General features: G+C 63.3%; 54 protein-coding genes and 3 pseudogenes (1 of these 57 only partly in view). 30 read left to right on the top strand and 27 right to left on the bottom strand.

Annotated features, from left to right (window positions below; genetic code table 11):
- The 6 genes from FVF58_RS07190 to FVF58_RS07165 form a co-directional block, all read left to right on the top strand.
- Window positions 1-68 carry the end of a mandelate racemase family protein gene (locus FVF58_RS07190; RefSeq protein WP_149669216.1) on the top strand. 1087 nt of this gene lie to the left of the window's left edge, so 68 of the gene's 1155 nt are visible here — the last part of the coding sequence; its start codon lies off the left edge, out of view; its stop codon occupies window positions 66-68.
- A 69-nt stretch (window positions 69-137) separates the two neighbouring features.
- Complete coding sequence (locus tag FVF58_RS07185) at window positions 138-1748, top strand: ABC transporter substrate-binding protein (RefSeq protein ID WP_246216970.1); 1611 nt, start codon at window positions 138-140, stop codon at window positions 1746-1748.
- Window positions 1749-1786: 38 nt separating this feature from the next.
- Complete coding sequence (locus FVF58_RS07180) at window positions 1787-2833, top strand: ABC transporter permease (protein WP_149669214.1); 1047 nt, start codon at window positions 1787-1789, stop codon at window positions 2831-2833.
- 64 nt (window positions 2834-2897) lie between these two features.
- Entirely contained in the window at window positions 2898-3761 is an 864-nt protein-coding gene (locus FVF58_RS07175; RefSeq protein WP_425468931.1) for an ABC transporter permease, read from the top strand.
- 9 nt (window positions 3762-3770) lie between these two features.
- A complete protein-coding gene (locus FVF58_RS07170; RefSeq protein WP_149669212.1) occupies window positions 3771-4637 on the top strand; it encodes an ABC transporter ATP-binding protein in 867 nt (288 codons plus the stop codon).
- A 14-nt stretch (window positions 4638-4651) separates the two neighbouring features.
- Entirely contained in the window at window positions 4652-5401 is a 750-nt protein-coding gene (locus tag FVF58_RS07165) for an ABC transporter ATP-binding protein (RefSeq protein ID WP_223191135.1), read from the top strand.
- 213 nt (window positions 5402-5614) lie between these two features.
- Here FVF58_RS07165 and FVF58_RS07160 read toward each other — a convergent pair whose 3' ends face one another.
- The 8 genes from FVF58_RS07160 to FVF58_RS07125 form a co-directional block, all read right to left on the bottom strand.
- Window positions 5615-5815, bottom strand: a complete 201-nt coding sequence (locus FVF58_RS07160) for a CsbD family protein (RefSeq protein WP_149669210.1) — start codon at window positions 5813-5815, stop codon at window positions 5615-5617.
- Between the two features lie 126 nt (window positions 5816-5941).
- Window positions 5942-6124, bottom strand: coding sequence for a CsbD family protein (locus FVF58_RS07155; protein WP_149669209.1), 183 nt, complete (start codon window positions 6122-6124; stop codon window positions 5942-5944).
- Window positions 6125-6600: 476 nt separating this feature from the next.
- Complete coding sequence (locus FVF58_RS07150) at window positions 6601-7749, bottom strand: enoyl-CoA hydratase/isomerase family protein (protein ID WP_149669208.1); 1149 nt, start codon at window positions 7747-7749, stop codon at window positions 6601-6603.
- A complete protein-coding gene (locus tag FVF58_RS07145) occupies window positions 7746-8591 on the bottom strand; it encodes an enoyl-CoA hydratase (protein WP_149669482.1) in 846 nt (281 codons plus the stop codon). Before FVF58_RS07145 ends, FVF58_RS07150 begins: the two co-directional genes overlap by 4 nt.
- Complete coding sequence (gene mmsB / locus FVF58_RS07140; protein ID WP_149669207.1) at window positions 8591-9493, bottom strand: 3-hydroxyisobutyrate dehydrogenase; 903 nt, start codon at window positions 9491-9493, stop codon at window positions 8591-8593. The genes FVF58_RS07145 and mmsB overlap by 1 nt, the downstream gene beginning before the upstream one ends.
- Before the next feature lie 35 nt (window positions 9494-9528).
- A complete protein-coding gene (locus tag FVF58_RS07135; RefSeq protein WP_149669206.1) occupies window positions 9529-11070 on the bottom strand; it encodes a CoA-acylating methylmalonate-semialdehyde dehydrogenase in 1542 nt (513 codons plus the stop codon).
- A gap of 77 nt (window positions 11071-11147) precedes the next feature.
- Window positions 11148-12839, bottom strand: coding sequence for an AMP-binding protein (locus FVF58_RS07130; RefSeq protein WP_149669205.1), 1692 nt, complete (start codon window positions 12837-12839; stop codon window positions 11148-11150).
- Window positions 12840-13037: 198 nt separating this feature from the next.
- The gene (locus FVF58_RS07125) at window positions 13038-14171 is read right to left on the bottom strand and encodes an acyl-CoA dehydrogenase family protein (RefSeq protein WP_149669204.1); all 1134 of its coding nucleotides are present in this window, start codon (window positions 14169-14171) and stop codon (window positions 13038-13040) included.
- A 216-nt stretch (window positions 14172-14387) separates the two neighbouring features.
- On the opposite strand from FVF58_RS07125, the gene FVF58_RS07120 reads away from it, so the two are divergent.
- The 7 genes and pseudogenes from FVF58_RS07120 (at window position 14388) to FVF58_RS07090 (ending at window position 21261) form a co-directional block, all read left to right on the top strand.
- Window positions 14388-15425 carry an AraC family transcriptional regulator gene (locus FVF58_RS07120; protein WP_149669203.1) on the top strand — a complete coding sequence of 346 codons (1038 nt, stop codon included), beginning with the start codon at window positions 14388-14390 and terminating at the stop codon, window positions 15423-15425.
- 83 nt (window positions 15426-15508) lie between these two features.
- Window positions 15509-17113 (top strand): NfeD family protein, encoded by a 1605-nt coding sequence (locus FVF58_RS07115; RefSeq protein ID WP_149669202.1) that lies wholly within the window; start codon window positions 15509-15511, stop codon window positions 17111-17113.
- Window positions 17110-17883, top strand: a complete 774-nt coding sequence (locus tag FVF58_RS07110) for a slipin family protein (RefSeq protein WP_149669201.1) — start codon at window positions 17110-17112, stop codon at window positions 17881-17883. Before FVF58_RS07115 ends, FVF58_RS07110 begins: the two co-directional genes overlap by 4 nt.
- A gap of 126 nt (window positions 17884-18009) precedes the next feature.
- A complete protein-coding gene (locus tag FVF58_RS07105) occupies window positions 18010-18270 on the top strand; it encodes a DUF4148 domain-containing protein (protein ID WP_149669200.1) in 261 nt (86 codons plus the stop codon).
- Window positions 18271-18597: 327 nt separating this feature from the next.
- On the top strand, window positions 18598-19095 hold the full coding sequence (locus tag FVF58_RS07100) for a YaiI/YqxD family protein (protein WP_149669199.1): 498 nt from the start codon (window positions 18598-18600) through the stop codon (window positions 19093-19095).
- Between the two features lie 185 nt (window positions 19096-19280).
- Window positions 19281-20582, top strand: coding sequence for an NCS2 family permease (locus FVF58_RS07095; protein ID WP_149669198.1), 1302 nt, complete (start codon window positions 19281-19283; stop codon window positions 20580-20582).
- A gap of 156 nt (window positions 20583-20738) precedes the next feature.
- Window positions 20739-21261, top strand: a pseudogene (locus FVF58_RS07090) (cytochrome b).
- Between the two features lie 256 nt (window positions 21262-21517).
- Here the strand turns inward: FVF58_RS07090 and FVF58_RS07085 are convergent.
- Window positions 21518-21808, bottom strand: a complete 291-nt coding sequence (locus FVF58_RS07085; RefSeq protein WP_149669197.1) for a DUF1488 family protein — start codon at window positions 21806-21808, stop codon at window positions 21518-21520.
- A gap of 400 nt (window positions 21809-22208) precedes the next feature.
- Between FVF58_RS07085 and FVF58_RS07080 the strand changes: the two genes are divergently transcribed.
- Together FVF58_RS07080 and FVF58_RS07075 are read left to right on the top strand one after the other, a co-directional pair.
- The gene (locus FVF58_RS07080; RefSeq protein ID WP_149669196.1) at window positions 22209-24203 is read left to right on the top strand and encodes a sigma-54-dependent Fis family transcriptional regulator; all 1995 of its coding nucleotides are present in this window, start codon (window positions 22209-22211) and stop codon (window positions 24201-24203) included.
- 242 nt (window positions 24204-24445) lie between these two features.
- Window positions 24446-24769, top strand: coding sequence for a 2Fe-2S iron-sulfur cluster-binding protein (locus FVF58_RS07075; RefSeq protein WP_149669195.1), 324 nt, complete (start codon window positions 24446-24448; stop codon window positions 24767-24769).
- 63 nt (window positions 24770-24832) lie between these two features.
- On the opposite strand, the gene FVF58_RS07070 is transcribed toward FVF58_RS07075, so the two are convergent.
- From FVF58_RS07070 to FVF58_RS07060, 3 genes are all read right to left on the bottom strand, one after another.
- On the bottom strand, window positions 24833-25027 hold the full coding sequence (locus FVF58_RS07070; RefSeq protein ID WP_149669194.1) for a YqaE/Pmp3 family membrane protein: 195 nt from the start codon (window positions 25025-25027) through the stop codon (window positions 24833-24835).
- A 63-nt stretch (window positions 25028-25090) separates the two neighbouring features.
- Entirely contained in the window at window positions 25091-25282 is a 192-nt protein-coding gene (locus FVF58_RS07065) for a DUF1653 domain-containing protein (protein WP_149669193.1), read from the bottom strand.
- 85 nt (window positions 25283-25367) lie between these two features.
- The gene (locus FVF58_RS07060; RefSeq protein WP_149669192.1) at window positions 25368-26012 is read right to left on the bottom strand and encodes a helix-turn-helix transcriptional regulator; all 645 of its coding nucleotides are present in this window, start codon (window positions 26010-26012) and stop codon (window positions 25368-25370) included.
- Window positions 26013-26252: 240 nt separating this feature from the next.
- Between FVF58_RS07060 and FVF58_RS07055 the strand changes: the two genes are divergently transcribed.
- The 3 genes from FVF58_RS07055 (at window position 26253) to infA (ending at window position 27719) form a co-directional block, all read left to right on the top strand.
- Window positions 26253-26471: a hypothetical protein gene (locus tag FVF58_RS07055; protein WP_149669191.1), complete on the top strand. Its 219-nt coding sequence runs from the start codon at window positions 26253-26255 to the stop codon at window positions 26469-26471.
- 556 nt (window positions 26472-27027) lie between these two features.
- On the top strand, window positions 27028-27309 hold the full coding sequence (locus tag FVF58_RS07050) for a DUF1349 domain-containing protein (RefSeq protein ID WP_149669190.1): 282 nt from the start codon (window positions 27028-27030) through the stop codon (window positions 27307-27309).
- A 134-nt stretch (window positions 27310-27443) separates the two neighbouring features.
- Complete coding sequence (gene infA / locus FVF58_RS07045; protein WP_149669189.1) at window positions 27444-27719, top strand: translation initiation factor IF-1; 276 nt, start codon at window positions 27444-27446, stop codon at window positions 27717-27719.
- A gap of 380 nt (window positions 27720-28099) precedes the next feature.
- On the opposite strand, the gene FVF58_RS07040 is transcribed toward infA, so the two are convergent.
- Window positions 28100-28861 carry a GntR family transcriptional regulator gene (locus tag FVF58_RS07040; RefSeq protein WP_246216969.1) on the bottom strand — a complete coding sequence of 254 codons (762 nt, stop codon included), beginning with the start codon at window positions 28859-28861 and terminating at the stop codon, window positions 28100-28102.
- A gap of 513 nt (window positions 28862-29374) precedes the next feature.
- On the opposite strand from FVF58_RS07040, the gene FVF58_RS07035 reads away from it, so the two are divergent.
- The 3 genes from FVF58_RS07035 to FVF58_RS07025 all read left to right on the top strand — a co-directional run bounded on the left by FVF58_RS07035 (window position 29375) and on the right by FVF58_RS07025 (window position 32538).
- Window positions 29375-30613, top strand: a complete 1239-nt coding sequence (locus tag FVF58_RS07035; RefSeq protein WP_149669188.1) for a cyanate transporter — start codon at window positions 29375-29377, stop codon at window positions 30611-30613.
- A gap of 181 nt (window positions 30614-30794) precedes the next feature.
- A complete protein-coding gene (locus FVF58_RS07030) occupies window positions 30795-31370 on the top strand; it encodes an ANTAR domain-containing response regulator (protein ID WP_149669187.1) in 576 nt (191 codons plus the stop codon).
- Between the two features lie 10 nt (window positions 31371-31380).
- A complete protein-coding gene (locus tag FVF58_RS07025) occupies window positions 31381-32538 on the top strand; it encodes a CmpA/NrtA family ABC transporter substrate-binding protein (protein ID WP_149669186.1) in 1158 nt (385 codons plus the stop codon).
- Between the two features lie 99 nt (window positions 32539-32637).
- On the opposite strand, the gene rhaS is transcribed toward FVF58_RS07025, so the two are convergent.
- The 6 genes from rhaS to rhaM all read right to left on the bottom strand — a co-directional run bounded on the left by rhaS (window position 32638) and on the right by rhaM (window position 38657).
- The gene (rhaS, locus tag FVF58_RS07020; protein ID WP_149669185.1) at window positions 32638-33648 is read right to left on the bottom strand and encodes a rhamnose ABC transporter substrate-binding protein; all 1011 of its coding nucleotides are present in this window, start codon (window positions 33646-33648) and stop codon (window positions 32638-32640) included.
- Window positions 33649-33736: 88 nt separating this feature from the next.
- Window positions 33737-34750, bottom strand: coding sequence for an ABC transporter permease (locus FVF58_RS07015; RefSeq protein WP_149669184.1), 1014 nt, complete (start codon window positions 34748-34750; stop codon window positions 33737-33739).
- Window positions 34743-35801, bottom strand: a complete 1059-nt coding sequence (locus FVF58_RS07010; RefSeq protein WP_149669183.1) for an ABC transporter permease — start codon at window positions 35799-35801, stop codon at window positions 34743-34745. Before FVF58_RS07010 ends, FVF58_RS07015 begins: the two co-directional genes overlap by 8 nt.
- Window positions 35798-37327 carry a sugar ABC transporter ATP-binding protein gene (locus FVF58_RS07005; protein WP_149669182.1) on the bottom strand — a complete coding sequence of 510 codons (1530 nt, stop codon included), beginning with the start codon at window positions 37325-37327 and terminating at the stop codon, window positions 35798-35800. Before FVF58_RS07005 ends, FVF58_RS07010 begins: the two co-directional genes overlap by 4 nt.
- Window positions 37328-37376: 49 nt before the next feature.
- On the bottom strand, window positions 37377-38270 hold the full coding sequence (locus FVF58_RS07000; protein ID WP_149669181.1) for an amidohydrolase family protein: 894 nt from the start codon (window positions 38268-38270) through the stop codon (window positions 37377-37379).
- 63 nt (window positions 38271-38333) lie between these two features.
- Window positions 38334-38657, bottom strand: coding sequence for an L-rhamnose mutarotase (rhaM, locus tag FVF58_RS06995; RefSeq protein WP_149669180.1), 324 nt, complete (start codon window positions 38655-38657; stop codon window positions 38334-38336).
- A gap of 139 nt (window positions 38658-38796) precedes the next feature.
- Here rhaM and FVF58_RS06990 point away from each other — a divergent pair, with 139 nt between their 5' ends.
- The gene (locus tag FVF58_RS06990) at window positions 38797-39804 is read left to right on the top strand and encodes a LysR family transcriptional regulator (RefSeq protein ID WP_149669179.1); all 1008 of its coding nucleotides are present in this window, start codon (window positions 38797-38799) and stop codon (window positions 39802-39804) included.
- 15 nt (window positions 39805-39819) lie between these two features.
- Here FVF58_RS06990 and lra1 read toward each other — a convergent pair whose 3' ends face one another.
- From lra1 to FVF58_RS06975, 3 genes are all read right to left on the bottom strand, one after another.
- The gene (gene lra1 / locus FVF58_RS06985) at window positions 39820-40602 is read right to left on the bottom strand and encodes an L-rhamnose 1-dehydrogenase Lra1 (protein ID WP_149669178.1); all 783 of its coding nucleotides are present in this window, start codon (window positions 40600-40602) and stop codon (window positions 39820-39822) included.
- A 117-nt stretch (window positions 40603-40719) separates the two neighbouring features.
- Window positions 40720-41898: an L-rhamnonate dehydratase gene (gene rhmD / locus FVF58_RS06980; protein ID WP_149669177.1), complete on the bottom strand. Its 1179-nt coding sequence runs from the start codon at window positions 41896-41898 to the stop codon at window positions 40720-40722.
- 317 nt (window positions 41899-42215) lie between these two features.
- Entirely contained in the window at window positions 42216-42968 is a 753-nt protein-coding gene (locus tag FVF58_RS06975) for an SDR family NAD(P)-dependent oxidoreductase (protein ID WP_149669176.1), read from the bottom strand.
- A 442-nt stretch (window positions 42969-43410) separates the two neighbouring features.
- Here FVF58_RS06975 and FVF58_RS06970 point away from each other — a divergent pair, with 442 nt between their 5' ends.
- Both FVF58_RS06970 and FVF58_RS06965 read left to right on the top strand, forming a co-directional pair.
- Window positions 43411-45237 carry a sensor domain-containing diguanylate cyclase gene (locus tag FVF58_RS06970; protein WP_246216968.1) on the top strand — a complete coding sequence of 609 codons (1827 nt, stop codon included), beginning with the start codon at window positions 43411-43413 and terminating at the stop codon, window positions 45235-45237.
- Window positions 45238-45506: 269 nt separating this feature from the next.
- Complete coding sequence (locus FVF58_RS06965) at window positions 45507-46127, top strand: rhomboid family intramembrane serine protease (protein WP_149669174.1); 621 nt, start codon at window positions 45507-45509, stop codon at window positions 46125-46127.
- Window positions 46128-46203: 76 nt separating this feature from the next.
- Here FVF58_RS06965 and lhpH read toward each other — a convergent pair whose 3' ends face one another.
- Together lhpH and FVF58_RS06955 are read right to left on the bottom strand one after the other, a co-directional pair.
- Window positions 46204-47211, bottom strand: a complete 1008-nt coding sequence (gene lhpH, locus FVF58_RS06960; RefSeq protein ID WP_149669173.1) for a trans-3-hydroxy-L-proline dehydratase — start codon at window positions 47209-47211, stop codon at window positions 46204-46206.
- Between the two features lie 33 nt (window positions 47212-47244).
- The gene (locus tag FVF58_RS06955) at window positions 47245-48366 is read right to left on the bottom strand and encodes a branched-chain amino acid ABC transporter substrate-binding protein (RefSeq protein ID WP_149669172.1); all 1122 of its coding nucleotides are present in this window, start codon (window positions 48364-48366) and stop codon (window positions 47245-47247) included.
- Between the two features lie 263 nt (window positions 48367-48629).
- On the opposite strand from FVF58_RS06955, the pseudogene FVF58_RS06945 reads away from it, so the two are divergent.
- Both FVF58_RS06945 and pstS read left to right on the top strand, forming a co-directional pair.
- Window positions 48630-48710: pseudogene (locus tag FVF58_RS06945) on the top strand (GntR family transcriptional regulator); the annotation flags it as partial.
- A 379-nt stretch (window positions 48711-49089) separates the two neighbouring features.
- The gene (pstS, locus tag FVF58_RS06940) at window positions 49090-50124 is read left to right on the top strand and encodes a phosphate ABC transporter substrate-binding protein PstS (protein WP_149669171.1); all 1035 of its coding nucleotides are present in this window, start codon (window positions 49090-49092) and stop codon (window positions 50122-50124) included.
- A gap of 69 nt (window positions 50125-50193) precedes the next feature.
- On the opposite strand, the gene FVF58_RS06935 is transcribed toward pstS, so the two are convergent.
- Complete coding sequence (locus FVF58_RS06935; protein ID WP_246216967.1) at window positions 50194-51813, bottom strand: Nal1-like putative serine protease; 1620 nt, start codon at window positions 51811-51813, stop codon at window positions 50194-50196.
- Between the two features lie 139 nt (window positions 51814-51952).
- Window positions 51953-52426 (bottom strand): hypothetical protein, encoded by a 474-nt coding sequence (locus FVF58_RS52540; RefSeq protein ID WP_246216966.1) that lies wholly within the window; start codon window positions 52424-52426, stop codon window positions 51953-51955.
- A 247-nt stretch (window positions 52427-52673) separates the two neighbouring features.
- Here FVF58_RS52540 and FVF58_RS06930 point away from each other — a divergent pair, with 247 nt between their 5' ends.
- The 3 genes from FVF58_RS06930 to FVF58_RS06920 all read left to right on the top strand — a co-directional run bounded on the left by FVF58_RS06930 (window position 52674) and on the right by FVF58_RS06920 (window position 54274).
- Window positions 52674-52865, top strand: coding sequence for a DUF3562 domain-containing protein (locus FVF58_RS06930; RefSeq protein ID WP_149669170.1), 192 nt, complete (start codon window positions 52674-52676; stop codon window positions 52863-52865).
- A gap of 123 nt (window positions 52866-52988) precedes the next feature.
- Window positions 52989-53177: a hypothetical protein gene (locus tag FVF58_RS06925; RefSeq protein ID WP_149669169.1), complete on the top strand. Its 189-nt coding sequence runs from the start codon at window positions 52989-52991 to the stop codon at window positions 53175-53177.
- Window positions 53178-53728: 551 nt separating this feature from the next.
- On the top strand, window positions 53729-54274 hold the full coding sequence (locus FVF58_RS06920) for an NUDIX hydrolase (protein ID WP_246216965.1): 546 nt from the start codon (window positions 53729-53731) through the stop codon (window positions 54272-54274).
- 429 nt (window positions 54275-54703) lie between these two features.
- On the opposite strand, the gene FVF58_RS06910 is transcribed toward FVF58_RS06920, so the two are convergent.
- Entirely contained in the window at window positions 54704-55144 is a 441-nt protein-coding gene (locus tag FVF58_RS06910) for a hypothetical protein (protein WP_149669168.1), read from the bottom strand.
- A gap of 637 nt (window positions 55145-55781) precedes the next feature.
- On the opposite strand from FVF58_RS06910, the pseudogene FVF58_RS06905 reads away from it, so the two are divergent.
- Window positions 55782-56414 (top strand): annotated as a pseudogene (locus FVF58_RS06905) (IS3 family transposase); the annotation flags it as partial.
- Window positions 56415-56532 lie beyond the last annotated feature (118 nt).

Raw genomic sequence — 56532 nt, 5'->3', positions numbered from 1 at the left:
AGGCGCCTGGCCTCGGCGAGGACATCGACTTCGACTATATCCGCGCGCATACCGTGCGGACATACTGAAACCGGCTGAAGAAAAGCCGGTCACAGGCTAGCCATTGTCCGGAAGCGGAAATCATGCAGGAGACAGCAGTGAATGTGTTGCACCCGTTGAAAACCGCCGCGCTCGCCGCGATGCTGGTTCTGGCAACCGGCTGGTCCGCCGTGGCGGCGACGCCGCCCGACCAGTTGCTGGTCGGGATGAACATGAACAATGTTTTGACGCTCGATCCGGCCTCGGCGACGGGCAACGACGTCGTGCCCGTCGCCGCGAATCTCTACGACTACGTCGTCGAACTCGATCTGCATGATCCGACGCAGGTCCGTCCCGGCATCGCCGAAAGCTGGTCGATCGCCGACGACCGGCGCAGCATCGTCTTCAGGATACGCAGCGGCGTGAAGTTTCACTTGGGCAATCCGCTGACCGCGGAGGACGTCGCGTGGTCGCTGGCGCGCACGCTGAAAATCAATCGCGCCCTCGCTTCGCCGTGGAAGGCCTATGGCTTTTCCGCCGCGAACGTGGAGCGCTCCATCGAGGCCACCGACGCATCGACCCTGACCATCCATCTTCCGCGCCCCACTGACCCGCGCCTGGTCCTCTACACGTTGGCGACATCGATCGGCGCCGTGGTGCTCGACCGCAAGACCGTACTCGCCCATGAACACAACGGCGATCACGGCGCGCAGTGGCTCACTACGCATTCGGCGGGCTCGGGCGCGTATGCGCTGGCGCGGTGGCGGCCAGAAGACGTCATGCTGCTGACGCGTTTCGACGGCTACTGGCGCGGCCCTGCCAAACTGCGCGCGGTGGTGCTCCGGCACATTCCCGAATCGCAGTCGTTGCGACTGATGATCGATCGAAACGATCTCGACGTGGCAATGGGTATGTCGGCGCCCGATCTCAATGCGCTCAGACATGACCCGAACGTCGCGGTCGAGACGGTTGCCAGCGGCTCGATGTACTACGTCGCGCTCAGCATGAGCGATCCGAAATTCGCCGACCGGCGTGTGCGCGAAGCGATCCGCAATCTGATCGACTACGACGGCATCAATCGCACCATCATGCCGAACTATGGCGTGTTCCATCAGCGTCCAGTGCAGTCCGCACTGCCGGCGTCGCTGCCCGATCCGGGCTACGCGCTCAACGTTGCCGCCGCCAGAAAATTGCTGGCGGAAGCCGGATTTCCGGACGGCTTCAAAACCACTATCCGTGTACTGGCCGACCCGCCGTTCATGAACATTGCGACCTCGCTTCAGTCGACACTCGCGCAAGCCGGCATCCAGGCCGAGGTTCTGTCGGGCACCGGCAATCAGGTCTATGGCGCCATGCGCAACCGCGACTTCCAGATCGTCGTCGGACGCGGCGGCGGCGGCATGGAACCCGATCCGTACTCGAACCTGCGCGCGCTCGTCTACAACCCGGACAATGCAGCGTCGGCGAAGCTCACCAACTTCCAGGGCTGGCGGACTTCCTTTAGCGATCCTCAGATCAACCGGCTCATCGAACGTGCCGAACGGGAGCGGGACGGCGCCGAACAGATCCGGCTTTATCAACAGGTGCAGCAGCGTTACGACGCGGATGTCGGCCCGATCTTTCCGATCTCTCAGATGACCAATACCGTGGTCCTCGCGAAGGATGTCCACGGCTACTTCGTGAGCCCGGCGTGGACCACGCGTCTGCGGGACGTCTACAAACAACGCTGAACGCAGTTGACTGCAGCCGAAAACAAGTGGAGCGAGACATGTCAGAAGTAACACTACGCCGGAGGACGAAACAGTCGTACCGGCACACGCGGGTGCTATCACGACTCGCCAACGTGGCCGTATCGTTGCTGGGCCTGCTGACGCTGACCTTCGTGATCGGTCGCGTCATGCCGATCGATCCGGTGTTGTCGGTGGTGGGCCCCGATGCGGACCAGGCGCTGTATCACCAGGTCTTTGTTCAACTCGGACTCGACAAACCGGTCTGGGTCCAATACCTGCGCTATCTGTCCGACTTGCTGCACGGCAATCTTGGACGCGCCCTGCTGACTGGCCGGCCGGTGATCGAGGACATCGTGCGCGTGTTCCCGGCGACGGTCGAACTCGCGACCGTCGCGATCGTGCTGGGTACGCTGGCCGGCGTTCCGCTCGGCGTCGCGGCCGCCACGCACCGGGGCCGCGCCACGGACAACGTGATTCGCCTCTTCAGTCTGCTCGGCTATTCGACACCCATCTTCTGGGTCGGCATGCTCGGACTGCTGTTCTTCTATCAGAAGCTGGGCTGGTCGGGCGGCGTCGGCCGTGTCGGCCTCGCGTTCGAAGCCGACCTCAAACCGCTCACCGGATTCCTGCTTCTGGACTCCGCGCTCGAGGACAAATGGGCCCTGTTTCGCAGCGCGTTCAGCCATATCGCCCTACCTGCCTGCATCCTCGGCCTGCATTCGATGGCGTACATCAGCCGGATGACCCGCAGTTTCATGCTCAACCAGCTTTCGCAGGAATACATCCTGACTGCTCGCGTCAAGGGGCTATCGGAGCGCAGCGTGATCTGGCGGCATGCGTTTCCCAACATCATGGTTCAGTTGCTCACGATCGTAGCCCTTGCCTATGGCTCGCTGCTCGAAGGCGCCGTGCTGATCGAAAGCGTGTTTGCGTGGCCCGGCTTCGGACAGTACCTCACCAGCAGCCTGTTGCTCGGCGACATGAATGCGGTGATGGGTTGCGTACTGATCGTCGGCCTCGTCTTCATCACGCTGAATCTGGTCACCGACGCCCTGTACCGCGTCTTTGATCCACGAACACACTGAACGCCATAGAGTTCGAGACATGAAAATTTCCGGCAAATCCGCGACGCTTAGTGGACAAACCACCATGACCAAGCCTGGCTCAGAAGGCCGCTTTGCCAATCTGTTGCGGCTGGGTCGACGTATGCGTCGCAACCCGCTCAGCACGGCCGGCGCGTTCGTGGTTCTCGCGCTGACGCTCATCGCGATTTGCGCCCCGCTGATCGTCCGGCATTCTCCTTTCCAGCAGGATCTATCCAGCGCCTTGCGCCCGCCGGGCGGCGATTCCTGGTTCGGCACCGACGAGTACGGTCGCGACGTCTTCAGCCGGCTCGTGTACGGTGCGCGCATCACACTGTATATCGTCGGCCTCGTGACGATCATCGTCGGGCCGGTGGGCCTCGCTGTCGGCACGGCGGCCGGCTATTTCCGCGGCTGGGTCGATACGGTCTTCATGCGCATTACCGACATCTTCATTTCGTTTCCCAGTCTCGTGCTGGCGCTCGCGTTCGTCGCCGCCCTCGGCCCGGGGCTCGAACACGCAGTCCTTGCGATCGCCCTGACGTCGTGGCCGCCGATTGCGCGGTTGGCCAGAGCCGAAACGCTGTCGCTGCGAAACGCGGACTTCATTTCCGCGGTCAAGCTGCAAGGCGCGTCGCCGATTCGCATACTCGTACGCCACATCTGGCCACTGTGCCTCTCGTCGGTGATCGTGCGGCTGACGATGAACATGGCGACCGTCATTCTCACCGCCGCGGGTCTCGGCTTCCTGGGGCTCGGCGCGCAGGCGCCGTCGCCCGAGTGGGGAACGATGATCTCCGCGGGACGCCGCTACATGATCGAGTGCTGGTGGCTCGTCACTGTGCCGGGCGCCGCAATCATGATCGTGAGCCTTGCGTTCAATCTGCTCGGCGATGGACTGCGCGATCTGCTCGATCCGCGAAGCGAATAAGGAAACCCGATGGACCAGCCAATTTCTAGTGCTCACACCGTGGACAACAAGATCGAAGTCGACGGCCTGCGCGTGAGTTTCACCAGCGAGAAAGGGACTTTCGACGCGGTGCGGGGCGTGTCGTTCACACTCGGGACGGAGAAACTCGCTATCGTCGGCGAATCGGGATCGGGGAAATCGACAATCGGGCGCACGCTACTGCGACTGCATCCGCGCTCCGCGAGAATCTCCGCGAACACACTGCGGTTCGAAGAAACCGACCTTCTCGCCGCGTCTGAAAAGACGATGCGTTCGATCCGCGGCCGACGCATGTCGATGATCCTGCAAGACCCGAAATTCGCGCTGAATCCAGTCAAGCGGATCGGACATCAGATCGCGGAAGCCTACTCCGCGCATCACCGTGCGACTGCGAAAGAGGCGCACGAGCGCGCGCTGGAGATGCTGGAGAAAGTTCGTATTCGCGACCCATTGAGAGCCTCGCGTCTCTACCCGCACGAAATCTCGGGGGGAATGGGCCAGCGCGTCATGATCGCGATGATGCTCATCCCGAAGCCCGAAGTGCTGATCGCGGACGAACCGACCTCGGCACTGGACATCTCCGTGAGGCTGCAGGTGCTGGACGTTCTGCATGAACTGGTGACTGAAAACAACCTCGGTCTGCTGTTCATCAGCCATGACCTGAATCTGGTGCGCGACTTCTGCGATCGGGTGCTGGTCATGTATGCGGGCCGAGTGGTCGAATCGATTGCAGCCGCAGAGCTCGATCATGCGACGCATCCTTATACGCGTGGTCTGCTGGATGCATTGCCGAGTATGGAACATCGGCGCGCGCGCCTTCCGCAGCTCGAACGTGATCCACGCTGGCTAACCGATTAGGAAAACCGATGGTTATGATCGATATCAGAAATCTCGAACTCACGTTCGGCTCAGGCACGTCGGCGAACGCTGTATTACGAGGTGTCAATCTTGGCGTGAATGAAGGTGAGGTGTTCGGACTGGTCGGCGAATCGGGATGCGGAAAAAGCACGATTCTGCGTTGTGTAGCGGGTTTGTACCAGGACTGGAACGGAGAGATCTCGCTGAATCGGGTCCGGATTGGCCGCAAGATCGATCGCGCGCGAAGCCGGCTGGTGCAGATGGTCTTTCAGGACCCGTTCGGATCACTGCACCCAAGACATACGATCGAAACAGCGCTCGGAGAACCGTTGAAAATTCACGGGCTCGATAGTATCGATACCCGCATCGACAAAGCACTGAGCAAGGTGGGCCTGAACGCATCCTTTCGCAAGCGTTATCCGCATCAGCTTTCCGGTGGCCAGCGACAGCGCGTCGCCATCGCCCGCGCCTTGGTGCTCGAGCCTCGTGTTCTGCTTCTGGACGAGCCGACCTCGGCGCTGGATGTCTCCGTTCAAGCGGAAATTCTGAATCTGCTTTCGGACTTGCGTCAGAAGGAAGGGCTGACCTACCTGCTCGTCACTCACGATCTCGGTGTGGTGGTGCATCTGTGCGATCGTGTGGCGGTCATGCTCAAAGGGGAAATTGTCGAGACGCGCGGCGCCAGTGATCTGCCTACAGCAGAACTTTCACATCCGTATTCGCGCATGCTTGTCGACGCTTCACGCAGGGTTTCACAAGTCTGATTTCGCAATCTTGAACCAGATATCTATTCCACACGGGCGTGTTTCCGCGAACTTTGAGACGTGCCTGGCCAGGCAGCGTTGCAATGGTTGAGCGTGAGAACATTCCCCACGCTGCTGGAGTCGATATATGGACTTTCCAACCCATCGCATTTTTCCAGGGGGGTCACCTCCAATCTGTGGACAGGAGCGGCTGTTCGCCTAATCGAAGGGTTCTCAACAGGCCGGGCACCCGCGGATCTGTATTAGTTGGCGAACGGCCATTGTGCACTTCGAAGCCGCCGCTGGGAGCAGGCGCGGGCCGACGGGCGGCTTAGGGGTCGGGATGGTGAGTTCGCCGGTCAGGTCGCCGACCGCGTCCTGCACCTTGCCAGCCGCTTCATTGAAGATACCGTCGAGCTGGTTTGAATTCGCCATGATTGTCCTTGAAGGGGTGAGCACGGTCGCGCCGGTGCTGGCTGGCGCTTCGTGCGCTTTCGCTTTGCATAATGCACATTGATGTTGATTGCCGCGACCATGCCGCGACTTTCGGCGCGCTGATCGCTACCTTTTCACGCGACCGCGCAGCGCATCGGCCGCCTCGCCGAGCTTCGCCTGCATTGTGCCGGCCAGCCTTTCAGCGGCCCCTTCGGCCTGCTTCACGCGATTGCCCGTGACCTTGCCCATCGCTTCCTTGACGGAGCCCTTCAACTGCTTCGCGGCACCTTCGATACGATTTTTGTCCATCACGCTTTCCTAAGACGGTTGAGTTTCAAACTGATGACGCCAGCGCCGCATGTACGCCATGCGTCGTTTCGTCGATCGCTTCGCTTCATGCGATCCGCTTTGGAACCACGCAAATGCTTAAGCACGCTTCGTTCCCGGCTGAAATTGCGCGGGCGTATCCATGTATCGGGCCGGATGATCTATTGGCAGGCAAGCCGGCACCGGCAAAGGACACGGATTCGCGCGGCGCTGTTGGCGAGACACTCGTTCCGCCCCGCAGCAATGACGCCAAATGCAAAAAAGGCGCGATTTCTCGCGCCTTTCTTGACGATGCCGCTAACGGGATTCTTCACATCATTTGCAGCAGGCAAGGGTTGAGCGGGAGCCGAGACCACCAGCGCGGGCCGTGCGGATGCGTGAACGCGACAGAAGTGCCGCATCTGAATACCGCGCCTGCCCGCCGTCAACGCGCGCGGCCGCGAACAACCCGCACCACCTCACCCCTGCTCCGCCGCCAACCCCGCCAGCGGATGCACCTCGCTCTTCCACGGCGAAGCCAGAAAATGCCTGACCCGTTCGGCCCGCACTTCCGCAAGCGTCGCGGGCGCCCAGCGCGCCTCGCGATCCTTATCGATCAACTGCGCCCGCACGCCTTCGCAGAAGTCGCCCTCCTCGATCACCCGTTTGACGATGCCCAGTTCCATCCTGAAGCATTCCGCCAACGTCATCTGCCGGCCGCGCAACAGCGCCTCGCGCGTGACGCACAGCATCGTCGGCGAGTGGCCGGTGATGGCGTCGTAAGTCGATTGCAGCCACTGCCTCACCTCGCGCGGCGGATCGCGCTCCAGGTCGTGCCGCAACGTCGCGGCGATCCTCTCGACGCTCGAACGCCGGTCGAAATGCCTGAGCATCAACTGCGTGAACGCCGCCAACGCCGCATGCGGGATGATGTTGCACGGCGGCTCGAACACGCCGCGCAAGGCGGCCATCAGATCGCCGTCGTGCGACATGCGCTGCAACCGTTCCTCGAAGCTCGCGAGCCATTCGGCCGGCACGCACAGATCGGCCAGTTGCAGACGCAACGCGTCGGCGCCGGACAATGTCGCGCCGGTCAGCCCGACATACAGCTCGACCTCGGCCGGCATCACACTGAGAAAACGCGTTGCGCCGACATCCGGCAGGAAGCCGATGCGCGTCTCCGGCATCGCGATCCTGCTGCGCTCCGTGACGATGCGCAGCCGCGCCGCCTGACCGAGCCCCATGCCGCCGCCCATCGCGATCCCGTCGAGCAGCGCGACCACCGGTTTCGGAAACGTATGCAGCGCGTAGTCGAGCCGGTACTCATCGACGAAGAATGCGAGCCAGCGGTGATCACCATTCTTCGCCAGCCGGTGCACTTCGCGCACGTCGCCGCCAGCGCAAAAACCCTTCGCTCCGGCGCCTTTCAGCACGAGCGCGACGATGCCGCTGTCGTGGCGGCAATGCTCGACCAGCACGGCGAGTTCGCGCACCATCGCGTGCGAGAGCGCGTTGAGCGCGGCCGGACGGTTCAGCGTGATGATCGCGACGCGGTTGACGACGCGAAACAGAATCTCGCGCTCCGCTTGCGTGTCCGTTTCGAGTGCGACGCTTTGCAAGGCGCTCATGAGCGGGCCTGCGTCGGGAAGTGGGCGGCGTGACCCATGGGAGCGGCCGCTTCCGTCGATTGAAGCTGCGCCGCCTGCCAGCGCGGCTTGCGCTTTTCGAGGAACGCATTGACCCCTTCGCGCTGATCCGCGCCGTCGAACAGATCGACGAAGCGTTCGCGTTCCACCGCCAGGGCCGCCGCGCGAGGCACGCCGTTGCGCGCCTGATGAATCAGTGTCTTGCTGAAGCCAACCGCCTGCGGGCTCAGACCCGCGACGCGCGCGGCCATGGTCAGCGCGGCATCGCGCGCCGCGCCCCGTTCCACCACCTCTTCGACCAGGCCGATGCGCAACGCGGTCGCCGCATCGACCCGCTCGCCGGTGAGAATGATGCGCTTGGCCCAGCCTTCGCCGACCAGCCATGGCAGCGTCTGCGTGCCGCACCCGCACGGCAGCAGGCCGACCGCGGTCTCGGGCAGCGCCAGCAACGCATGCGGTTCGGCGATGCGGATGTCGCACGCGAGCGCGCACTCCAGTCCGCCGCCCATCGCATAACCGTTGATCGCCGCGATCACCACCGGCCGCGCGTTCTGCAATGTCTCGAACGCCGCGCCAAAGCGCGCCGCCGCGGTGCGCGCGACTTCGCGATCGCCATCGGCGAACGTGTTCAGATCGGCGCCCGCGCTGAAGAACTTCGGCCCATCGCCGGTGATCACGATCGCCCGCACGCGCGGGTCGCCGTTCAGCAGTTCGACGCTGCGCTGCAATTGCAGCAAGCCCTCAGGTGTGAACGCATTCGCGGGCGGCCGCTTGAGCGTGAGCAGCGCGACCGCGCCGTCGTGTGCGTAGTCGAGTTCGATCATCACGCGTCGGCCTCCTTGGCCTCGTTACGATAAAGCTTGATGACCGCCGAAAAGTCCAGACGTCCCGCGCCTTTCGTGCTCATCGTCTGATAAAGCTGCTGCGCGAGCGCGCCGAGATAGACCGGTTGGCGTGCGGCGCGCGCGGCGTCGGTGGCGAGGCCGAGGTCCTTGAGCATCAGGTCGGTGCCGAAGCCGCCGGTGTAGCCGCGCGTCGACGGTGCGGTGTCGATCACGCCGGGCATCGGGTTATACGTGTCCGAACTCCAGCAGCGCCCGGTCGACGTATTGATGATGCCGCCCAGCACTTTCGCGTCGATACCGAGCGCCTCGCCGAGCGACATCGCCTCGGCCACGCCCGCCATCGTGATGCCGAGCACGAGGTTGTTGCAGATCTTCGCGACCTGGCCAGTGCCGGTGTCGCCGCAATGCACGATGTTCTTGCCCATCGCCGACAAGACCGGTTTGACCTGTTCAAACGCGCTCGCACTGCCGCCCACCATGAAGGTCAGCGTGCCCGCCGCCGCGCCGCCGGTGCCGCCCGATACCGGCGCATCGACGAAGCTGTTGCCGTGCTGCGCCGCGAGTTCGGCGAAGGCCTTCACGCTGGCGGGATCGATCGTGCTCGAATCGATGATCGTCACGCCCTTCGCGATACCCGCGAACACGCCGTCTTGCGCACTCAGCACGCTGCGCACGTGCGCGGCCGCAGGCAGCATCGTGATCACGCACTCCACGTCGGTCACGGCCGCTTTCGGCGAACCGGCCGCCTTCGCGCCCGCGTCGACGAGCCCCTGCACGGCTTGCGCGTTCAGATCGAATACATTGACCGCGTGGCCCGCTTTCAGCAGGTTGAGCGCCATCGGCGCGCCCATGTTGCCGAGTCCGATAAAGCCTATTTTCATGATGTCGTCTCCGTTTCTGCGCGCTCGGGTAGCGTTCAGCGCAGGCTGATAGTCGTGTTGACGCCGTCGTTGACCGTGTCGTCGTCGAACCAGCGAGCCGTGACCGTCTTGGTCTGCGTATAGAACTGCACGACCTGTTTGCCGTAGGGGCCGAGATCGCCGAGCTTCGAGCCGCGCGAGCCGGTGAAGCTGAAGAACGGCACCGGCACCGGAATCGGAATGTTGATGCCGACCTGGCCGATGTCGATCTCGCTCTGGAATTTGCGCGCCGCCGCGCCGCTCTGCGTGAAGAGGCCGACCCCGTTGCCGAACGGATTGCGATTGACGAGCGCGATCGCGTCGTCGAGCGTGGCCACGGTCAGTACTTGCAGCACGGGGCCAAAAATTTCGGTACGGTAGATTTCCATGTCGGTGGTGACGTCGGTGAAAATCGTCGGGCCGATGAAATTGCCCTGCTCGTAGCCGGGCACCTTCACGTCGCGGCCGTCAAGCGCGAGCGTGGCGCCTTCCTTAACGCCCGCTTCGATCAGGCCGAGAATGCGTTGCTTCGCCGCGCGTGAGACCACCGGGCCGACGTCGGTACCCGGCTCGTTGCCCGCGTTGACCTTGAGCGTCTTCGCCTTCGCGACGAGCTCGGGCAGCCATTGCTGCGCGGCGCCCACCAGCACCACCACCGAAGTCGCCATGCAGCGCTGCCCGGCCGCGCCGAAGCCCGCCCCGGCCAGCGCGTTCAGGGTCTGCTCGCGGTTCGCGTCGGGCAGGACCACCGCGTGATTCTTCGCGCCCATCATCGACTGCACGCGCTTGCCGTGCTCGCTGCCGAGGCGGTACACGTGCGTGCCGACCGCCGTCGAGCCGACGAACGAAACCGCCTTGACCAGCTCGTGCGTGCAGAGCGCGTCGACCACGTCCTTGCCGCCGTGCACCACGTTCAGCACGCCTTTCGGCACGCCGGCTTCGAGCGCGAGTTCGACCAGCTGCATCGTCGACAGCGGGTCCTGCTCCGACGGCTTGAGCACGAAGGTATTGCCGCAGACGATCGCCATCGGGAACATCCACAGCGGGATCATCGCGGGGAAGTTGAACGGCGTGATGCCGGCGCAGACGCCGAGCGGCTGGCGCAGCGTGTAGGTGTCCACGCCGCCCGCCACGTTCTCCGCGAATTCGCCCTGCTGCAACGTGCCGATCGAGCACGCGTGTTCGACCACTTCGAGTCCGCGGAAGATGTCGCCTTCGGCATCGGGAATCGTCTTGCCTTGCTCCGCGCTCAAGGTCTTCGCGATGCGCGGCATGTGCTCGCGGATCAACGCCTGGTACTTCAGCATGATGCGCATGCGCGCGCCGATCGGCGTGTCCTTCCAGGTCTTGAACGCGGCGTGCGCGCTGCGGATCGCTTCGTTGACTTCGTCGGCGGTGGCGAACGGCACGCGCGCCAGCACTTCCTGCGTGGCGGGATTGACGATGTCGCGCCATTCGCCGGTCTTCGATTCGACGAACTCGCCGTTGATCAGCAGCTTGACGGTGGCGATGGCATCGGCGGCATTGCGCCCGGCGTGGTTCGAAGCAATTGCGCTCATGCTGAAACTCCTGTGCGTGGGCCGCGCGGCGGCCTGAGAATCATGGTGACAACGGGGATGGGGGCGAACAAAAATAATCAACGCAGCTCCGGAAAATCCTCTTCCCAATACTCGTCCGGCAGACGCGCGGGCTCGGCTGCACGCTCCATTTCGCGGCGCCGCAATTCGACGCGGCGAATCTTGCCGGAGATGGTTTTTGGCAACTCGCTAAATTGCAGACGGCGAATCCGCTTGTACGGCGCGAGCTTTTCGCGCGAGAACGCGAACACGGCGCGCGCGAGCTCGGGTCCGGCCTGGAAGCCATGGCGCACGGTGACGAACGCCTTGGGCACCGACAGACGGAGCGCGTCGGCGCTCGGCACCACGGCGGCTTCGCCGATCGCCTCGTGTTCGATCAGCACGCTTTCGAGTTCGAACGGACTCAACCGGTAATCGGACGATTTGAAGACGTCGTCGGCGCGCCCGACATACACGTAGTAGCCGTCATCGCGCCGCATGGCGACATCGGAGGTGCGGTAGAAACCGTTGCGCATCGCTTGCGCCGTCGCGTTGGCGTTGTTCGCGTAGCCGGTCATCAAACCGAGCGGACGCTCGGCGAGCGGCAGCGCGATTTCACCTTCGGTCATGAGTTGATCGTCGGCGTCGAGCAGTTCGATCCGGTAGCCCGGCATCGGGCGCCCCATCGAACCGGCGACGACCGGCTGTCCCGGCGAGTTGCCGATCTGGCAGGTGGTCTCGGTCTGGCCGAAGCCGTCGCGAATCGTGATGCCCCACGCGTGCCTGACGCGTTCGATGATCTCCGGATTCAACGGCTCGCCCGCGCCGACGATCTCACGCAGTTTGACCGGATAGTCCGCGAGCGGCTCCTGCACGAGCATGCGCCACACGGTCGGCGGCGCGCACAGCGTGGTGACGTTGAAACGCACCAGCGCGTTCAGCGTGTCTTTCGGCACGAACCGCGCGAAGTTGAACACGAACACACAGGCCTGCGCGTTCCACGGCGCGAAGAAGCAGCTCCACGCGTGCTTGGCCCAGCCCGGTGAGCTAATGTTCCAATGGATGTCGTTCGGTTGCAGCCCGATCCAGTACATCGTGGACAGATGGCCGACCGGATAGCTCTGATGCGTGTGCTCGACGAGCTTCGGCTTCGATGTGGTGCCCGACGTGAAGTACAGCAGCAGCGTGTCGGTGGCGCGCGTGATGCCGTCAGGCGTGAATTGCGGCGACGCGTCGTAGGCGGCGGCCAGATCGATCCAGCCGTCGCGCGGCGCGCCTACCGAGAAGCGCGTGAGCGGCACGTCGAGCGCATCGAACTTGGCCAGCTCCGCACTGTCGACCACGGCGAACTTCGCGCCGCCGATCTGCACACGGTCGCGCACGTCGTCGGCGGAAAGCTGGGTGGTGGCGGGCAGCACGATCGCGCCGAGCTTCATCGCCGCCAGCATCACGTCCCACAGTTCGACGCGGTTCGGCAGCATCAGGAGCACATGGTCGCCGCGGCCCACGCCCGATGCGCGCAGAAAGTTCGCCATGCGCGCCGAGCGTTCGGACATCTGCGCGTACGACAAACGCAGGCCGTCGCTGGCGGGATCGTCGACGATCCACAGTGCGGGGTTGTGGTTCTCGCGTGCGATCACGTCGAAATAGTCGAGCGCCCAGTTGAACTCGCCCAGCTGCGGCCACGTGAATTCGCGGTATGCGCGGTCGTAGTCGGTGCGATGGCGCAATAACAGATCGCGCGCGTCGAAAAAGCCTTTCGCTGCAGTCATCGTCGTCTCCTGTCGGGGGGCGCTTTAGCGCCTTACTCTGGTCCCATGCACAGCTGACGGCCAGAGTTGGCGAGGTAAGCGCTTTGCTTTTTTGTTCCGCTGATGCTTCGCCTTGTCCTGCTGCCCGCGTTCCGCCTATGTTTCTCACGGGCCCGCCGGGCAAACTATTTTGCGCTCAAACGCCGGTCCATTTCGCGCTCAAACATGACGGGCAATCACCATCCGTTGCACCTCGCTGGTTCCTTCGTAGATCTGCGTGATGCGCGCGTCACGGTAGTGGCGCTCCACCGCGTAGTCCTCCAGATACCCATAGCCGCCGTGAATCTGGATCGCGTTCGAGCAGACTTCCTCGGCCAGTTCCGACGCGAACAGCTTCGCCTGCGAGGCCTCCGACAAGCACGGCCGCCCCGCCGAACGCAGCCGCGCCGCGTGATGCACGAGCAGGCGCGCGGCGTTCAGGCGCGTGGCCATGTCGGCGAGCATGTTGGCGATGGTCTGATGGTCCTTGAGCGCCTTGCCGAACTGCACGCGCTCGTTCGCATAGCGGCGCGCGGCATCGAACGCGGCCCGCGCGATGCCGACCGCCTGCGCGGCGATGCCGATGCGCCCGCCTTCGAGATTCGACAGCGCGATGCGCAAACCCTCGCCCGGTTCGCCGAGCAGATTGGCTTCGGGCACCGCGCAGTCGTCGAGTGAAATCGGGCAGGTGTCGGACGCGCGAATGCCCAGCTTGTGCTCCGGCTTGCCGACGTTGAAGCCCGGCGTGCTGGTCGGCACGATGAACGCGGACAGGCCCCGCTTGCCGCGCTCCGGATCGGTGACCGCGAAGACGATCGCGAGATCGGCGCGCGCGCCGTTGGTGACGAACTGCTTGCTGCCGTTGAGAATCCAGTGGCCGTCGCGCAGCACCGCGCGCGAGCGCAGATTGTTCGCCTCGGAGCCGGCCTGCGGCTCGGTCAGGCAGAACGCGCCGATGCGCCGACCGGTGGCAAGGTCGTGCAAATAGCGGTCTTTTTGCGCGGCGCTGCCGAAGTTGAGGATCGGCCCGCAGCCGACCGAGTTGTGCACGCTCATCAGCGTCGCGCACGCGGCGCAGCCGGCGGCGATCTCTTCGAGCGCGAGCGCATAGGCGACGTAGTCGGTGTACGAGCCGCCCCACTCCGCCGGCACGATCATGCCGAGAAAGCCGAGTTCGCCCATCTGCGTGACGACGTCGGCGGGCAGTTGCGCGTCGCGGTCCCATTGCGCCGCGTGCGGCGCGAGCCGTTCGGTGGCGAAGTCGCGCGCGGCGTCGCGGATCATCCGTTGCTCGTCGGTGTAGAAGCTGTCCATGGGCTGGGTCCTGTGCTGTGCGTCGGATCGCGGCGATCGGTTGATGCCAAGTGTAGGCAAGCCACTGGACAGGTTCGATGCTCGGCCCGATCATTCTGCCTGAGCGCATTTGCCATACGCCTGCCATGGAACACCAAATAGAACCGCCATTTCAAAGGCTTGGCGAATTACCCCAGGGAATATGCTGAGCGCTTTTGCCAGATCAACCGGACCTATATGAAAACCGACAAGGGCACGATTTCCGTCAGCATGGTCGAGGAGACCCTGGCGCTCGCCCGCGCGCGCGGCCTGGATGCGCTGCCGCTCGCCGAAGCCGCGGGCATCGCGGCGCCGATGCTGGGCTCGCCGAAGGGCCGGGTGTCCTCGGCGCAATACGGCGCGCTGTGGGCCGGCATTGCGCGCGCGCTGGACGACGAGTTCTTCGGCCAGGACTCGCATCGCATGAAAAGCGGCAGCTTCATCGCGATGACGCAAACGGCGCTGACCGCGCGCAACGGCGCGCAGGCGCTCGCGCGCGCGGTCGGCTTCATGCGCCTCGTGCTCGACGACCTCGGCGCGCAGATCGACACCAGCGCGCAGCGCGTGCGGCTCAGATTCGTCGAACGCGAAGGCGCGCCTGCGCCGGCCATGTTCGCCTACGCGACCTGGTTCATCCTCGTGTACGGTCTGCTGTGCTGGCTGGTCGGGCGACGCATACCGTTGCTCGAAGCGCGCTTTCGCTGCGCCGAGCCGCCCGCCGCGCATGAGTACCGGCTGATGTTCTGCGACCACATGACGTTCGATCAGCCCGAGTCGTATGTCGATCTTGCGCCGGCCTTTCTCGATCTGCCGGTGATCCAGACGACCAAGTCGGTCAAGCCGTTCCTGCGCGATGCGCCCGGCAGCTTCATCGTCAAGTATCGCAATGCGGGCTCGCTCGCGGCGCGCGTGCGCAAGACGCTGCGCGCGCTGCCGATGTCCGGTTGGCCCGCCGCCGATCAGATGGCCGCCCGCCTGCACGTCGCCGAAGCGACGATGCGGCGGCGTTTGAAACAGGAAGGCTATACGTACCAGTCGATCAAGGACGACCTGCGGCGCGACATCGCGATCGGCGAATTGCAGGGCACCGATCGCACGATCGCCGACATCGCGACGGCCGTGGGCTTTGCGGAGCCGAGCGCGTTTCATCGCGCGTTTCGCAAGTGGACCGGCATGCGGCCAACCGACTACCGGCCGGCGCGTGCGGATTTCACGCATCGCGCGGAATCGGACTAAGCTGTAAGCGGCAGGCCAGCCTTCTCCAGGATATCGGCCCGCGCTGGCCGATACCTGTCGGCTGGGCGCGGCAGCCGTCAGCGATGAGCACGTATCCACGTCTCCCGTTCCGGCAGTCTGGTTCGCGCACGCCGCTTATCCGCGGCGGCGTCGTGGGCCGGTTGATGCGCGGCATCGCCGCGCTGGGCGTGCTTTTGGCGTTCGGGTTCGCGTCGTGCGAATGGACGCCGCCGCTGTATGCCGCGGTGGTGCGCAATAGCGTCGTGGTGATTCCGGTGAACGGCGCGATCGGTCCGGGCAGCGCGGACTTCATTGTGCGCAGCCTGCAACGCGCGGCCGATGGCCACGCGCAACTCGCGGTGCTGCAACTCGACACCCCCGGCGGCCTGGATACGTCGATGCGGCAGATCATCAAGGCGATACTCGGCTCGCCGGTACCGGTCGCCACCTTCATCGCGCCGAGCGGCGCACGCGCGGCGAGCGCCGGTACGTACATCATCTACGCCAGCCATATCGCGGCGATGGCGCCGGGCACCAATCTCGGCGCGGCGACACCGGTGCAGATGGGGATCGGCGGGGGCGAGCCGCCCGCAGGTGGCGGGGCACCGGGGTTGCCGGGCGCCCCCGCGGGTACCCATGGGTTGCCGGGTGCCGGTACTGGTGCACCGAACCCGTCGGCATCCGCATCCAACGCATCCGGCGCATCCGCAAGCGAGCCCGCCAACGCCCTGCCGCTCGACACCCAATCGACCGAACTGCGCAAGCAGGTCCAGGACGCGGCCGCCTACATCCACGGCCTCGCGCAGATGCGCGGGCGCAATGCCGGCTGGGCCGATCGCGCGGTGCGCGAAGCCGTCAGTCTGTCGGCGGAAGACGCGCTCGCGCAGCACGTGGTCGACCTGGTCGCGCGCGACGTACCCGACCTGCTGCGCCAGGTCGACGGCCGCACGTTCGCGACGAGCAGCGGCAACGTCACGCTGCACACCGCGCACGCGCCGCTCGTCACGCTCGAAGCCGACTGGCGCAGCCGTTTCCTCACCGTCATCACCGATCCCAGCGTCGCGCTGGTGCTGCTGATGCTGGGCATGTACGGCCTGTTCTTCGAATTCGCCAATCCGGGCTTCGTGCTGCCCGGCGTGGTCGGCGCGATCAGCCTGTTGTTGGGCCTGTTCGCGATGCAGATGCTGCCAGTCAGCTACGTCGGCCTCGGGCTGATCTTTCTCGGCATCGCCTTCCTGATCGGCGAGGCGTTCCTGCCGACCTTCGGCTCGCTCGGCTTCGGCGGCGTGGTCGCGTTCGTCATCGGCGCATTGATGCTGATGGACACCGACGTGCCCGGCTACGGTATCCCGCTGTCGCTGATCGCCGCCGTCGTCGTGTTCAGCGTGGTGTTCGTGCTCGGGGTGTCGAGGCTCGCGTTGCGCGCGCGGCGCCGGCCCGTGGTGACCGGCTCGGAAGGGTTGATCGGCAGCATCGGCGTAGTGCTCGACGGCGGTCTCGCGCCTGAGCACGCGACGCCAGGAGGCGCCCCGGAAGGCTGGGCGCGCGTGCAGGGCGAGCGCTGGCGGGTGTCCAGCGCGGCGCCGGTCGCGGCCGGCCAGCCGGTGCGCGTGACGGCGCGGCTCGGACTGACGCTGACCGTGGTGCCCGTTGCGGCCGGCGAGGCCATACAAGGAGAACGCTCATGATCGGTTTCACATTCGGCTTCAGCAGCATTCTGATTCTGCTGGCGGCCGCGCTGATTGCTTCGTCGGTGCGGATTTTTCGGGAGTACGAACGTGGCGTCGTGTTCATGCTCGGGCGCTTCTGGAAGGTCAAGGGCCCCGGCCTCGTGCTCATCATCCCGGTCGTGCAGCAGGCGGTACGGATGGATCTGCGCACTGTCGTGTTCGACGTGCCGCCGCAGGACGTGATCACGCGCGACAACGTGTCGGTGAAGGTCAACGCGGTGGTGTACTTCCGCGTGGTCGATCCGGAGAAAGCGGTGATCCAGGTGGCGCGCTACTTCGAAGCGACCAGCCAGCTTTCGCAGACGACGCTGCGCGCGGTGCTAGGCAAGCACGAGCTCGACGAACTGCTGGCCGAGCGCGAGCAGCTGAACGCCGACATCCAGAAAGTGCTCGATGCGCAGACCGACGCGTGGGGCATCAAGGTATCGATCGTCGAGATCAAGCACGTGGACATCAATGAAACGATGATCCGCGCGATTGCGCGCCAGGCCGAGGCCGAGCGCGAGCGGCGCGCCAAGGTGATTCACGCGGAGGGCGAACTGCAGGCCTCGCAGCATCTGCTGGAAGCGGCGCAAACGCTCTCCAGGCAGCCGCAGGCGATGCAGTTGCGCTACCTGCAAACCCTCACGACGATCGCCGCCGACAAGAATTCGACGATCGTGTTTCCGCTGCCGATCGACCTGCTGAACACAGTGCTGGATCGCCTCGGCAAACCGGCGTCCCCGTGAACCCGCCGGGCTTGCGCGCTTTGAGCCGCAAAATGAAATGGTGCATTGCCTGCCATCGCCTTACTCGAAATGGAACTGAAAACTAGAATTCCGGCGTTGCGTTTAACCGCTCCATAGGAGCTCATCATGAAAATGTTTTCTCAAGTTGGACTCGGCGTGCTGCTGGCAGCCGTGACGGTCAGTACCGCGTTCGCGCAGCCCCAGGCGCGGCCTTACGACCCGTCGGCGCCGAAAACGCGTGCGCAGGTCAGAGCCGATCTGATCGAGTGGCGCGCCGCCGGCTACGATCCGCTCGACTGGATCAACTACCCGGAAAATGCGCAGCAGGCGGGCCGCATCGTCGCGGCGCGGCGTGCGCAGCAGGCGGGCGGAACGATGACCCAGTAACGCGCGCCGCTATTCGCGGCGTGCTGCCGGGCTGCACGTGACCGCAATGGTCGCGGGTGAAAGCGGTCCGGCATGCCGTTCGGGCTGTTCGCGGTCTGCGTTTGGTCGGCAGGCCCGGGGTTGGTGTGTACTTGTGAGGGTTCAACTCCGCCGCTGGTTGCTGCTGCTTCATCGCTTGCCCGTGCTTTTCGCCGCATTCGCCGCCTGCCGGCGCCCCTTCGCGGCTGCCCCTGCATCCTCCCTCCGAATCCCCTTGCGCCATCCCCCCACGCGCAGGCAAGGTATCATCTCGCCCCTTCGACACTCCCCGCTGCCGGAATCCGAACGATGCCAATCTGGGTTGATGCCGACGCCTGTCCCGTCGTGATCAAGGACATGCTGTACCGCGCCGCACGCCGCACCGGCATGCCGCTGACGCTGGTCGCCAACGCGTTTCTGCGCGTGCCGCCGTCGCCGCTGATTCGCGCGATCCAGGTGCCGGCCGGCTTCGACGCCGCCGACGACCTGATCGCCGAACGCGTCGTCGCCGGCGACCTCGTGATCACCGCCGACATCCCCCTTGCCGCCGCCGTGCTCGCGAAAAACGCGCAGGCGCTCGACCCGCGCGGCAACTGGTACACGCCGGGCACGATCGAGGAACGGCTGCGCATGCGCTCGATGCTCGACCAGTTGCGCAGCAGCGGCGTCGACACGGGCGGCCCGGCCGCCTTCAGTCAGCGCGACAGCAAGAGCTTCGCGGGCGAGCTGGATCGCTGGCTGGCGCGCCAGCCGCCGCGTTCTGATGCGCCGGCGCCACACTCTCCGGACGAACCTGCCGCGCCATAAGCCTTTACACGCCGGTTCCGGCACGCGACACCGCGCGCGGCCGCCATTCATGATTACAATCCGCCCGTAGCCCCGCGCCCGTAGCCTCCGGCGCCGCGTCTGACGGCGCGCCATCGCGCCGGGCCGCTGCGCATCACCCGCCTCAACCACAAGAAACGCTTTCTGAACGACGAGAGACCCGCCTCATGGACTCGATAAAACGCTACTTCGGCTTCGACGCCGCCGGCACCGACCTGCGCACCGAAGTGCTCGCCGGCCTGACCACCTTCCTGACGATGGCCTACATCATCTTCGTCAATCCGGCGATTCTCGGCGACGCCGGCATGCCGAAGGACGCCGTCTTCGTCGCGACCTGCATCGTGGCCGCGCTGGCCTCGCTGATCATGGGTCTGTACGCGAACTACCCGATCGCGCTCGCCCCGGGCATGGGCCTGAACGCGTACTTCGCCTACACCGTCGTCAAGGGGCTCGGCTTCACCTGGCAGGCGGCGCTCGGCGCGGTGTTCATTTCCGGGTGCCTGTTCCTGATCGTCACGCTGTTTCGCGTGCGCGAAGTGATCGTCAAAGGCATCCCGCATTCGATACGCATTGCCATCACCGGCGGCATCGGCCTGTTCCTCGCGATCATCTCGCTGAAGTCGGCCGGCGTCGTGGTCGGTAACCCGGCCACGCTCGTCACGCTCGGCGATCTGCACAACCCGCACGCGATCCTCGCGATCATCGGCTTCTTCGCGATCGTCACGCTCGACTACCTGCGGGTGCGCGGCGCGATCCTGATCGGCATTGTCGGCGTGACGGCGCTGAGCTTTTTCTTCGGCGGCAATCAGTTCCACGGCATCGTCTCCGCGCCGCCGTCCATTTCGCCGACGCTGTTCCAGCTCGACATTCGCGCGGCGCTCTCCACCGGCATCCTGAACGTGGTGCTGGTGTTCTTCCTCGTCGAACTGTTCGATGCGACCGGCACGCTGATGGGTGTCGCCAATCGCGCGGGGCTGCTGGTCGAAGGCAAGATGCACCGGCTGAACCGCGCGCTGCTCGCGGACAGCACCGCGATCCTGGCCGGCTCGATGCTCGGCACGTCGTCGACCACCGCGTACATCGAAAGCGCGTCGGGCGTGCAAGCGGGCGGGCGCACCGGCGTCACCGCGATCACGGTGGCCGTGCTGTTCCTCGCGGCGCTCTTTTTCGCGCCGCTCGCAGCCGTGGTGCCCGGCTACGCGACCGCGCCGGCACTGCTGTACGTGTCGTGCCTGATGCTGCGCGAAATGGTCGACCTGCCTTGGAACGACGCCACCGAAGTCGTGCCGGCCACACTCACCGCGCTGCTGATGCCGTTCACCTATTCGATCGCCAATGGCGTCGCGTTCGGCTTTATCTCGTATGCGGGGCTGAAGCTGCTGACCGGCCAGGCGCGCAAGGTGAAGCTGGTCGTGTGGATCATCGCGGCGATTTTCCTGTTCCGCTACTTTTACCTCGGCAGCGAATAAACGCGACGGTCGATTTAGCGGCCTCGACATGCGCGCGCAGGACGCGCGAAACCGGGCCTGGATCAGCGGTGGTTTGTCGTCGGTGCCCATTCGCATGAGCACCGTCTATCATCCAATGATTCCAAAAACGATCGACCTGGCCGCAGGAGTCTTCGCATGTCCTCCCCCCGCCCCACCGACCGTTACACCTCGCCCGCGATTTTCTTCCACTGGGCCATTTTTCTGCTGGTCGCGCTGGCTTATCTGGCGATCGAAATACGCGGGCCGCGCGGCTCGGACAGCCGGGCGTTCTGGACCAGCGTGCATTTCTGGGCCGGCACGCTCGTACTGGTTCTGGCCGTGCCGCGCCTGCTCTGGCGACTGTGGGCGGGCGCCCCGCCGGAAATTACCGGCAACCGGCTGCTCACGTTCGTCTCGCGCGCGGCGCATCTTGCGCTTTACGTCTTTATCTTCGCGCAACCGCTGTTGGGCATGCTGATGGTCAACGCCGGCGGACGGCCGGTGAATCTCGCGTGGGTCAATCTCAGCTTCACGCTGATCGGCGCCCGCGCGGCCCTTGCTCAAGGACGCCCATGAGTGGCTCGGCGATGTGTTTTATTGGGTGATCGGGCTGCACGCGCTGGCGGCGATCGCGCATCACGTGGTGTTCAAGGACCGGGCGTTGCGGCGGATAATCTGAGGCGCGCTGTATTTGTTGGCATCACAGGCGCGCGCACTCGCGCAGCGCCTGAAGCGTCTGCACCGAACACGTTTCCTTGATGTACTGCGCGCAAGACACCGCACGGCCATGAACGACGGCTACGCGAAGTTGGCGCAGCCTGTTTGACCGGCTCACGCCGCGCTCAGGTTTCGACGACCCGTGGTTTCGCGCGGCTTTGCTTCTCCGTTCGAGCTATGAGCGTTCCAGCGCCGTGAGACGCACGAAACGCCGTCAGTCAGTTACGCCAGTTCGCCTCGTAGAAGCGCACATAGCCGCTCCTTAGCACGAGACACTGCGCCCGCGTTTCCGACAACAAACGGCGCGTGGCGGCCTCGATGCGGGCCCGGTGCGTGTCGAATGCGACGACCATGTCCTCCAGACGCGGAGACGCAGCGCCGAAGTGATCTTCGAGCGCTTCCGCCGTGATCATGCATTCCACCCTCTGCCCATCGACCATTGCCGGGAACGCCAAGGTGAGTTCGCGACCTGAATATTCAGGAGTTTCATTGGGGAATAGGATCTGCATGGGTTCACCTGGAAGGTTGGGTGCCGCGCATGTGTAACGTGTTGATGCGCGCGCCGGTTGCATCCGATCGCGCCAGCAGCTCCCTCCTCCTTGTCCAGTGCTGACGGCGCGGGCTCATCACCCCGTTGCGGCGCCAGCGAAATTCGCGCCTCGCGGAGGTGAATTGATTCACTGTAGACGACTTCGGGCGCGGCGCAAGTTTTCCTTGCTGTTTGTTTGATTCTGGTGCGCCACGCGTCTTTTTGCGGCGTGCGGCAAGCACGGCCTCGGTGTTTTTGCTGCCGCGCAGCGCGCGCCTCGTCCTGTAAGATCGGTATTCGGCCGCGTGCGCGCATGGTGCGCTGCGGCATCGAACGGCGGGCAATGCACCCGTCGCGCGTCCGATCACCGGAGACATGCCTTGACCCGTCGTCCTGTTACGCCGGCCAGCATCGGCCGGCCCGATGTCATTGCGCAAGCTCACGCGCGCTCGCTCGAAATCGGCCTGCGCGCGTCGGAAGCGCCCGACTTTCAGCCACTGCGCCAAGCCGTGCTGCGTGAGCTGGTCGAGCGCAATCAATCGCTGTACACGCATGCGCTGCCCGTCATGGAGACGCTGCACGCGCAGATCGTCGACACGCAAAGCATGGTGCTGCTCACCGACCACCGCGGCGTGATCCTGCACAGTCTCGGCGACAGCGACTTCGTCGAAAAAGCCAATCGCGTCGCGTTGTGTCCGGGGGTGTCGTGGGCCGAAGCGGATCGCGGCACCAATGCGATCGGCACCGCGCTCGTCGACAGACAACCCACCGTCGTCCACGCGGACGAGCACTTCCTGCACGCGAACCGGATTCTCACCTGCTCGTGCGCGCCGATCGCGGACCCGTTCGGGCGCACCATCGGCGCGCTCGACGTGAGCGGCGACACGCGCGGCTTTCACAAGCACACGCTGGCGCTCGTCAGGATGTCAGCGCAAATGATCGAAAATCATCTGTTCTCCAATCAATTCGCCGACGCGATCCGCGTGCACTTTCACGCGCGCGCGGAATTCATCGGCACGCTGTTCGAAGGGCTGGCGGCGTTTGCGCCGGACGGCACGTTTCTGTCGGCCAACCGCAGTGCGCTGTTCCAGTTCGGTCAGCCGCTCGCCGAGCTGCAACGGCAACCGTTCGACGCGCTGTTCGGCTGCGCCTTCGCGAGCCTGTTGCAGCAGATCGCCCGCGCGCCTGGCGAAAGCATTCTGCTGACGCTGCGCAGCGGCGTGCGGGTGGTCGCGCGCGGTGAATATGCGGCGCCGCGCTATGTCGCGCCGCTGGAGGACGTTGGCGGCGTGACGCGTGCGCCGCTCACCGGCGGTGCGCGTCATGTGGCACGCGCGGCCGACCCGGCGCCGCCGGCCACGCTCGAAACGCTCGACACCGGCGACGCGCAAGTCGCCGCGATCTTGCGGCGCGTCGCCAAACTGCGGGGCCGCGATATTCCGATTCTCGTGCTCGGCAAAACCGGCACCGGCAAGGAATGGCTCGCACGCGCGATCCATCACGATTCGCCGCGGCGGGCCGCGCCGTTCATTGCACTCAATTGCGCGTCGTTGCCCGAGACGCTGATCGAAGCGGAGCTGTTCGGTTACGAGGACGGCGCGTTCACCGGGGCGAAAAAACGCGGCAGCGTCGGCAAGATCGTGCAGGCCGACGGTGGCACGCTGTTCCTCGATGAAATCGGTGATATGCCGCTCGCGCAGCAGGTGCGTCTGATGCGCGTGTTGCAGGAGCGCACCGTCGTGCCGCTCGGCGGCACACGGGCGATTCCGGTCGATCTGCGGATCGTGTGTGCGACCCACCGCAACCTGCGCGAGATGATCGACGCCGGCACCTTCCGCGAAGACCTGTATTACCGGATCAACGGACTCGTCGTGACCTTGCCGGCGTTGCGCGAGCGCACCGATCTCGCCGCGCTGGTCGCGCGCATGCTGGCCTTGCAGCCGGAGGGCGAGCGCTTGCCGCGGCGCGTTTCCGACGCCGTGCTGGAGCGGTTCACCCAGTGCCGCTGGCCGGGCAATCTGCGGCAACTGGCGAACGTGCTGCGCACCGCGAGCATCATGGCCGAAGGCGCGGAGCAGATCGAAGTGGAAGATCTGCCGGACGACTTTTTGCAGGATTGTGTGGATGTGGCGGCTGAGGGGGGCGTGCGAGCGGCTCCTGCCGTCTCAGGCGCCTCAGGTGGCGATGACGGCGGACGCGGCGCGGCGCGCGCGTCTGCGCAGCAGGCGTCGGCACGCATGGAAGATTGGCAGACCGCACTGATCGCGCAGACACTCGCGCGGCTCGATGGCAATGTGTCGGCGGCAGCGCGGGAGTTGGGGCTGGCGCGCAATACGGTGTATCGGTATTTGCGGCGCGGCGGGACGACGCATTGAGCGGGATGTGGATCGTGGTGGGAGGGGGCACGGGGTTTGAGGTTTGATACCCGGCGTTCGGCGCTAGCGCACCGGACACCATGCGGCCACTCCACGCACCGATCCTCCCGCTGCAGGCGACGCAACCGGCAAGCCCCCAACCTCGAACCGGCCCCGCACCATCAGTTGCGACCTCCGGCCGATGAATGCCGCCCCCGCCCATCGCGTGTAAAGTGTCGCGCACCCAGCCACGCATTCACACGATGTCCGATCCAACCCGCCCGCCTCTCGTTCGCATCGAGCCGCTCGGCCAAAGCTTCGAAGCGCCCGATTCGCTGACCATCCTCGAAGCCGCCGGCTTCGCGAATCTGCGTCTGCCGCGCTCGTGCCGCAATGGCACGTGCCGCACATGCCTGTGCAAAATGATAGCCGGCCAGGTGCGCTACACGATCGAGTGGCCGGGCCTCAGCCGGGAAGAAAAATTGGAAGGCTATATCCTGCCGTGCGTGGCGATAGCGGAAACCGACGTGGTGATCGAAGCGCCGGATGCAATCGAATTGCCGCCGTCGCCGACGCGGTCGCGCTGAAATGACAGGAGATGAGGCGCGGCGCGCCGCGTTGCACCGCGCGCCACTTGACTCACGCGGGGCTTAACGCCCGTTGCCCATCGCGCGGGCGATTTTCTTGTCGGTGTTGTACTGGCTAAGCGCATACACCGACCAGATCGCGGCCGGAATCCAGCCGATCAGCGTAATCTGCAAAATCAGGCAGATGATGCCCGCAAACGGACGGCCGATCGTGAAGAACTGAAGCCACGGCAGAATGATGGCAAGCAATAAACGCATTCAGATTTCCTGTTTGTGTTGCATGGCGGTGCGCTCGCCCAGGGATGAGCCAGGCGCGCCTGGTTATATCGGCGCGAAGCGCGGCACCTTGATGCCTTCCTGTTCGACGAGCTCGAAAAACACCGAAGCGGGACGCGTCCAGATCGTACCATTGCTGGCCTTGTAGACGATCATCGTGATCGTCGGATCGGACTCCAGCGTCGCTTCGCAAATCAGTTCGTAAATGCCGCCTTTGTAGTGCCGGTAGCGCACCATGTCCGTCCTCGTCGAATGATTGAAAACCGCAGCGCTGCGGCGCGGCGATGTTTGAATGGGCCCCGAGGGGACTTCCTCCGGGGCGTCACCCGCCCTCTTTCATCTGCTTCAGAATCTTGTAGACGGTGGCGCGCCCCATCGTCAGCACGGCGGCCACGTAATTCGCGGAACTGCGGCCGCGAAACGCGCCCTGCGCATGCAATGCCTCGACGATTTCCCGCTTGTGTTCACGCGTGAGCGCATTGATGCCGATCTGCCGCTCGCGCAGCCACGTGTGCAGATACGTGTTGATGCGGTCCTGCCAGTCGTCGCGGAACAGGTCTTCCGCGGGCGCATCCGTGAGCGTGCCGCCCTTGATGAACAAATCGAGCGTCGAGCGCACGTCCTCGAACACCGCGATATTGAAGTTGACGCACAGCATGCCGGCCGGCTTGCCGTCATCGTCGAACAGGATGTTGCTCACGCAGCGCATGCGCCGGCCGTCCCAGTTCCGCTTCTCGTAGGGGCCGATGGTCCGGCCGCGCGCCGCGTAGTGCACTTCGTCGAGGACCGACGGCCCGCCGACTTCGAGCTTCGACAGATTGTTCACGAGATACGCGATGGTCTGGCTGCGCAGGTCGTGAATCACCACTTCGGCGCACGGATAGAGCAGCGCCGCGATGCCGTCGGCGATCGGAGCGTAACGCTCCAGCAGCAGATCTTTCACAGGAGACACGTTTGTGTTGCGCATTGGGAATCGCAGGGTTCGAAGGATGCAGCGCCGGCCTCGCACACGCGAAGTGCGGCAGAAGCGCCGATGCCGGCAAGGTCAGACGCGGCAACTCGCCATTGTAGCCACCCCGCCCGGCCATCGCGACCATCGCGCCGCACCGTTCAATAAGCCGTCACCGCCGCCACAACGATTTTTGTCCGCCTGGCGACGCGATTTTTTTCGTGCGATAAACGAACCAACCCGTTCACGGAGCAGCAGATGGCCACACTCGAAGCGTTTCGCGCCGTGCTAGACGACAAAGGCACCCCGGAGATCATTCGCAACCACATCATCGATTCGCTGCAATACGCGCTGCGCAATCACGGGCAGATCTTCACGGCGAAGGAAGTCGAGTGGCTCGCCGGCTGGGATGACGCGCGCATTCCGCTCGCCGCGACGCGCGAGTTGCACAAGCGCGTCGCCGAAACCTCGCGCTGAAGCTCGGCTACGCCGGCCGATCGACGCCGACACCGTCGCCGCGCGACGCGTGGCACCCGCTGCGCCGCTCATGCGCAGCGCACCGCAAGCGACTGTTCAACACGCGTAAAGCCCCGCCGGCTGGGTGATTTGCCCGCACGTGGAAGTTTTTGCTATCCAATCAGTCTCATTTAGTGCATCATATTGGAATAGCTGCATCCCGCATTCGTAGCACCGGCAACACCGGGCAGTCCCAAACCGGCATCTCCGCACCACCCCCGACTGTTCGACCGCCGCCCGTCGGCGATCCCGTCACTCCGGCAATGCGCCGCATGCATTCGCCGTCGCGAGTTGTACTGCTGAGTGGTTCAGCTTTACGCGCCCGATGTCTGCGCGACTTCAGCGTGTTTCTTCTCCATCGAATCCGCGATTTTGCGCGGCCGCGCTCAAGCCCTTGCCATCGGGCCTGTGCCAACTTTTTCCGTGGCGGCGCGCCCTTTGGGTGCAGCGCCGCCGGCCGTCTTGCCGCGCGTAACACGCGTGACATGTCGGCCACGTAATACAGGACACGTGCCTCATGAAATCAGCTGTCAAGACGTACAAGGGTTTTGAGATTCACCCGCTCGTTTATCCGCGCCGCCCGGCGGACGGTCAGACGAGCCGCAATCCGGACGCAGGCTACGACGCGTCGGTGCGCATCTGCCGTGTCGGCGCCGACGCGGCGGCCGACGGCCGGGTGTTCCGTTTGCAGTACCTGTTTCCGTTCGACGGCACGGGCAAGGCGCGCATTGCGTGCATGGCCCACGCCGAGCAACTGATCGACGGCCACGTGGATGGCCAGTCCGTCGCCGATCTTTGAGCGGTACTATCAGCGCATGGCGCTGATGCCGCAACCACAGCGGGTGCGAACCCGCTGTCAACCGTATTCGATGCTGCGCCGCCCGGCCTCGCCGGCGACCAGCATCCCGTTATCCCATCGACCAGGAGTTATGCATGGCGAAAGAAGAACTGCTTGAACTTGACGGTATCGTCGACGAAGTACTTCCGGACAGCCGTTACCGCGTGACGCTCGACAACGGCGTCGTGGTTGGCGCTTACGCGTCCGGACGCATGCGCAAGAATCACATCCGTATTCTCGCGGGCGACCGCGTGACGCTGGAACTGTCGGTCTACGACCTGACCAAAGGCCGGATCAACTTCCGTCACAAAGACGAGCGCGCCAGCGGTGGCGGTGCTGCTCGCAGCAATTCGCAATTCCGTCGCCGCTAAGGCCTGACGGCACGCTGAGTCCGCGGCGCAGCACAGTTGCCGCTGTTACCGCCCTTGCTCCGGGCGGTGTGGCCCGGCGTGTGCCATCGCGATCGAGTTGTACGCGAAGCCTTTCGCGCCCCTTCTCCGGCCTGATTCGCTGATTCATTGATTCAGGCCTGGACGACGGCGCGCCACGGCGCCGCTGGAGCGTCACGCGTACCGTGGACGTGTTTTCGTTGTCCGCGGCCGCATCGCGGGCGTTGGCAAGCGCAACGCGCTCGCAAGCCACATCTCGCACGCTGCCAGCCGTCTGGCCGGCTTGAGCGTTTTCCCGCACGCGGCGATGTCCGCCGCTTCAGCAGTGCGCGCCATTCGCGGCCCACAAGCGCCGCTTCTTCCTACAGTCCGAACACCGCTCCGAGATCCTCTCCGGCGGCGCTTCTGCGCACCTGTTCGACCACTCGCTCTTCCAGCTCCGACAGATGCTCGCGCATCGCCGTCAATGCCGCGGCCAGGTCGCCGGCATCGAGCGCGTCGATGATGTGCGCGTGCTCGTCGGCGGAACAGGCCGAGCCCTTCGACGGATCGAACAGTGCCTTGTACAGCTCGGTCTTCGCGACCAGTTGCCCGACCAGTCCGAGCAGTTCGGTGCCGCCCGCCAGCTCCGTCAGCAGCACGTGGAACTGGCCCGCGAGACGCACGGATTCGTCGATGGCTCCCGCGCACAGCGCCTTCTCTTCGCTGCGCACATGCGCGCGCAAGCGGCGCTTGTGCGCAGCGCTCAACGCCCCGCACAACGCTGCGACGATCCCCGCCTCGACGATCTGCCGCGCCCGGTACACCTGGCGAATGTCCTCTTCCGATGGCGATGGCACGAACGCACCGCGATTCGCTTCGAGCACCAGCTTGCCCTCGAAGCCGAGCCGCGCCAGCACCTTGCGCAATGCGCCGCGCGTGCAGCCGAACGCGGCCGCGAGATCCCGCTCGACCAGCTGCGCGCCCGGCCGCAGACGCCCTTGCAGCAATGCCGTGGTAATCGATGCGTAAATGCGCTCTTCGACGCTGAGCGAATCGGCGTCGGCGGCACTGCGGACGGGCGCGTCCGTGGCGGCTGCGGGTTGGGTGTCGGCGGATGAGGACCGCCGGGAGCGTGGAGCCATGGATTCAGTCACTGTGAACAGATCGATCTCGACCGGCATTCTAGCCGCGGCGAGCGGCCGACGCTGGCGGAAAACAATTCGGTTGCGAGTTTGCCCGGCGCTGCGCAGCGCCACGCAGCTCGAGACCATGGTTCACCGCGTGACACCGACACCGCCCCAGACCGCAGACTTCGCAATCTTCCAGCGCGGCGGTGGCAACAGCGCTCGCAGCGCTGACCGCTAACTGCGCGCGAAATGGCGTGGCGGGCTCCAGCTGGACCTCTCACATCGGCCGGCACCCTGGGCCTATGCCGCGAGCTATACCCGACATCAGAAGAATGGTTAACCATTTGATGGTAATATAGTTGACCAAAACGGGCTCGCAATGTCACTTTGTCGTTCAGTGACCCGCACACAGCGCGCCCGCAGGCCCGTTTATTGACAAGCCCGCCGCCACTCGCGCGCGCGGTTTTCGCCGCCGCGTCCTGCGTGTGTCGTTCGGCGCGGCGCTCATCTTCCGTATCCAGGTTGATCGTGAATTCACAGTCCAGCGCCAGCGCCGCCCATACTTCCGCCGACCACGCCACCACCACGCTGACGTGGCACGACATCGTGTGGCTCGGCGCGATCGTCGTGATCGGTATCAACCTGCGCCCGCTGCTGACATCGATCAGCCCGCTGATGACGACGATTCGCGACGCCACCGGCCTCAGCTTCTACGGCGCTTCGTTGCTGACCAGCCTGCCGGTCGTCGCGATGGGCATCGGCGCATTCGGTGCGGGCGTGCTGACCCGCTGCATCGGCGAAACGCGTGGCGTCGCGCTGGGCCTGCTGGCGATCGCGCTGGCCTGCGCGGCGAGATGGACGGCAGCGAGCGGCGCCGCGCTGCTCGCGACAGCGATCCTGGCCGGCGCGGGCGTCGCGGCGATCCAGGCGCTGTTGCCCGCCGTCATCAAGCAGCGCTTTCACGCGCGCGTGCCACTGGCGATGGGCGTGTTCTCCGCCTCCATCATGGGCGGCGGCGGACTCGGCGCGAGCTTGAGCCCGTGGGTGAGCCGCGCGACCCAGTCATGGCATGCGGGCCTCGCGGTATGGGCGGTGCCGGCGTGCATCGCGCTGCTCGGCTGGCGGGCGTTGAATCGCCAGCGTTCGACGCACACCGCAGCGCATCTCGCACCGCCGCACGCAGCGGCGTTTTCGCCGTGGAGCACGCGGCGCGCATGGACGCTCGGGCTCTACTTCGGCATCGTCAACGGGGGTTATACGAGCCTGGTCGCGTGGCTGCCGGCGTTCTATCAGCAGCGCGGCGCGAGCGTCGCGGCGAGCGGCTCGCTGCTGGCGGCAATGACGGTCTTTCAGGCCGCGTCCGCCTTGCTACTGCCGCTGGCCGCGGCGTCGTTCCGGGACCGCCGGCCCTGGCTGATGCTGGGTCTGTCGGCGCAATTGTTCGGACTACTGGGCTTGATCATCCGGCCCGACACGCTGCCGCTCGTATGGATCGGCGTGGCGGGCGCGGGGCTCGGCGGCACGTTTTCGCTCACGCTCGTGACCGCGATGGACCACTCGGCCGATCACCGCGTGGCCGGCAAGCTGGTCGCGTTCACGCAGGGCGTCGGCTTTGTCGTGGCGGCGATCGCGCCGGTCGTCGCCGGTCTCGTGCGCGCCTGGAGCGGCGGCTTCGGGGCCGCGTGGATCATGCTGGCCTGCTGCGTCGCCGCGATGATGGCGCTGACCCTGCTGTTTTCGCCGCGCAGCTACGGCGAGTGGCGCTGACGGGTCGAGCGGCGCGGGCATGCGCCGCTTCGGTGCATCGGGTTTGCGTGCCCCGAGCGGGTGCAGCGGCACGCGCAGAACCCGCCGGTAAGTCCGTGATTGCTTACGGTCACGGGCGTAGGGGGTCGCTTGGCATATGTATTGCTTTAATCATAGTCAGCCGTCGATAAAACCCCACCCCATGCTGCGTGTTCTCCTCGTAACCGATACCGACAAGCCCATCGGCGATCTGCGCGACGCCCTCGCCCTGCTTGGCTGCGAGATGCTGGCCGGCACGGCGACGCCGCAGGCGCTGCATCGTGCGGTGCAGAACGAGCGGCCCGACGTGATCATCATCGACACGGAGTCGCCGTCGCGCGACACGCTCGAACAGCTCGCGGTGATGAACGCGACCGCGCCCCGGCCGGTGCTGATGTTCAGTCACGACGCCAACCAGCAGCTGATCCGCGACGCGGTCAATGCCGGCGTCACGGCCTATCTCGTCGAAGGCCTCGCGACGGAGCGGCTCGCGCCGATCCTCGAAGTCGCGCTGGCGCGCTTTGCGCAGGAATCGCAGTTGCGCGAACGCCTCGCGCAAGTCGAGAACGAGCTTGCCGAACGCAAGCTGATCGATCGCGCCAAACGCCTGCTGATGGATCAGCAGAAAATCACCGAACACGCCGCCTACGCCCTGCTGCGCAAACGCGCGATGAACCAGGGCGTCAAACTCGCTGAAGTCGCGCGCGCGGTCGTCGCGTCGGCCGACTCGCACAAATGAAGCGCCGCTCATGAATACTTCCGCATCCATCGCCGCATCTTCCCCGGGCGGCCGGCTCGAAAAGACCCATTTGCGGCTGGGCTTCGTGGCGCTGTCGGACGCCGCGCCGCTCGTCGCCGCGAAGCTGCTCGAATTCGGCCACGCGCATGGTCTGACGCTCGAACTCCAGCGCCAGCCGTCATGGGCCGCCGTGCGCGACAAGCTGCTGGCGGGCGATCTCGACGCGGCGCACGCGCTGTATGGACTCGTCTACGGCGTGCAGCTCGGCCTCGGCGGCCCGCGAACGGACATGGCCGTGCTGATGGTGCTCAACCGCAACGGCCAGGCGGTCACGCTGTCGAACCGTCTCGCCGACGCGCTCGCCGAACACGGCAGCTTGCCCAAGGCGCTGGCGACATTCGGCCGCAAGCCCGTGTTCGCGCAGACCTTCCCCACCGGCACGCATGCGATGTGGCTGTACTACTGGCTCGCGTCGCAGGGTGTCGATCCGTTGCGCGATATCGAGAGCGTCGTGATTCCGCCGCCGCAAATGGTCGCCGCGCTTGCCGAGGACAAGCTCGACGGGCTGTGTGTCGGCGAGCCGTGGAATGCGCTGGCCGAAGCGCAAGGCGTCGGCACAACGGTGGCTTATACGAGCGAAGTATGGCCCGACCATCCCGAGAAGGTGCTCGCGTGCCGGCGCGATTTTGTCGACGCGAATCCGAATGCGACGCGCGCGCTCGTGCAGACGATGCTCGAAGCGTGCCGCTGGCTGGACGGCGCGGGACATCGCGAGGAGATCGCGCGCTGGCTCGCGCGGCCCGACTACATTGGCATCGATGAAGCGGCGATTGCCGCGCGGCTCGGTGTCGGCGCCCGCTTTGCGGCTGTCGCGCCAGGCATCCCGCCCGTGCGGTTTTTCGACGACGGCGCGGCCACCTATCCGCATCCGTTCGAAGGCGCATGGTTTCTCACGCAGTTCGAGCGCTGGGGGATGATCGACGCGCGCACCGACTACGCGCAGATCGCGACGCGGATCAACCAGACGCAGTTGTATCGGGAAGCGGCCGCGCGCGTGAACGTCGCGGTGCCCGGCGAGGACGTGACGCGGGTTCTGATCGACGGCGAGGTGTGGGGTAGTGGCACGGCATCGGCCGCTTATGCGCGGCGTTTTCCGATTCGCCGCTAGCCGATGAAACAAGGCGCGCGGGCGGTCGTTGCGGCCCGCGCGTCTCATTCACTGACTCGCTACCCCCATGATGTCCGTGCGGACATCATGCCCGCCCGGCTAGAAGTTGAAGTTGTCGATATTGCTCGCGTCGAAGGTGGTCGGCGGTCCGAGAATGATTTCGCCTTGCGGCCCGATCGTGCGCTTGCCGAGCTTGCCGGCATCGAACGATTCGCCTTCCTTGCCGCTGATCTTGCCCGAGGACAGTGCCGCCGCCGCATAAGCTGCCAGGTAGCCGAGCTGGTTCGGGTCCCACAACTGGAACGCGGTCACGGTGCCGTTCTTCACGAACGCGCGCATCTGGTTCGGCGTGCCGAGGCCGGTCACGGCGACCTTGCCCTTGCTCGACGACGATGAGATATAGCGCGCGGCCGCGGCAATGCCGACCGTGGTCGGCGCGACGATCGCCTTCAGATTCGGATACGCCTGCAACAAGCCCTGCGTTTCGACGAACGATTTCTGATCGTCATCGTTGCCGTAGGCGATCTTCACGAGCTTGATCTTCGAATACTCCGGCTTCTTCAACTCCTCCTGCATCCACTTGATCCACGTGTTCTGATTGGTCGCGTTCGGCGTGGCCGACAGCACCGCGAACTCGCCCTCGCCGCCCATCAGTTTCGACACCAGTTGCACCTGACCACGGCCAATGCCTTCCGCGTTCGCCTGGTTCACGAACAACTGGCGGCCCTCGGGCGCCGTGTCGGAGTCGAAGGTCACGACCTTGATGCCTTGCCCCATCGCTTTCTTCAGATACGGCACCACCGCATTCGCGTCGTTGGCCGCGATCACGATCGCGTCCTGGTGCTGCGTGATCAGCGTGTTGATGTACTGCACCTGCGACGACGCACCCGCGTCCGACGGCCCCACCACCTTGCCCACGCCGCCGAATTCCTTGATCGCGGCCATGCCGCCGTCGTCGGCGATCACTTCATACGGGTTGTTGATCTGCTTCGGTACGAACGCGATCTTCAGGCCGCTTTTCAGGTCCGCGGCGGACACCGCGCAACTGACCGCGAGCAAGGCGGCGCAAAGCGCGGCGGTGCCGGTGTGACGTAGAAGAGGTTTGAACATGAAGTGTCTCCTGCCTTGTTGTTGGACGTGGTGATGTCCGGGTTATCGGTTGTTGGACTTTCTCTTCGTTGACAGCTTTAAGACGACGTTATAAAGAAGCGGACTTCGCGATGAAGCGCCGGTCACGCGCCGCGCGCCACCGGGCGACCAGATTCGGAATCAGCACCGAGGCCAGCAGCAGCACGCCGGTGACGATGGTCAGCGTTTCGCTGGACACGTCGTCGAGCGTCAACGCGTTTTTCAGCACGCCGATGATCAGCAGCGACAGCAGCACGCCGATCATCGAACCGCGTCCGCCGAAGATGCTCACGCCGCCGAACAGCACCGCCGCGATCACCGACAGCTCGAAGCCTTCGCCGTTATCACCGCGCGCACTGGTGAAGCGCAGCGTGTAGACAATGCCCGCCAGCGCGCTCATCACGCCGGACAGCACGAACAGGCGCAGCCTGATCTTCGTCACTTCGATACCGGAGAACGCCGCGGCGGTCGGATTCGCGCCGATCGCGTACAGGCTGCGGCCGAACGCGGTGGACTGCAGCAGCACGGTGAACAGCACCGCGCCGACGATCACGATCACGAACGGCAACGGAATGAAACTCGCGCCGAGCGTGTCCATGCCGAACGCCGTATAGGCGGCCGGGAAATCCGCCACCGCCTGGTCACCGAGCAGCACATACGCGAGGCCGCGAAACAGCGCCAGCGTGCCGATCGTCACCGCGAGCGAAGGCAGGTTGAGCTTGACGATCACGAGCCCGTTCAGCAGCCCGGCCAGCGCGCCGGCAATCAGCACGAGGACGATCACGACCGGCATCGGCAAGCCCATATGCCATAGCACGCCCATCAACGCGCTCGACGCGCCCAGCACCGACGCCACCGACAGATCGATTTCGGCGGCGACGATGATTAAGGTCATCGGCAGCGCCATCAACGCGATCTCGGTCAGATCGGCCAGCACATTGCTCAGATTCGCACCGGTGAGGAACACCGGCGACAGCCAGCGTCCCAGCCCGAGCGACAGAATCAGCACGATCACCAGCAGCACTTCCCATTGCAACGGGGTTTCGCGTTTGCGCGTGAGCAGCGCGGAATCGGGTTTAGCCATGATCGCGTTTCCTCATCATGCGTTTGGCGACGGAGCGGGCCAGCAAGGTATCGGCCGTAATCGCGGCGACGATCAGCGCGCCTTCGATCGCCTGCTCCCAGAACGGCGACACGTGCAGCACCACCAGAGCGATGCTGATCACACCGAGCACCAGCGCGCCGAGCGTGGCGCCGAGAATCGTGCCGACGCCCCCCGTGATCGCGACACTGCCGACTACCGCCGCCGCGACCACCTGCAATTCGATGCCCTTCGCGGTGCTGGCGTCGACGGTGCCGAAACGGGCCAGCCACAACGCGCCCGCGAAACCGGCAATCGCCCCCGACAACAGAAAGCCCGACATCACGCGCCGCTCGACGTTCACGCCGGCGAGGCGCGCCGCTTCCGGATTCGAGCCGATCGCGTAGTGCTCGCGGCCGCCGCGAAACTGCTTCAGATACACCGCGAGGCCGACCAGCACGACGAGCGCGATCAGCGCGAGGTTGGGGATGCCGAGCAGCGTGCCGGTCGCGAGCCGCGAATACGCGTCGGGCAGACTGGTCGCGTTGATCTGGCCGCCGTGCACCCACGCGTAATCCGCGCCGCGAAAGATGTACAGCGTGGACAGCGTCGCCACCAGCGACGGCACGCGCCCGACCGCGACCAGCAGCGCGTTGATGCCGCCCGCCACGAGACCGATGACGAGCCCGGCCGCCAGCGCGACGAGCACCGGCATGTGCGGAAACGCGACGTACAGGCTGCCGACCGCATATGCGCTAATGCCGACCGTCGAGCCGACCGACAGATCGATATGCCGCATCAGGATCACCACCGTCATGCCGGCCGTCAGCAAGCTGATGATCGACACGTTCAGCAGCACGTCGCGCAGATTCTGCAGATTCAGAAACTGCGGTTTCGCCAGCCCCGTGCCGACGATCAACAGAATCAGCACGACGAAGAGCGTGGTCTCGCGGCTCTTCGCGATGCTCGCGGCGAAACCGCCCGGCGTGCTGGCGGAGCGCTTGGGCAGCGGCGGTTGAACCGGTGCGGGATGAGTCGAGGAATGGCGCATCATGCGGCGTGTCCCAACGGTGGAAGCGATTGACCGAGCGCGGCGCCCATGATGCGCTCCTCGTCGGCGTCGGCGCGCGCTATATCCGCGCTGATACGTCCCTCGTGCATCACCAGCACGCGGTCGGCCATGCCGAGCACTTCAGGCAATTCGCTCGAAATCATCAGCACGGCCATGCCTTCGCTCACCAGTTCGGCCAACGCGCGATACACCTCGGCCTTCGCGCCGACGTCGATGCCGCGCGTCGGTTCGTCGATGATCAGCACCTTCGGGCCGGTGGCGAGCCACTTGCCGAGCACGACCTTCTGCTGGTTGCCGCCCGACAACGTGCCGACCGGCGCACTGGGATCGCCCGCTTTCAGGCGCAGACGTGTACCCCATTCGCTGGCGAGTTGCGTCTCGCTGCGCGTGGAGATCAGGCCGTGCCTGACGAGCCGTCCGAGCACCGTCATCGATGCGTTGCGGGCGATGCTCAGCTCCAGCGCGAGCCCCTGCTGGCGCCGGTCTTCCGGCACCAGCGCGAGGCCGGCGCGCACCGCGGCGGCGGGCCGCCCCGTCGTCAGACGCTCGCCGCCGAGCCAGACTTCGCCCGCATCGAGCGGATCGATGCCGAAGATCGCCCGCGCGACTTCACTGCGCCCCGCGCCGACGAGGCCGGCCAGCGCAACGATTTCGCCGGCGCGCACGTCGAAGGAAATGTCCTTGAAGACGCCCACGCGCGTGAGGCCGCGCACCGACAGCCGCACTTCGCCCGGCGGAAGGTCGGCCTTCGGATAGAACGTCTCCAGATCGCGGCCGACCATCTTCGCGACGATCGACTCGGTGGTGAGATCGGCGGTCAGGCCGTCGAACACTTTCGCGCCGTCGCGCATGATCGTCACGCGTTGTGTCAGCGTGAATACTTCGTCGAGCCGGTGCGTGATGAACAGAATCGCGACGTCGCGCTCGCGCAGCTTGCGCACGATCGCGAAGAGCCGCTCTACTTCGGGCAGCGACAGCGCGGCGGTCGGCTCGTCCATGATCAGCACGTTGGCGTTCAACGACAGCGCTTTGGCGATTTCGATCACCTGCTGATCGGCGATCGACAAACCGCGCACCAGCTGATCCGCGCGCAGATCGACGCCGAGCGAAGCCAGCAGGCCGTCCACTTCGCGGCGCATCGCGTCGTATTGAATGCGGCCGATGCGGTCGACCGGCTGCCGTCCCATGAAGATGTTTTCCGCAATCGACAGATCGAAGAACAGCGTGGGTTCCTGATAGATGACCGCGAGCCCGGCGTCGCGCGCTTCGGCGGGCGTCGCGAAGCGGCGCGGCGCGCCGTCCACCAGCAGTTCGCCGGTATCCGGCTGATGCACGCCGGCGAGAATCTTCACGAGCGTCGACTTGCCAGCGCCGTTCTCGCCGAGCAGCGCATGCACTTCGCCCGGCCACAGCGCGAGATCGCCGTCGGACAACGCGCGTACGCGGCCGAATGATTTACTCGCGTGCCGCAGTTCGAGCCTGGGCGTTGCGGATCTGGATTGCTGCACTGCCTGTCTCCTACATTTCTTGTTCGCGTTCGGGGGTGCGTCAGCGGCCTCAGATGCGATAGCAGCGTTCCGCGTTATGGCGAAACAGCGCTTCCTTTTCGGCGACGCTCGCGCCGTCGACAATCGACGCATACGCATGCCACAGGTCCGCATAAGAACCGAACAGCCGGTCGACCGGAAAATTCGACGCAAACATCGCGCGCTCGACGCCGAACGCATCGATCGTTTCGAGCACATAGGGCCGCAGGCTTTCGACGGTCCAGCGATGATCGAACATCGCGAGTCCGCTGATCTTCACCGCGACGTTCCTGCAACCCGCGAGCAGGCGCATCCCGTCGCGCCACGCGCGATACCCGGCGACACTGCTGCGGTCCACGAACATGCCCGCATGGTTGACGATGAATTGCGTATCGCCGTGAGCGCGCGCCAGCGCGGCGGCTTCCTCCATCTGTGACGGGTACAGTTGCAGATCGAACGACATGTCGTAGCGGCGCAGCAGCGCGAAGTGTTCGCGCCATTGCGGCTCGCGCATGAAGTGCCGGCCGACGTAGTCGAATAGCCGGTTCTCATGCACATTCAGGATCTGCCGGATGCCACGGGTATTGGCGAACGACGCGTGTGATTCGAGCACGGCGGGCGCATTCGGCGCGGACAGATCGACGGCGGCGACGATCGCGTTCGGCATCCCGCGCGATTCCTCGCGCTCTGCAATCGACTGCAGCCAGCGCGTCTCTTCGACCGGATCGGCGGGATCGTGATTCGCTTCGACGTGCACCAGTTTCAGCACCTCGATGTCGCCGGCTTCGCGCAGCAGATCGTCGAGCAAGTAGTCGTGCTTCAGATCGCGCGCGTCGCCCACGAACGACACGCCCGGATTTTCCAGCCACGGATAGCGATGCGTCTTCAGATCCCACAGATGGATATGCGAATCGACAACCTGCATGCAGCACACTCCGTCCAGTGAAGGTCACTACGAAGTCAGCCAGCGTGATCACGCGGCAAACTGTCAGCTCAGCGAATTCAGATGAAAGACCGGTTCGAGCGATTGCTGAAGCGGCGCATGATCCGGCGCCGTCTGCATGATGTCGGCCATGTAATCCCACCATTTGCGCATCACGTCGACTTGCGGCAACTGGTCCATGGTGTGATGGCGCGTGCGCGTCAGCACGGCGAAAAGATAGTTCGAGTCCGGGTCGAAGAAAATCCGGTACTCACGCACACCCGCGTTGTGCAATGCGTCAACCAGTTCGGGCCAGATCTGCGCGTGACGTCGTTCGTATTCCTCGCGCATGCCGGGGTTGAGCACCATGCGGAAAGCGATTGTTTCCATTGCGGCCTGTCTCCCGTCGTATTCGGGCGCTTTCTTTGCGCAGCGTAGAAGCGTCTGATGCGACTATAATTCCTGCGTCGATAGCATCTCAATCCGTTGTTGGGATTGGGCGATCCACAAACCGAATCGCACCCGGACCATGAGCCAATACTCTGCTGCCGTCGCACTCGTCAACCGGCTCAAGTTCAAGCATCTCGCGCTGCTCGTCGCGCTCGACGACACGCGCAATCTCCATCAAGCCGCCGAAGCCGTCAACGTCGCCCAGCCGAGCGCGAGCCGCATGCTCGGTGATATCGAAGAAGCGTTCGGCTTCCTGCTGTTCGAGCGCAACGCGCGCGGCATGACGCCCACGCCGCTCGGGGTCGTCACGCTGGCTTATGCGCGGCGCGCGCTGGCCGAGTTGACCCGTTTCGCCGAAGACCTCGACGTGAAACGGCGCGGCGGTCACGGGCAACTGACCGTCGGCGCGATCATGGGCGCCGCGCCCGATCTGCTGGCCATGTCGGTGGCCGCGCTGAAAACTGAAAGCCCGTTGCTCAACGTGCGCATTCTCGGCGAAACCAGCGACCAGGTCGTCCAGTTGCTGCATCGCCGCGAAGTGGATCTGGCGCTCGGCCGCCTGACCAGTCCGCTGCAACACAACGACTTCAGTTTCGAACCGCTCGCGCGCGAAACCCTGCTGCTGGTCGTGCGTTCGGTGCATCCGCTCGCGCAGCGCGCGCGCATCACGTTGCCCGAGCTGGTCGACTGGCCGTGGGTCGCGCAGCCCGTCACCAGTCCGGCGCGCGTGCTGTTCGAGGAAGAGCTCGCGCGTGCGGGACTCGCGACACCGGTGAACCTGACCGAGTGCGCGTCGATCTTCGCGACGCTGCAGTTGCTCGAGAATTACGACGCGGTCGCGATGCTGCCCGAGTCGGTGGTGCGCGATCATGTGCGAGGCAAGCTGCTGGTCGCGTTGCCGCTCGAGATCGGCAAGAGCCTTGCCGGCTTCGGCATTCTCACGCGCAAGGAAGAAGCGCTCGCCGAACCGGCGCTGCGCTTCATCGAGCTGCTGCGCGGGTTCTCGCGCAAGCTCGCCCGCGACGACGCCGCGCTCGGCGCTTCGTCCGCAGCGGATTCGCTGAGCGCGCCGGCTCCGGTGCATTGACATCGGCATCGCGCGTTATTGCAGATTGACGAACAGGCCGCCGTCCACCAGCAACGCGGCGCCTGTCACATAGCGCGCGCGGTCCGACGCAAGGAACACCACGCAATCGGCGACATCTTCCGGACGGCCCAGGCGGCCCAGCGGAATGCGCTTCTCGAAGTAGGCTTTCTTCGTTTCGTCGGCGAGATCTTGCGCATTCAGGTCGGTCGCGATCGTGCCGGGCATCACCGAATTGCAGCGAATGCCGTACGGCCCCAATGCGATCGCGCACGACTGCATCAGCGAATGCACGCCCGCTTTGGTGGGCGTGTAGTGCGTCTGCATGCCGCCGCCCACTAATGCGCTGATCGAACTCGTCGCGACGATCGCGCCGCCCGTGCCCTGCTTCTTCATCTGCTGCGCGGCGGCTTGCGTGACGTAGAACGCACCATTCAGATTGACCCCCACCGTCGACTCCAGCACGTCCGGCGGCATGTCGAGAAACGCGTGGAACGGGCAGATGCCGGCATTGCTGGCGAGCACGTCGACTTTGCCGAACGCTTCGACGGTGTGGCGCACCAGTTCCTGCCCCGTGTCGCGCGCGGCGACGTTGCCTTCCACCGCGATCGCGCGCCGCCCCAGTGCCTCGATTTCGCCGACCACTTCCGCGACGGCGGAGCGGCGTCCATAGGATGCGTCGTTATCGCCCCAGTAGTTGATCGCCACGTCCGCGCCTTCGGCGGCGCATGCTACGGCTATCGCGCGGCCGATGCCGCGCGAGCCGCCGGTGACGATCACGACCTTGTCCTTGAGCAGCACGTCATTCTCCTTTGCTGGGTCATCAATACTGCAAGCGGTAGCCGCTCTGGTGCGCGCGATTGAAAGCGGACTCGCGCGGAGTCGGCTCGACGCGAGTCCGCGCAAAGCAACACACGATCAGCGCGGATACGGCCGCACCAACGCACACTCCGGATTCAACCGCACGCCGAACCCCGGCGTGTCGGGCACCTTCATCCGTCCATTGACGGGCACCGGCTCGTCGAGCAGCAGCGGCGTAAACATCGGCACGACTTCGTCGGCCTTGGGCGCCATCATCAGAAACTCGGAGAACGGCGAGTTGTGCCGCGTGACGACGAAGTGATAGCTGTACACCGACGACCCATGCGGCACCACCATCACATTGTGCGCATCGGCGAGCGCGGAGATCTTGATCAGCTCGGTGATGCCGCCGCACCAGCCCACGTCCGGCTGGATCAGATCGCAGCATTGCATCTCCAGCAGCATGCGAAAGCCCCAGCGCGTCGCCTCGTGCTCGCCGGTGGACACCATCATGCCGCGTGGCACGTTGCGGCGCAGTTCGGCGTAACCCCAGTAGTCGTCGGGCGGCAGACACTCTTCGATCCATTTCAGGCCGTATTCGTGCGCCCCCTGCGCGAGCCGCGTCGCGTACCGCACGTCGAGGCTCATCCAGCAGTCGTACATCAGCCAGAAGTCGTCGCCGACGCGCCCGCGCATGTCGGCGAGCTTCTCCAGGTTCTGCCGCAGACCCTCTTCACCTTCCGCGGGACCATGCTGCAGCGGCATCTTGCCGCCGATGAACCCCATCTCCTTCGCCAGATCGGGCCGCGCGCCGGTCGCGTAGAACACGAGTTCGTCGCGCACCGGGCCGCCCAGCAACTGGTACACCGGCTCCTTGCGCACTTTCGCAAGCAGATCCCACAACGCGAGATCGACGCCCGAGATCGTATTCAGCACCACGCCTTTACGCCCGTAGTACAGCGTCGCGAAGTACATCTGATCCCACATCTTCTCGATGTCGGTGACGAGCTGCCCTTCGAGAAAGCGCGCGAGATGTTTCTCGACGATGAACGCGCCGATTTCACCGCCCGTCGTCACCGCGAAGCCGACCGTGCCGTCGCTCGCCTCGATCTCCACCACCAGCGTGCCGAGCACGTTGATACCGAACGACTGGCGGCTTTGGCGATACTCGGGATAGCGCGCCATCGGCGTGGCGATGTGATCGTCGATCCAGTGTCCGCCGGGCTGATCGTGATAGTCCGCACCGCCGCCGCGAACGATGAAGGCACGCACGTGCCGGATAGTAGGCATGGCCATGAAAGGAGCTCCGTTAGGGATGTGTCGAACGTGCAGTCGACAATGCGCCTGGCAGGCGCGATGCAGTAAGTTCCGGGAAGACGCGCGAGGGCGGGCAGCAGCGCGACCACTTGTCGTTCATCAGCGCGAGCGCTGCGTTCGACACGGGACGCGCGAGCTTGCGGCGCGATGCGTTGCTGGCGAACCCCTGACGTGAAACACACGCGTGCGGGTCCATGTCGTCTCCTTCACAGAGCACGCGCGTGGCGGCTCTGCGCTTTTGTTCTGTGGTGTCTTGCAGGTGGTTGCGTTGGTGCCGCCCGGATCGCGCCAGACGTTCAGTAAGTCGCGCGACCACCAGAAAGATCGAACACCGAGCCGGTGCTGAACGCGCAGTCCTCGGACGACAGCCACAGGATCAGCGACGCCGCTTCTTCCGGCAGCAGGAAGCGGTTCATCGGAATCTTCGAGAGCATGTAGTCGATGTGCTGTTGCGACATCGAATCGAAGATTTCGGTTTTGGCCGCGGCCGGCGTGACTGCGTTGACCAGAATGTTTTTGGTCGCCAGCTCTTTGCCGAGCGACTTGGTCAAGCCGATCAGACCCGCCTTCGACGCACTGTAGTGCGATGCGTTCGGGTTGCCCTCTTTACCCGCCACCGATGCGATATTGACGATCCGGCCGTAGCCCTGCTTGAGCATTTGCGGCACGACCGCGCGGCAGGTGAGATAAGGGCCGATCAGATTGACTTCGATCACGCGGCGCCAGATGTCGGGCGCCAGTTCCCACGTCGCGCCGTTGCCGCCGGTGATGCCCGCGCAATTGATCAGCACGTCGAGCGCGCCGTGTTCGGCGACGGTTTGCGCGACGGCCTGGGCAACGGCGGCTTCCTCGGTCAACTCGACCGTGATGGCGGTGACCTTGCCCAACTCGCCGAGTTCGCGCTGGCTGCGCGCGAGGCGTTCGCCGTCGACGTCCCACAACGCGACCGACGCGCCCGAGTTCAGCGCCCGCTGCGCCACCGCGTAGCCGATGCCGCGCGCGCCGCCGGTGATGGCGACGACGCGCCCCTCCAGATCGATTTTGTTCATCGCTGTGCTCCTGTGGGCCGCCCTTGGGGGCTTGCCTGTATGTTGTTGTTTCGCGGCTGTCCGTGCTGATCGTTCAGCCAATATACGGGCGGCGCGATGCGTCAACAATTCGAGTATTGGAGGTGGCGATAACAAAAGCGGATCGGCGGCGGGTTGAGTCCTCGTTGAGGAGTGCGCTCGTTTTCCCGCAATTGAAACTGACCCGCCGCGGCCGCGTGACATACGCGCCTGGCCGCGCCGTGCCCAAGACCACCGTGGCGACTCAAGCGGTCACCCCTCCCTTCAGATTACGACGCATCCGCCGATAACCAATTGACATAGAAAGCTTGAGCGACGGCCCGCAGGGGCACCACCGCCTGGCAACGTCGAAACACAAGATAGGTGGAAAATGGGTGAAGGACGGTTTTCGGCTTCGACACATTCGCCAGCAGTAGAACGGGCCATGAGTACGCCCTCGATAGAAGCAGACCGTCGCCTCTATCATCTGGTCGTTGCGACAATCGCATCTTTTTGCCTCGTTGTTATCAGTGGCCAACTCAAGACCATGGCGGGCGAAATTGTTGCTGTGTGGATAGCGGACGGCTACCTGCTCGGACACCTGATGGCGGTCCCTCGTCGCAGCAAGCCGTTTATCCTTGCAGGCGGGGTCATCGGCAATCTTGCCGCAAACCTGATGGGCGACGAAAGCCTTTACGTATCGCTTTCCTTCACCGCCGGCGGTATGGTCGAGGTGTGTGCGGCGGCCTGGCTTTTGCCGTGGGTCAGGTCTTCAAAGGAACTGATCAACCCGAAGACGTTTCTTCGATTTGTGTTCGCAGCAGGCGCTCTTGCACCGTTGATTTCCGGATTGGCTGCGGTATTGCTGCTCCAAGGTGTCTTTACGACCCACCCGTTCTCTTCATTTTCAAACTGGGTGATATCCGCGTCGCTCGGCCTCGTGATATTTACGCCCGTGACCCTGAATATCGTCTCGGGTGAATGGCGCAGCCTGCTGGAACCGGGCAACCGGATAAAGTCGCTGGCGCTTCTGGGGCTTGTCGGATGCGTCACAGCCTTGATATTCGTTCAGACTACCCAGTCGGTGCTTTACTGGGCTCTTCCCCCGCTCGCTCTCCTTGCGTTCCACGCCGAACTTTCTACCGTCCTTCTCGGCATCCTCCTTTTCATCAGCATTGCGGTGCCACTGACCGTGCGCGGAATGGGGCCGCTCTGGTTGACCCCTTTCAGCGATATGCAGCAACGTATCCTTGCGCTTCAGGTCTTCACGGTAGCCGCCCTGTCCGTCGCACTTCCCATCACGGTGATGCAAGTTCAACGCAATCGGCTCGTTGGATTGGTCCTCGACGGTCATCGCAGATTTCGCCAGCTGGCTGAACACTCCGATGAGGTCATCATTCAACTCGCTTCGAACGGCGAATTCCAGTATGTCTCCCCCCGTGTCAGACACATCCTTGGACACGAACCCCACGAACTGGTTGGGTGCCAGTTAGAGCGCATGGTCCACGAGGACGACTGGTGGCGCGTCAAGCAAGCGATGACCGTAGCGACTACGGAGCACATGGAGGAGTCGGTAGAGTACCGGTTACGGCGGAGAGACCAGTCGTTCATATGGGTTCGCAGCTTCATTGCCGCGATGCCCGCCGAACCGACTGACGAACATGCCGCAATGGCGTTCACCGTCAGGGACATCAATGCCCACGTATTGTCAGAACATCGTCGAAGCGCAGAAGAAGAGCAGTTGAAGCAGTTGGCCTACGTAGACAGCCTTACCGGACTTGGAAACAGACGCTATTTTGACGCCGAATTCAAAGCATATTTTCAACCGGCACCTGGAACTGCGGCCGCTCCGGAGATGGCCGTGCTGTATATCGACGTCGACTTCTTCAAGAAGTACAACGACATATATGGGCATCCGGCCGGCGACGAGTGTCTGAAGACTGTCGGCAATAACATCAAGCGGGCAATACGGGAAGCTGACCTGCTTGCCCGATATGGCGGCGAAGAATTTATCGTCGCGCTAAGCGGCTGCTCATATACCGTAGCAGTCGAAGCAGCAGAACGAATTCGAGCCAATATCGAAGGGCTGGCGGTGGCGCACGAAGGAAGTCCGCTCGGCGCTCTGACGCTCAGTATTGGGGTCGCTCACACCAGCGAGGCCGAAACTATCAACCCGAGCGAACTGCTGGAGCTTGCTGACTCTGCGTTGTATGAAGCAAAACGTCTTGGACGAAACCAGGTGTTCCATCGGCGCACTCTGGAAGCAACTTGATGCGCCGGCGTGGGCCGGCCGAAAGGTTCGGCTTGTCTGGGTATCTTGACGCCGCAATTTTCTCGCGCCACTGGCGGCGAAGCTGTCCGACGCCTTGCGACGCTCTCTCGCGTCTGCCTTTGACCGGTCGACTGCTAGGTCAATGGTTGTTTTACCCGGTAAAGTGAGTGTAACGTTCTGTACTCAAATGCTGCGCTCAAGCAATCAGGAACCTTCTTGCTGAAGCAATTGTCCTGCGACGCGGCGTCCACTGTCCGGAGTAACGCACAATGCCGCAACCGACGATACGGCTTGGTGACCCGACTGCCGCGAGGCACACACTAGCGGCGCGACTCAAGGCGCGCGTCGCGCTGCTCGCGCTTTTCGTCGGCTCGATGTGGGCGGTGTTCTTCCTGTCGGTCGCATTACCGTTCCTGAATCTGAACAGGCACGGCGTCGTGCCACGTTCGCTCGGCGGCTTGCAAGGCATCCTGTTTGCCCCGTGGCTGCATGCGAGCCTCGGGCACATTTCCGCCAATACAAGCGGATTGCTCGTTCTAGGTTGGCTGTGCCTGTGGCCGCGCATCTCGAACTTCTGGGCGGCGACCGCGGGCGCGATGCTGGGCGCAGGCCTCTGCGCATGGTTATTCGGTGCACCTGACTCGATACACATCGGAGCGAGCGGACTGGTATTCGGCTATGCCGGCTACCTGGTTGCCCGCGGTTACTACACCCGCAAAATCGTCCCGATACTCGTAGCATTGTTCGTCGTGAGCAGCTTCGGTCTGAGTATGCTGTCCGGCGTGCTGCCCCTCTATCCCGGCTTGTCGTGGCAGAGCCATATCGGCGGCGTGTTGGGTGGTGTTCTTGCGGCGCGCATCGGCTCCTCCAGCCGCTCACGTGGGTTATGACGCGGCCACGTCGGGCCGCTCAATTCCTGAAAGCTCAGCGTCTCGCGCCAACCTGGGCACCACCACGACAATCGGCCTATCGGACGAGGAACCCGTATGTCAACGGGTCCCGCTCGTCCACGATCCAGTTGGCGAAGCCGCAAACAAAAGCGTTGCCTTCGACCTCGGGGATGACAGCCTTGAAGTCGCCTACGGTCGTTTCGCTCAGAACGCGTCCTTTGAACACGGTGCCGATAATCGATTCGTTCACCAGCGTCTCGCCCTTTCCCAACTGTCCGCGCAAATAAAGCTGCGCTACCCGACCACCCGTTCCAGAGCCCGTTGGCGACCGGTCAACCTCACGGTCCGCGAAGACGCAACAGTTGGCTTGTGTGGAACCAGCGTGCCGCGGGGCGTTAGCAATGATGGTGCCGTAGATGTGGTTGATTTCAGGGATATTCGGGTGCTCAACCGGGAACGCCATGTTGGCGGCCGCCTTCACCTCCGCGCCGAACCGGATGAGTTCCTCGACCGACGACTCACGAACTTCAAGACCGTGCGGCTGGCCGTCGGTGTAAAAATAGAACGCACCGCCAAACGCAATATCGCCTGTCACTGAACCGAATGACGGCGTCTCAACCGTAACGTCCTTCTTCCAGATGAACGACGGCACGTTGACGAACCGGACATTGCCAGCATGCTCACCGTCCCACTGCACGAAAGCCTCGATGAATCCGCACGGCGCGTCGATACCGACGCGTGTCTCGGGAATCTGACGTTGTACCCAGCCCAGCTCGACTGCTGCTGTGGACAACGCAATGACGCCGTGCCCACAATGGTCGCTGTACCCTTCGTTGTGCACGAAGATGATGCCGAAGTCTGCTTCCGGGCTGACCGGCTCAGTCAGATAACCACCGTACATATCTGCATGACCGCGCGGTTCGAACATCAGGGCTTTGCGGATGTCGTCGGCATTCTCCTTCAGCCATGCGCGCCGCTTGACGATGGTGTCGCCGGGAAGACGCGGCAGACCAGTGGTGACGATGCGGAAGGCTTCTCCGCCGGTGTGAACTTCAACAGTCGAGATGGTGCGTGAGATTTTCATGTTCGTTTCGAAGAAGTCAGTTGATCTGATGCTTTATTCGCCGTACGGAACGGGCAAGCCGTTCTTGATGACGTAGACAGTGGTCGGCGCGCCCTTGAGGTCACCAAACTCGTCAAACGAGTAGGTGCCGGCGACACCTTTGAAGTTTTCCTTCGCGAGCTGAGCCGTCAGCTTCGCCTTGTCGGTCGTCGTTCCCGCCTTCACCATCGCATCGGCAAGCAGCTTCACGCCGTCGTAATAGCTGACGGCATAGACCTGCGTATCGATGTTATAGGCCGCCTTGTACTTCTGCAGGAACTCGCGCCCCGCAGCCGACTTCTCAAGCGCGATACCACCCTGAGCGCAATAGACTATGGACGCCGCATCGCCAGCAACCTTGCCCATGTCCGCCGAGCAGATGCCGTCGCCGCCCAGCAGTTTGGCGCGAAGCCCGCGCTGACGCATCTGTTTGGCCATCGGCGCACCTTGCGCTGCGTATCCACCGAAGAAAATCACATCCGGGTTCTTGCCCTTGATGTTGGTGAGAATCCCAAGAAAGTCGGTTGCCGATGAATTGGTGAACTCCTGATCGACGATCTGAATACCGTTTGCTTTTGCTACCTTGATGAATTGCTCCGCGACGCCCTGACCATATGCAGTGCGGTCGTCGATGACGGCCGCCGTTTTTGCCTTCAGCGTCTTCGCTGCGAACTGACCCATCGTGCCGCCGAGTTGCTCGTCGCTCGCGCCGATACGGAAAATGTTCTTGAAGCCCTGCTTCGTCAAGGCCGGATTCGACGCGACCGGCAAAATAGGCACGCCGCCGGCGTTGAAGACGCGCGACGCGGGAATGGCGACGCCTGAGTTGTACGGCCCAACAACCGCAACAACGCCACTGTCGACCAGCTTCTGTGCAACCTGCACGCCTATCTTCGGGTCCGCCTGATCGTCTTCCGAGTCCAGTTTGAACGTCACCTTTTGTCCCGCCACGGTGACGCCGCTTTTGTTCAATTCGTCGATGGCCAGACGTGCGCCGTTCTCGTTATCCTTGCCGTTCGGTGCCTGGGGCCCGGTGAGCGGGGCTGAATGGCCGATGGTGACGACGACCTGGGCGCTTGCGGATAAGGCGAAGCTGGCAGCCAGCAAAGCGGCCGTGCTTGTTGCGAGACAGCGCATACCGAACTCCAAGTGGGCTAAGGGAGGACCAGATTATTCGCAATTTGGTCCCGGCACAATCTAATTTCCAAAAATACTCGACGGCTATTGGCATTAAATAAAACCAATCGAACATTCCCCCTATAGCTTTTCTCCGGCGGTTGGTTTTCGAGCGCGGCCAGGTCCCACGCAGCGCATCCGACGCTCTCGAACAGAATTGGCGCAGCCGGTTTCCGCTCCCCAGCCAGTGCCGTGGCGAGCGGAGACACCCGATTCCAGTCGACGTGACCGGTAACGCCGACGCAGCGGCATTCTACGTAGAGCAACACATTCACCGTGTCCAACGGGACATCGCTCCACAATAAACGGCTCTTTATGCCTATAGCCGGCGCCGGAACAATTCGGACGACGCCCCGAAACTGCGCAACGCGTGCATGCGATTGTTTTCCGGGATCCACGGTCTGCTGAGGTCGTTTCGCACAGGATGTGCAAAGTAACGGCGGACAAAGTATAGGGTGATAGGCCGTTTCAATTTGCAAAGCGGGCACCGCCGTCCTGTAATGAAGTTCAAGCCGCTGATAGCGACAAGCACGGTCGCAGCATAGTCGTCTGCACTGCCCAAGGTCCGGTCCAGACAGGCGGCAGCGCAAGGTGCGTAGGAAATTGTCTGGATGACGGAGACACCTTAGCCGCTGCGCTGGCTTAAGGTAGAAAAAACACACAACTATCTGAAGCGAGGCATGCGTGAGCCCAAAGTCGACTTTAATTGCCGGCCTTGCTGGGGTGCTTCTCGCCTTCGCGGCAAAGGCAACAAACATAACCGGTGCTGGCAGCACCTTCGCTGCTCCCATCTACACGAAGTGGGCCGGCGCCTATCAGAAGTCCGGCGGAGCCACGGTGACCTTCAACGGTGTCGGCTCCTCGGAAGGTCTGAAGCAGGTCCTGGCAAACGAAGTCGACTTCGCCGGGTCGGACGCGCCGCTATCTGACGATCAATTGCAGAAGAACGACCTGCTGCAATTCCCGACTGTCGTCGGTGGTGTCGTGCCGGTCGTCAATCTTCCAGGGATCAAGCCTGGCGAGTTGACGTTGTCCGGCCCCGTGCTCGGCGACATCTACCTCGGCAAAATAACCAGCTGGAATGCGCCCGCCATCGCCGCATTGAATCCAACGTTGAAGCTGCCGGATGCCGCCATTGCGGTAATCCGTCGAGCAGATGGTTCTGGCACGAGCCTCATCTGGACGCACTACCTGTCGCAGGTCAACCCTGAGTGGAAAAGCCGGGTTGGTGAGGGTACCACCGTGCGGTGGCCACATGGAACCGGCGGCCGGGGTAATGAAGGTGTGGCCACTTTCGTCCAGCATCTGCCGGGCGCAATCGGTTACGTCGCATGGGACTTCACCAAGCAGAATCACCTGGCGTACACAGCCATGAAGAATGCCTCCGGCGCGGTGGTCCAGCCAGGGACGGCGGCCTTCAAGGCGGCCGCCGCCGGGGTCGACTGGTCAAAGTCTTTCGCGCAAATCCTGACCAACGAACCCGGCAAGGATGCGTGGCCGATAGTGGGCGCCACCTTCGTGTTGCTCCACGCGACGCAAGACAAGGTCGACCATCGCGAGGAAACGCTGAAGTTCTTCGACTGGGCATTCACAAACGGCAACCGTGCTGCGGAGGACCTGGACTACATTCCTCTGCCGGAATCGGCAGTGACTGAAATCCGCTCGGGGTGGCATACCAAGGTGAAAGATACTTCAAGCAGGCCGGTCAGCGAGCCGTAATTCTCCGACCCTTGTGGGTGAAGGCAGTCTCTGCAACGAGTGACCCAGGACTGGCTTCCACCACGTCACTCAGAGTAGAGCAGCCACCTTGTCCAAGGTCACCGAGGGCATGAAGTCGTTGTCCTGATAGACCTTCGCCAGTTCCGCTTCCGATATTTCGCGTGCGCCGGCAGCCAGTGAAGTATCCGCTTTTGCGAATGCGGCCTCCCACATGGCTGCGAGGTAGCGGGCTCCAGCTCCCATCAGTTTGGCTGTGTCATTTCCAAAGGCTTCCCACAGGGCGTCGACTACCCTCGCTGAGCTGCCGCCGCCCAGCTTGATGTACTTGTCGATGAGCGTGCTGGGCGGAAGAATTTCTGCAGCCTCACTCATGAGTTTGACCGTGGCAAACGCCGCGTCCCGACCGGCGGATATGGAAGGAATCTCTCCCGTGAAAGCCTTGGCTTGCGGCAGAATCTGCGGCAGCAGGTCACTCGAATGCCGGTCTACCATCTTGTCTTCATACGTCGAATGAACACCCTTGCCCGGCCACTTCTTCGCCGTTGCACCCGGTGCGTCGCGATATCCGTCGGAATGGTACGAGCCGTGAAGCGGCTGACACGCATCGCCTACATAGTGAGCGAGGACGCCCGCGGCACACAGGAATTTCGTATCGTCCCGCGCCTTGAGCTGACGGACCATTTCATCGAAAATCTGCCATACCCGAAACGGCAGCAAGCCTTCTGAACGGCTGTCTGTCGCTCCTTCGTCCTCATACCACTTTGACCACACCGAGACACTCATGTTGTCGATACTGCTTAACGTCGCATCGCGCAGGGTCTTGCCGTCGCCGTCGGGTTGGTCAATATCGGCGTAGTGGTTCGGATGTTCGGGGCCCGCATTCTGTGCATAGTCCCGCCCCCCAGGCACACGGTCTGGTGTCTTTTTCCACACGAGGTCCGGTACATCCGCCAGTTCAACGAATTCGCCGTTAGCCAATTTCTCGCGAATCTGCGCCGGCGTCAGTTCATTGGGGCGAAAACTGATGCGCTCGATGTTCGCCTTCAGGAAGGTCTGCAGCGGACCATTTTCCACACACTCGATCGCAGCGGACGCAATACTGTAGTGCCCTGTTTGTCCCCAGTACGGATTGGCGCCGGTATTGTGGTCCCGAACCAGGTCGACGTCGAGCAGCTGACACGCTGTGCTCAGCCCCGTCGCCAACGCGTAATTCAGACGCTGGCCGTTACCCGCTCGCAGCGCCTGGCCGCCCCATTCGACTGCGAGCGGGTAGAGATTCGGCCTGTCGTCCGCCCCTGCCTTCAAATACCAGACCGTACCGGAGTCACCCGGTTGTGATTGCGGGAAACCCGCCTTCGGCGCAATGAGGAACTGCGAGACGAAGTCGTAACCTGCGAGCGATTTGTGCCGATAGAAGAGCGCCTTGATGGTTCCTTCCAGAAGTCCCGACGCACTACCGAACGCCGTCACTGATTGGTCGATGAGTTGCAGGCTCAAACTCAGTTCGTTTAGCTCAGCGATTTCTCCGACATCACCCTCGAGGCCGAACGGTTGGCTTGACCAGTCATTTACGTCATGAACTTCCACAAGGCCGATGTCGAGCGTGAGGTAGCTCCGACTTCCGGGGAAGTCAGGGAAAACCTCCGTGAAGGATTCGCGAGTCAACTGGCGCTCGGACGCGATGCCCACTTCCGCTACTGCGCCGCGCACTCGTGCTTTGACTGGAGAGCCTGGTTCGCCACAGACGTGCCGGTTTGTCAGTGCGTAGGTCGTATGACCGTCGGTGACAAGGCAACCCACGCTCGCTGCACGCTCGACACCTTGCACTTCAGCGATCAGTGGACAACCACCCCCGATATACGTCGCAGGCCAGCGCATATCGGACGACGCGTTCGCGCCTGGCTTCGTCACTTGCACCGCAACCACACAGACAGACAGGCACCGCGCGTCCGTCCGGCATGTATAGCGTGCGCGGCACCATATGATCCGGGTCGAGTTTCCCGTGGCCAAATTCGGTTGCGTCTACCCAGTCACGTACAAGGACAATGATTGCCGGCCACGAATAAGCGCGAACCTCGGAATTATCGAACGTGCGAATACCTTTAGCGTGGGGTGCGCTGTCTTCCTTGGCCGCAGCATGGTCGCTCGGCCACGGCTCGCTTTTTCGAATCAGATAGAGACCCGCCGCCGTGCCTACGACGTTTGCCTTGTTGGACAAATGCCAGTGGTACAGGTCTCTAGCCTCAAGCAAATCCTTCAGCGAGAGGCTTTGAAAATTCTGCTGCGCGGAAAGTGGACTCATCTCATGACCTTGTCGAGGAGTTCGAGCGGCGCGGCCGCTCAAGGTGCGCATCGCCGCATGTGGGGCCTGCGGGCTCTGCGCTTTCGCAATCAAGGTTGTACGGTCGATGTGACAGCGTCGCGAAAGCTACGCGCCTTCATGATGAGATTCGGGTGAAGGTATTGACCTACGATTGGTAACTTCTATTGGCATTTGCTCTCGCGATACTCTTGAATACAGAGCCCCGACCTGAATCACGGAGAGCCTGATGCAGACGACCAGTCCGGAAAAAATTGTCCACGAGATTGCAGAGTCCACTGACAACGACGAAGAACTGGTGTCGAAGATGTACGCTGAAGCACTCGAGGACTATAGGCGCGACGCGCGCATCATGGATTACGTCCCGTTGTTTGCCGCCAAACGGGTGCGCCAGAATCTGCAATCGCGGACAGCCACATAGCCTCAACGCGATATGAGCGGCGGTCGGCGACATTCCTTGCATCATAGGGAGGCGGCAACGAATCATCATTGGCGATGTCGCCCCAACGGGTTAACGTACCCGACTATTTGTTGAGATAACACGTTGGTCGAAGATTACGAAACAAACAAAACCGTCGAGATTGAACTGGACAGCAAGAAGTATGCGGGGACTTTTAGGGCAATGAGCGGGACGGTCATCGTCTCTTGCAAGGACGAGATTAAGTACGCGCATTATGGGCTGGACCGTCCTGAAGTCGTTGCCCGCTGGCTGCTCACGGACGCCTGCCCCTAAGGCCGAGTGGAAAAGCCGTGAACGCCGCCTCTCTATCTAAAGGGAAGTAAGCACGCGTGTCTGGAGCAGTCGTGCCGGTGACGTCGGTTGGTTGCGATCATCACAGCAACTTCGCGGCTGTTCAGACCCTGCGCTTGCGCTCTTTTTCGGGTGCCATCAGCGAGTTCCTGGCGGCACTTCAGGCGCTTGCGCACGAACACTTCAATTGCCTTTTTGCGAGCAACGGCTTGAAGACCTCTTCAGCGTTGTGTTGTTGTGCGTCGCACCCAAAGCCCCCTGCTCTCGCTGGTCCGTGGTGCCGTCCCGCAGTTCGGAGCTAATGCTGGCATGAGACATGCCTTTCACGGCTGCCGTTCAAAGCGGCAGAGCGTGCGGCGCCAAGACGGTCGGGGGAGTCTGCGCCGCGCCCAGTGCGGCCCCAAGCATCAATCGGCATGGCGTTGTTCGGCGCCACAAAATTGTCACATTTCAGAACCACTATCGCCGGAAGCACCAAAGCAAGGTCGGAAAAACTGGCGAGCCCGCATTTGCCACTGTTCCGCGAATTATAGGTGTCACGAATCCAGCCAGGCGCGTTGCGCGTTATCGGACCGGCAAAACGCATCGGCGATTTACTGTACAAACCGAATGGAAGAGACACCTTGAAACAACGAGCGACCGTTGTATGTCAGCTTGGTACCCGAATTCTGCTGGTTAGTCGGGAAGGCTCCCGATGGTCTCTGCCGGGCGGCAAAGCCAAATTTGGCGAAAGCCTCCAGGAGACCGCCATTCGCGAGTTGATGGAGGAAACCCTTCTTCCTGCAGTCAGCATGCGATACATGTTCAACTTCAGCGGCACACGCACGTGTCACCACGTGTTCGCAGCACAGATTGCCGAGGGACTGACGGCTGAGCCTAACAACGAGATCAGGCACTGCAGCTGGGTCAAGATAACGGAGGTCGCTCGTCTGGCGACGAGCGTCTCAACCAGAGGCATCGCTGACGTACTGGCCTTGCCGCCACGCTGGCCGTCAGTATCACCCAGTCGCCGTCAGCGAGCAGAAGCTTTTATTCTCAATTTGCGAACTGTACTCGAAGATGCGGCCTATTCTGGATAGGCACCGTTCCTGAGCGACGCGTCGCACATAGCTGTCCACTCGCAAACTCTTGCCAGTTTTTCCGGCTGAGCGGGAAAAGGTCAGCGAGTCACAGTCGCAGTTGCAGGAATGCCAGACGGGGGCGTCGATAGTCGGCTATCGCAGCCCTGAGCGAGCGTCGCAAGATGTTCGAATACACGGCTAAACCTGCACAGTCGCCCAAGGCTATCGATGGGGATTTTGCGGACCTGACGGCTGCGCGGTCGCCCGGCGCTCCAGCCCGCGACAAATTTGAACGGCTCTGTGACGAAGCCAACTCCATTGCCGCGCGAAAAAATCTCAAGCCTCAAGTGCGCCAATATTTGTCGCTGCTAAAGCGCATGCATCAAACCTTCGAGAGTCGCCACTCACATAGCGGCTCCCAACGCCTGGACAACCGCAACCATACGCTTACGATTTCGCTGGGCGTCCCGTCTTTACCTGCTCGACCGCGGTCACTGCAGCCAACAGACGCTTCGGCGCGGCCGCTTCCAGCACGAGCAATCCGGCACGCAAGATTTCACTCTTCTTCACCGACACTCCGGCCGCGAGACACTTCTCCTTCAACGCCGCAATTTTCTCGTAGTCCGATTTCGGCATCGTAAAGCTATCCCGTACAACTTTTTCTTTCTTTGTGCGTTTGACTTTGCTCTCTGCCGCAGCCCTTGGCGCCGCCGCTTCAGGAACATCAGCGGCTTGTTGCTTCGGCGCCTTTTTTGCGGCTTGAGTTCGTTTTTTCAAGCCTGCGGTCACCACAGCCTCTGCGCTTTTTTCGCTTGCTACCCCGCCGCCATCGCTTTTGGGGAAATGAAACTTCTTCTTCGTCGCCTTCCTGGCAATCGGCTCGCTCATAGAAAATCTCCTCTTCGATATACGGTATAAACAGTATATACCGTTTTTGAGGGGATGCCTGGCTGGGCGCGCTCCTATCAACCTGCAAAGCTTAACCCACATGTTCTTTGGCCTGGGTCGCACAGCCCATAAAGTTATCGATGAGTCGCAGCAGATCTATCTCGTCAGGCCGTGTGCCCCACCGACTGTGTCCCGCAACAGCGCCCTCCGGCGGGTTCTGACGGACAAAAAAGGGGCTCGTGTGAAACCTCTATCGGAGAAAACGAACACCGACTCAGCGTTCGCATCGAATCCGTAATGCGGCGTCGAATATGAAACGCAAGGACAGACGCGAACTGCCAAGAGGCAAGTTACGTGCCGATCTGCGCAAGCGCCCATGACCCGGTCTTTGACCGTCTCCGCCTCGAATGCGAGCCCCTTGCAGGAGCAGTTGCCCTGCGGTGATGCGCTGGTTTGAAAAATCAGGCACCTGTTGCGTGCAGCGTCGGCCACCAATCAACTCTCTTTGATTATTTTTCGGCGCTCTGCGCAAGTGCGCGATAACCGTCCTCGCTGCATTCCTTGGGGGGTGGATTGACTCAACACAATGTCTTATCCGGGGGTGCGGCGGATAAGTTGGACTACCCGGAGGTAGTTCATGTATTCGTACGAAGACCGCATTCGAGCAGTCAAACTCTATATCCGACTCGGTAAGCGTCTCACAATGACCGTTCGTCAATTGGGTTATCCGACAACGAAAGCTCTTGAGCGTTGGTATCGGATATACGAGCAATCCCAGGATTTGCCGGCGGCACGTATTTGCTCAAAGCCAAAATATTCGGACGAGCAAAAGAAGGCTGCCGTGGATCACTATCTAAGCCATGGTCGATGCCTGGCCGCGACCGTGAAGGCATTGGGATACCCTGTGGACGTAACGCTCGCAGCCTGGCTCGATGAACGACACCCTGCAAGAAAGGCGCGCGTCGTCGGCAAAGCCACGGGCGGTCGACACGCCCAGGAGTTGAAGCAGAAAGCCGTCATTGATCTATGCACCCGACAGGATAGTGGCCAAACGGTAGCTCAAAAGATAGGCGTGAGTCGGCCGACGCTGTATAACTGGAAAAATCAGTTACTCGGTCGTGAGGTTCCAGCATCCATGAAACGCCAGGAAAATCGGTCGCCAGCCCCGGATCGGGAGGAACTGGAGCGCCAGGTCGAGTCGCTTCAACGGGATATCCGGCAGTTGCAGCTTCAACACGACATTTTGAAGAAGGCCAATGAACTGCTAAAAAACATCCGAAGGGGCACGCCCCTGCCCGAAAGGCAGAAACTCCCGGCCTTCGCTACACTCAGGAGCCTCAGGGGGAGCGGCCGCCACCTTTTTGGTGATTTATCCCGTTAAAAAACAT

The sequence above is a fragment of the Paraburkholderia panacisoli genome, from assembly GCF_008369935.1.
In the GTDB taxonomy this organism is placed as follows: Bacteria; Pseudomonadota; Gammaproteobacteria; order Burkholderiales; family Burkholderiaceae; genus Paraburkholderia; species Paraburkholderia panacisoli.
Note: the sequence above shows the minus strand (reverse complement) of the source record. Positions and strands in the feature narration are given on the sequence as shown.

Bases quoted from the DNA above. Each gene is read 5' to 3' on its own strand.
- FVF58_RS07180 (WP_149669214.1), top strand. From the start codon at position 1,787: ATGTCAGAAGTAACACTACGCCGGAGGACGAAACAGTCGTACCGGCAC.
- FVF58_RS07175 (WP_425468931.1), top strand. From the start codon at position 2,898: ATGACCAAGCCTGGCTCAGAAGGCCGCTTTGCCAATCTGTTGCGGCTG.
- FVF58_RS07170 (WP_149669212.1), top strand. From the start codon at position 3,771: ATGGACCAGCCAATTTCTAGTGCTCACACCGTGGACAACAAGATCGAA.
- FVF58_RS07165 (WP_223191135.1), top strand. From the start codon at position 4,652: ATGATCGATATCAGAAATCTCGAACTCACGTTCGGCTCAGGCACGTCG.
- FVF58_RS07160 (WP_149669210.1), bottom strand. From the start codon at position 5,815: ATGGCGAATTCAAACCAGCTCGACGGTATCTTCAATGAAGCGGCTGGC.
- FVF58_RS07155 (WP_149669209.1), bottom strand. From the start codon at position 6,124: ATGGACAAAAATCGTATCGAAGGTGCCGCGAAGCAGTTGAAGGGCTCC.
- FVF58_RS07150 (WP_149669208.1), bottom strand. From the start codon at position 7,749: ATGAGCGCCTTGCAAAGCGTCGCACTCGAAACGGACACGCAAGCGGAG.
- FVF58_RS07145 (WP_149669482.1), bottom strand. From the start codon at position 8,591: ATGATCGAACTCGACTACGCACACGACGGCGCGGTCGCGCTGCTCACG.
- mmsB (WP_149669207.1), bottom strand. From the start codon at position 9,493: ATGAAAATAGGCTTTATCGGACTCGGCAACATGGGCGCGCCGATGGCG.
- FVF58_RS07135 (WP_149669206.1), bottom strand. From the start codon at position 11,070: ATGAGCGCAATTGCTTCGAACCACGCCGGGCGCAATGCCGCCGATGCC.
- FVF58_RS07130 (WP_149669205.1), bottom strand. From the start codon at position 12,839: ATGACTGCAGCGAAAGGCTTTTTCGACGCGCGCGATCTGTTATTGCGC.
- FVF58_RS07125 (WP_149669204.1), bottom strand. From the start codon at position 14,171: ATGGACAGCTTCTACACCGACGAGCAACGGATGATCCGCGACGCCGCG.
- FVF58_RS07120 (WP_149669203.1), top strand. From the start codon at position 14,388: ATGAAAACCGACAAGGGCACGATTTCCGTCAGCATGGTCGAGGAGACC.
- FVF58_RS07115 (WP_149669202.1), top strand. From the start codon at position 15,509: ATGAGCACGTATCCACGTCTCCCGTTCCGGCAGTCTGGTTCGCGCACG.
- FVF58_RS07110 (WP_149669201.1), top strand. From the start codon at position 17,110: ATGATCGGTTTCACATTCGGCTTCAGCAGCATTCTGATTCTGCTGGCG.
- FVF58_RS07105 (WP_149669200.1), top strand. From the start codon at position 18,010: ATGAAAATGTTTTCTCAAGTTGGACTCGGCGTGCTGCTGGCAGCCGTG.
- FVF58_RS07100 (WP_149669199.1), top strand. From the start codon at position 18,598: ATGCCAATCTGGGTTGATGCCGACGCCTGTCCCGTCGTGATCAAGGAC.
- FVF58_RS07095 (WP_149669198.1), top strand. From the start codon at position 19,281: ATGGACTCGATAAAACGCTACTTCGGCTTCGACGCCGCCGGCACCGAC.
- FVF58_RS07085 (WP_149669197.1), bottom strand. From the start codon at position 21,808: ATGCAGATCCTATTCCCCAATGAAACTCCTGAATATTCAGGTCGCGAA.
- FVF58_RS07075 (WP_149669195.1), top strand. From the start codon at position 24,446: ATGTCCGATCCAACCCGCCCGCCTCTCGTTCGCATCGAGCCGCTCGGC.
- FVF58_RS07070 (WP_149669194.1), bottom strand. From the start codon at position 25,027: ATGCGTTTATTGCTTGCCATCATTCTGCCGTGGCTTCAGTTCTTCACG.
- FVF58_RS07065 (WP_149669193.1), bottom strand. From the start codon at position 25,282: ATGGTGCGCTACCGGCACTACAAAGGCGGCATTTACGAACTGATTTGC.
- FVF58_RS07060 (WP_149669192.1), bottom strand. From the start codon at position 26,012: ATGCGCAACACAAACGTGTCTCCTGTGAAAGATCTGCTGCTGGAGCGT.
- FVF58_RS07055 (WP_149669191.1), top strand. From the start codon at position 26,253: ATGGCCACACTCGAAGCGTTTCGCGCCGTGCTAGACGACAAAGGCACC.
- FVF58_RS07050 (WP_149669190.1), top strand. From the start codon at position 27,028: ATGAAATCAGCTGTCAAGACGTACAAGGGTTTTGAGATTCACCCGCTC.
- infA (WP_149669189.1), top strand. From the start codon at position 27,444: ATGGCGAAAGAAGAACTGCTTGAACTTGACGGTATCGTCGACGAAGTA.
- FVF58_RS07040 (WP_246216969.1), bottom strand. From the start codon at position 28,861: ATGGCTCCACGCTCCCGGCGGTCCTCATCCGCCGACACCCAACCCGCA.
- FVF58_RS07030 (WP_149669187.1), top strand. From the start codon at position 30,795: ATGCTGCGTGTTCTCCTCGTAACCGATACCGACAAGCCCATCGGCGAT.
- FVF58_RS07025 (WP_149669186.1), top strand. From the start codon at position 31,381: ATGAATACTTCCGCATCCATCGCCGCATCTTCCCCGGGCGGCCGGCTC.
- rhaS (WP_149669185.1), bottom strand. From the start codon at position 33,648: ATGTTCAAACCTCTTCTACGTCACACCGGCACCGCCGCGCTTTGCGCC.
- FVF58_RS07015 (WP_149669184.1), bottom strand. From the start codon at position 34,750: ATGGCTAAACCCGATTCCGCGCTGCTCACGCGCAAACGCGAAACCCCG.
- FVF58_RS07010 (WP_149669183.1), bottom strand. From the start codon at position 35,801: ATGATGCGCCATTCCTCGACTCATCCCGCACCGGTTCAACCGCCGCTG.
- FVF58_RS07000 (WP_149669181.1), bottom strand. From the start codon at position 38,270: ATGCAGGTTGTCGATTCGCATATCCATCTGTGGGATCTGAAGACGCAT.
- rhaM (WP_149669180.1), bottom strand. From the start codon at position 38,657: ATGGAAACAATCGCTTTCCGCATGGTGCTCAACCCCGGCATGCGCGAG.
- FVF58_RS06990 (WP_149669179.1), top strand. From the start codon at position 38,797: ATGAGCCAATACTCTGCTGCCGTCGCACTCGTCAACCGGCTCAAGTTC.
- rhmD (WP_149669177.1), bottom strand. From the start codon at position 41,898: ATGGCCATGCCTACTATCCGGCACGTGCGTGCCTTCATCGTTCGCGGC.
- FVF58_RS06975 (WP_149669176.1), bottom strand. From the start codon at position 42,968: ATGAACAAAATCGATCTGGAGGGGCGCGTCGTCGCCATCACCGGCGGC.
- FVF58_RS06970 (WP_246216968.1), top strand. From the start codon at position 43,411: ATGAGTACGCCCTCGATAGAAGCAGACCGTCGCCTCTATCATCTGGTC.
- FVF58_RS06965 (WP_149669174.1), top strand. From the start codon at position 45,507: ATGCCGCAACCGACGATACGGCTTGGTGACCCGACTGCCGCGAGGCAC.
- lhpH (WP_149669173.1), bottom strand. From the start codon at position 47,211: ATGAAAATCTCACGCACCATCTCGACTGTTGAAGTTCACACCGGCGGA.
- FVF58_RS06955 (WP_149669172.1), bottom strand. From the start codon at position 48,366: ATGCGCTGTCTCGCAACAAGCACGGCCGCTTTGCTGGCTGCCAGCTTC.
- FVF58_RS52540 (WP_246216966.1), bottom strand. From the start codon at position 52,426: ATGAGTCCACTTTCCGCGCAGCAGAATTTTCAAAGCCTCTCGCTGAAG.
- FVF58_RS06930 (WP_149669170.1), top strand. From the start codon at position 52,674: ATGCAGACGACCAGTCCGGAAAAAATTGTCCACGAGATTGCAGAGTCC.
- FVF58_RS06910 (WP_149669168.1), bottom strand. From the start codon at position 55,144: ATGAGCGAGCCGATTGCCAGGAAGGCGACGAAGAAGAAGTTTCATTTC.